The 56,020-nt window shown below is 59.4% G+C and carries 56 protein-coding genes (1 of these 56 cut by a window edge); 25 read left to right on the forward strand and 31 right to left on the reverse strand.

Annotated elements, in window-relative coordinates:
- Positions 1–188: 188 nt before the first annotated feature.
- Positions 189–1,385, reverse strand: coding sequence for a tyrosine--tRNA ligase (gene tyrS / locus Q7T36_RS13960; protein WP_304849773.1), 1,197 nt, complete (start codon positions 1,383–1,385; stop codon positions 189–191).
- A gap of 53 nt (positions 1,386–1,438) precedes the next feature.
- Here tyrS and Q7T36_RS13965 point away from each other — a divergent pair, with 53 nt between their 5' ends.
- A complete protein-coding gene (locus tag Q7T36_RS13965; RefSeq protein ID WP_304849776.1) occupies positions 1,439–2,548 on the forward strand; it encodes an anhydro-N-acetylmuramic acid kinase in 1,110 nt (369 codons plus the stop codon).
- A gap of 16 nt (positions 2,549–2,564) precedes the next feature.
- Here the strand turns inward: Q7T36_RS13965 and erpA are convergent, their stop codons facing one another.
- From erpA to Q7T36_RS13995, 6 genes are all read right to left on the reverse strand, one after another.
- The gene (erpA, locus tag Q7T36_RS13970) at positions 2,565–2,906 is read right to left on the reverse strand and encodes an iron-sulfur cluster insertion protein ErpA (protein WP_304849779.1); all 342 of its coding nucleotides are present in this window, start codon (positions 2,904–2,906) and stop codon (positions 2,565–2,567) included.
- Positions 2,907–3,026: 120 nt separating this feature from the next.
- Positions 3,027–4,046, reverse strand: coding sequence for a putative solute-binding protein (locus Q7T36_RS13975; protein ID WP_304849782.1), 1,020 nt, complete (start codon positions 4,044–4,046; stop codon positions 3,027–3,029).
- Between the two features lie 324 nt (positions 4,047–4,370).
- Complete coding sequence (locus Q7T36_RS13980) at positions 4,371–4,691, reverse strand: phasin family protein (RefSeq protein ID WP_304849785.1); 321 nt, start codon at positions 4,689–4,691, stop codon at positions 4,371–4,373.
- Between the two features lie 171 nt (positions 4,692–4,862).
- A complete protein-coding gene (locus tag Q7T36_RS13985) occupies positions 4,863–5,969 on the reverse strand; it encodes a 5-(carboxyamino)imidazole ribonucleotide synthase (protein WP_304849788.1) in 1,107 nt (368 codons plus the stop codon).
- Complete coding sequence (gene purE / locus Q7T36_RS13990) at positions 5,966–6,478, reverse strand: 5-(carboxyamino)imidazole ribonucleotide mutase (protein ID WP_304849791.1); 513 nt, start codon at positions 6,476–6,478, stop codon at positions 5,966–5,968. The genes Q7T36_RS13985 and purE overlap by 4 nt, the downstream gene beginning before the upstream one ends.
- Before the next feature lie 102 nt (positions 6,479–6,580).
- Positions 6,581–6,934, reverse strand: coding sequence for a DMT family protein (locus Q7T36_RS13995; RefSeq protein WP_304849794.1), 354 nt, complete (start codon positions 6,932–6,934; stop codon positions 6,581–6,583).
- Between the two features lie 111 nt (positions 6,935–7,045).
- Here Q7T36_RS13995 and Q7T36_RS14000 point away from each other — a divergent pair, with 111 nt between their 5' ends.
- The 4 genes from Q7T36_RS14000 to Q7T36_RS14015 all read left to right on the forward strand — a co-directional run bounded on the left by Q7T36_RS14000 (position 7,046) and on the right by Q7T36_RS14015 (position 9,847).
- Complete coding sequence (locus Q7T36_RS14000) at positions 7,046–7,621, forward strand: hypothetical protein (RefSeq protein WP_304849797.1); 576 nt, start codon at positions 7,046–7,048, stop codon at positions 7,619–7,621.
- 6 nt (positions 7,622–7,627) lie between these two features.
- On the forward strand, positions 7,628–8,992 hold the full coding sequence (mpl, locus tag Q7T36_RS14005; protein ID WP_304849799.1) for a UDP-N-acetylmuramate:L-alanyl-gamma-D-glutamyl-meso-diaminopimelate ligase: 1,365 nt from the start codon (positions 7,628–7,630) through the stop codon (positions 8,990–8,992).
- A gap of 3 nt (positions 8,993–8,995) precedes the next feature.
- Positions 8,996–9,418 (forward strand): hypothetical protein, encoded by a 423-nt coding sequence (locus tag Q7T36_RS14010; RefSeq protein ID WP_304849802.1) that lies wholly within the window; start codon positions 8,996–8,998, stop codon positions 9,416–9,418.
- Positions 9,419–9,517: 99 nt separating this feature from the next.
- Positions 9,518–9,847: a hypothetical protein gene (locus Q7T36_RS14015; protein ID WP_304849805.1), complete on the forward strand. Its 330-nt coding sequence runs from the start codon at positions 9,518–9,520 to the stop codon at positions 9,845–9,847.
- A gap of 77 nt (positions 9,848–9,924) precedes the next feature.
- Here Q7T36_RS14015 and ppa read toward each other — a convergent pair whose 3' ends face one another.
- Positions 9,925–10,452 (reverse strand): inorganic diphosphatase, encoded by a 528-nt coding sequence (ppa, locus tag Q7T36_RS14020; protein ID WP_304849808.1) that lies wholly within the window; start codon positions 10,450–10,452, stop codon positions 9,925–9,927.
- Positions 10,453–10,507: 55 nt separating this feature from the next.
- Positions 10,508–11,482, reverse strand: coding sequence for a cysteine synthase A (gene cysK / locus Q7T36_RS14025; protein ID WP_304849811.1), 975 nt, complete (start codon positions 11,480–11,482; stop codon positions 10,508–10,510).
- A 110-nt stretch (positions 11,483–11,592) separates the two neighbouring features.
- Here cysK and Q7T36_RS14030 point away from each other — a divergent pair, with 110 nt between their 5' ends.
- Positions 11,593–13,389 (forward strand): monovalent cation:proton antiporter-2 (CPA2) family protein, encoded by a 1,797-nt coding sequence (locus tag Q7T36_RS14030; RefSeq protein ID WP_304849814.1) that lies wholly within the window; start codon positions 11,593–11,595, stop codon positions 13,387–13,389.
- 50 nt (positions 13,390–13,439) lie between these two features.
- Here the strand turns inward: Q7T36_RS14030 and Q7T36_RS14035 are convergent, their stop codons facing one another.
- From Q7T36_RS14035 to Q7T36_RS14045, 3 genes are all read right to left on the reverse strand, one after another.
- Complete coding sequence (locus Q7T36_RS14035; RefSeq protein WP_370690135.1) at positions 13,440–14,609, reverse strand: type III PLP-dependent enzyme; 1,170 nt, start codon at positions 14,607–14,609, stop codon at positions 13,440–13,442.
- 85 nt (positions 14,610–14,694) lie between these two features.
- Complete coding sequence (can, locus tag Q7T36_RS14040) at positions 14,695–15,378, reverse strand: carbonate dehydratase (protein WP_370690136.1); 684 nt, start codon at positions 15,376–15,378, stop codon at positions 14,695–14,697.
- Entirely contained in the window at positions 15,359–15,760 is a 402-nt protein-coding gene (locus Q7T36_RS14045) for a hypothetical protein (RefSeq protein WP_304849822.1), read from the reverse strand. Before Q7T36_RS14045 ends, can begins: the two co-directional genes overlap by 20 nt.
- 154 nt (positions 15,761–15,914) lie before the next feature.
- Here Q7T36_RS14045 and Q7T36_RS14050 point away from each other — a divergent pair, with 154 nt between their 5' ends.
- Entirely contained in the window at positions 15,915–16,226 is a 312-nt protein-coding gene (locus tag Q7T36_RS14050) for a pyrimidine/purine nucleoside phosphorylase (protein WP_304849825.1), read from the forward strand.
- 103 nt (positions 16,227–16,329) lie between these two features.
- Here the strand turns inward: Q7T36_RS14050 and Q7T36_RS14055 are convergent, their stop codons facing one another.
- A complete protein-coding gene (locus tag Q7T36_RS14055) occupies positions 16,330–18,678 on the reverse strand; it encodes a molybdopterin-dependent oxidoreductase (protein WP_304849828.1) in 2,349 nt (782 codons plus the stop codon).
- Between the two features lie 146 nt (positions 18,679–18,824).
- Here Q7T36_RS14055 and Q7T36_RS14060 point away from each other — a divergent pair, with 146 nt between their 5' ends.
- From Q7T36_RS14060 to Q7T36_RS14075, 4 genes are all read left to right on the forward strand, one after another.
- Positions 18,825–19,346 (forward strand): adenine phosphoribosyltransferase, encoded by a 522-nt coding sequence (locus Q7T36_RS14060; protein WP_304849831.1) that lies wholly within the window; start codon positions 18,825–18,827, stop codon positions 19,344–19,346.
- Positions 19,347–19,940: a hypothetical protein gene (locus Q7T36_RS14065; protein ID WP_304849835.1), complete on the forward strand. Its 594-nt coding sequence runs from the start codon at positions 19,347–19,349 to the stop codon at positions 19,938–19,940.
- 128 nt (positions 19,941–20,068) lie between these two features.
- Positions 20,069–20,752, forward strand: coding sequence for a pirin family protein (locus tag Q7T36_RS14070; protein WP_304849838.1), 684 nt, complete (start codon positions 20,069–20,071; stop codon positions 20,750–20,752).
- Positions 20,753–20,768: 16 nt separating this feature from the next.
- Positions 20,769–21,359, forward strand: coding sequence for a malonic semialdehyde reductase (locus Q7T36_RS14075; protein ID WP_304849841.1), 591 nt, complete (start codon positions 20,769–20,771; stop codon positions 21,357–21,359).
- A gap of 53 nt (positions 21,360–21,412) precedes the next feature.
- Here Q7T36_RS14075 and Q7T36_RS14080 read toward each other — a convergent pair whose 3' ends face one another.
- Together Q7T36_RS14080 and Q7T36_RS14085 are read right to left on the reverse strand one after the other, a co-directional pair.
- Complete coding sequence (locus tag Q7T36_RS14080) at positions 21,413–22,123, reverse strand: hypothetical protein (protein WP_304849844.1); 711 nt, start codon at positions 22,121–22,123, stop codon at positions 21,413–21,415.
- Between the two features lie 92 nt (positions 22,124–22,215).
- Positions 22,216–22,923, reverse strand: coding sequence for an START domain-containing protein (locus Q7T36_RS14085; protein WP_304849847.1), 708 nt, complete (start codon positions 22,921–22,923; stop codon positions 22,216–22,218).
- Positions 22,924–23,147: 224 nt separating this feature from the next.
- On the opposite strand from Q7T36_RS14085, the gene Q7T36_RS14090 reads away from it, so the two are divergent.
- The 5 genes from Q7T36_RS14090 (at position 23,148) to Q7T36_RS14110 (ending at position 27,658) form a co-directional block, all read left to right on the forward strand.
- The gene (locus Q7T36_RS14090; protein ID WP_304849850.1) at positions 23,148–24,449 is read left to right on the forward strand and encodes an AarF/ABC1/UbiB kinase family protein; all 1,302 of its coding nucleotides are present in this window, start codon (positions 23,148–23,150) and stop codon (positions 24,447–24,449) included.
- 65 nt (positions 24,450–24,514) lie between these two features.
- On the forward strand, positions 24,515–25,591 hold the full coding sequence (pdhA, locus tag Q7T36_RS14095) for a pyruvate dehydrogenase (acetyl-transferring) E1 component subunit alpha (RefSeq protein WP_304849853.1): 1,077 nt from the start codon (positions 24,515–24,517) through the stop codon (positions 25,589–25,591).
- Positions 25,588–26,283, forward strand: a complete 696-nt coding sequence (locus Q7T36_RS14100) for an alpha-ketoacid dehydrogenase subunit beta (protein WP_304849856.1) — start codon at positions 25,588–25,590, stop codon at positions 26,281–26,283. The genes pdhA and Q7T36_RS14100 overlap by 4 nt, the downstream gene beginning before the upstream one ends.
- A gap of 5 nt (positions 26,284–26,288) precedes the next feature.
- On the forward strand, positions 26,289–26,567 hold the full coding sequence (locus Q7T36_RS14105; protein ID WP_304849859.1) for a transketolase C-terminal domain-containing protein: 279 nt from the start codon (positions 26,289–26,291) through the stop codon (positions 26,565–26,567).
- Complete coding sequence (locus Q7T36_RS14110) at positions 26,564–27,658, forward strand: dihydrolipoamide acetyltransferase family protein (protein WP_304849862.1); 1,095 nt, start codon at positions 26,564–26,566, stop codon at positions 27,656–27,658. The genes Q7T36_RS14105 and Q7T36_RS14110 overlap by 4 nt, the downstream gene beginning before the upstream one ends.
- Positions 27,659–27,688: 30 nt before the next feature.
- Here the strand turns inward: Q7T36_RS14110 and Q7T36_RS14115 are convergent, their stop codons facing one another.
- The 7 genes from Q7T36_RS14115 to Q7T36_RS14145 form a co-directional block, all read right to left on the reverse strand.
- Positions 27,689–28,639 (reverse strand): FHA domain-containing protein, encoded by a 951-nt coding sequence (locus tag Q7T36_RS14115; protein WP_304849865.1) that lies wholly within the window; start codon positions 28,637–28,639, stop codon positions 27,689–27,691.
- A 26-nt stretch (positions 28,640–28,665) separates the two neighbouring features.
- On the reverse strand, positions 28,666–30,612 hold the full coding sequence (gene gspD, locus Q7T36_RS14120; protein ID WP_304849868.1) for a type II secretion system secretin GspD: 1,947 nt from the start codon (positions 30,610–30,612) through the stop codon (positions 28,666–28,668).
- 2 nt (positions 30,613–30,614) lie between these two features.
- A complete protein-coding gene (locus Q7T36_RS14125; RefSeq protein WP_304849871.1) occupies positions 30,615–31,463 on the reverse strand; it encodes a type II secretion system protein N in 849 nt (282 codons plus the stop codon).
- 43 nt (positions 31,464–31,506) lie between these two features.
- The gene (gene gspN / locus Q7T36_RS14130; protein ID WP_304849875.1) at positions 31,507–32,268 is read right to left on the reverse strand and encodes a type II secretion system protein N; all 762 of its coding nucleotides are present in this window, start codon (positions 32,266–32,268) and stop codon (positions 31,507–31,509) included.
- Between the two features lie 158 nt (positions 32,269–32,426).
- Positions 32,427–32,768: an H-NS histone family protein gene (locus Q7T36_RS14135; RefSeq protein WP_304849878.1), complete on the reverse strand. Its 342-nt coding sequence runs from the start codon at positions 32,766–32,768 to the stop codon at positions 32,427–32,429.
- Between the two features lie 92 nt (positions 32,769–32,860).
- Entirely contained in the window at positions 32,861–33,370 is a 510-nt protein-coding gene (gene ssb, locus Q7T36_RS14140; protein WP_304849881.1) for a single-stranded DNA-binding protein, read from the reverse strand.
- A 59-nt stretch (positions 33,371–33,429) separates the two neighbouring features.
- Positions 33,430–34,803: an MFS transporter gene (locus Q7T36_RS14145; protein WP_304850322.1), complete on the reverse strand. Its 1,374-nt coding sequence runs from the start codon at positions 34,801–34,803 to the stop codon at positions 33,430–33,432.
- A gap of 164 nt (positions 34,804–34,967) precedes the next feature.
- Here Q7T36_RS14145 and uvrA point away from each other — a divergent pair, with 164 nt between their 5' ends.
- Positions 34,968–37,799 (forward strand): excinuclease ABC subunit UvrA, encoded by a 2,832-nt coding sequence (uvrA, locus tag Q7T36_RS14150; RefSeq protein WP_304849884.1) that lies wholly within the window; start codon positions 34,968–34,970, stop codon positions 37,797–37,799.
- Between the two features lie 62 nt (positions 37,800–37,861).
- Here the strand turns inward: uvrA and Q7T36_RS14155 are convergent, their stop codons facing one another.
- Entirely contained in the window at positions 37,862–40,429 is a 2,568-nt protein-coding gene (locus Q7T36_RS14155) for a sialidase family protein (RefSeq protein ID WP_304849887.1), read from the reverse strand.
- Positions 40,430–40,644: 215 nt separating this feature from the next.
- Between Q7T36_RS14155 and Q7T36_RS14160 the strand changes: the two genes are divergently transcribed.
- A complete protein-coding gene (locus tag Q7T36_RS14160) occupies positions 40,645–42,006 on the forward strand; it encodes a wax ester/triacylglycerol synthase family O-acyltransferase (protein ID WP_304849890.1) in 1,362 nt (453 codons plus the stop codon).
- 65 nt (positions 42,007–42,071) lie between these two features.
- Here the strand turns inward: Q7T36_RS14160 and Q7T36_RS14165 are convergent, their stop codons facing one another.
- Positions 42,072–42,917, reverse strand: coding sequence for a 23S rRNA (adenine(2030)-N(6))-methyltransferase RlmJ (locus Q7T36_RS14165; RefSeq protein WP_304849895.1), 846 nt, complete (start codon positions 42,915–42,917; stop codon positions 42,072–42,074).
- On the opposite strand from Q7T36_RS14165, the gene Q7T36_RS14170 reads away from it, so the two are divergent.
- The gene (locus tag Q7T36_RS14170) at positions 42,916–43,533 is read left to right on the forward strand and encodes a 2OG-Fe(II) oxygenase (protein ID WP_304849898.1); all 618 of its coding nucleotides are present in this window, start codon (positions 42,916–42,918) and stop codon (positions 43,531–43,533) included. The two genes, Q7T36_RS14165 and Q7T36_RS14170, sit on opposite strands and share 2 nt — an antisense overlap.
- Here Q7T36_RS14170 and cysQ read toward each other — a convergent pair.
- A complete protein-coding gene (gene cysQ / locus Q7T36_RS14175; RefSeq protein WP_304849901.1) occupies positions 43,530–44,345 on the reverse strand; it encodes a 3'(2'),5'-bisphosphate nucleotidase CysQ in 816 nt (271 codons plus the stop codon). The genes Q7T36_RS14170 and cysQ overlap by 4 nt on opposite strands.
- Here cysQ and yrfG point away from each other — a divergent pair.
- Positions 44,344–45,012 carry a GMP/IMP nucleotidase gene (gene yrfG / locus Q7T36_RS14180; RefSeq protein ID WP_304849904.1) on the forward strand — a complete coding sequence of 223 codons (669 nt, stop codon included), beginning with the start codon at positions 44,344–44,346 and terminating at the stop codon, positions 45,010–45,012. The two genes, cysQ and yrfG, sit on opposite strands and share 2 nt — an antisense overlap.
- Here yrfG and Q7T36_RS14185 read toward each other — a convergent pair.
- Positions 45,009–45,953: an alpha/beta fold hydrolase gene (locus Q7T36_RS14185; protein ID WP_304849907.1), complete on the reverse strand. Its 945-nt coding sequence runs from the start codon at positions 45,951–45,953 to the stop codon at positions 45,009–45,011. The two genes, yrfG and Q7T36_RS14185, sit on opposite strands and share 4 nt — an antisense overlap.
- A gap of 154 nt (positions 45,954–46,107) precedes the next feature.
- Here Q7T36_RS14185 and Q7T36_RS14190 point away from each other — a divergent pair, with 154 nt between their 5' ends.
- Positions 46,108–47,298, forward strand: coding sequence for an FAD-dependent monooxygenase (locus tag Q7T36_RS14190; protein ID WP_304849910.1), 1,191 nt, complete (start codon positions 46,108–46,110; stop codon positions 47,296–47,298).
- Positions 47,299–47,338: 40 nt separating this feature from the next.
- Here the strand turns inward: Q7T36_RS14190 and Q7T36_RS14195 are convergent, their stop codons facing one another.
- Positions 47,339–48,661 carry a hypothetical protein gene (locus tag Q7T36_RS14195; protein ID WP_304849913.1) on the reverse strand — a complete coding sequence of 441 codons (1,323 nt, stop codon included), beginning with the start codon at positions 48,659–48,661 and terminating at the stop codon, positions 47,339–47,341.
- 25 nt (positions 48,662–48,686) lie between these two features.
- Positions 48,687–49,025 carry a DUF1622 domain-containing protein gene (locus tag Q7T36_RS14200; RefSeq protein ID WP_304849915.1) on the reverse strand — a complete coding sequence of 113 codons (339 nt, stop codon included), beginning with the start codon at positions 49,023–49,025 and terminating at the stop codon, positions 48,687–48,689.
- 79 nt (positions 49,026–49,104) lie between these two features.
- Between Q7T36_RS14200 and Q7T36_RS14205 the strand changes: the two genes are divergently transcribed.
- Together Q7T36_RS14205 and Q7T36_RS14210 are read left to right on the forward strand one after the other, a co-directional pair.
- Positions 49,105–49,497, forward strand: a complete 393-nt coding sequence (locus Q7T36_RS14205) for an RNA-binding S4 domain-containing protein (RefSeq protein ID WP_304849918.1) — start codon at positions 49,105–49,107, stop codon at positions 49,495–49,497.
- Between the two features lie 112 nt (positions 49,498–49,609).
- Complete coding sequence (locus Q7T36_RS14210; protein ID WP_304849921.1) at positions 49,610–50,410, forward strand: NPP1 family protein; 801 nt, start codon at positions 49,610–49,612, stop codon at positions 50,408–50,410.
- A 256-nt stretch (positions 50,411–50,666) separates the two neighbouring features.
- Here the strand turns inward: Q7T36_RS14210 and Q7T36_RS14215 are convergent, their stop codons facing one another.
- The 3 genes from Q7T36_RS14215 to Q7T36_RS14225 all read right to left on the reverse strand — a co-directional run bounded on the left by Q7T36_RS14215 (position 50,667) and on the right by Q7T36_RS14225 (position 54,098).
- A complete protein-coding gene (locus Q7T36_RS14215) occupies positions 50,667–51,944 on the reverse strand; it encodes an OprO/OprP family phosphate-selective porin (protein WP_304849924.1) in 1,278 nt (425 codons plus the stop codon).
- A 68-nt stretch (positions 51,945–52,012) separates the two neighbouring features.
- Positions 52,013–52,582: a 2-hydroxychromene-2-carboxylate isomerase gene (locus Q7T36_RS14220; RefSeq protein WP_304849926.1), complete on the reverse strand. Its 570-nt coding sequence runs from the start codon at positions 52,580–52,582 to the stop codon at positions 52,013–52,015.
- A 115-nt stretch (positions 52,583–52,697) separates the two neighbouring features.
- Entirely contained in the window at positions 52,698–54,098 is a 1,401-nt protein-coding gene (locus Q7T36_RS14225) for an FAD-binding oxidoreductase (protein ID WP_304849929.1), read from the reverse strand.
- Positions 54,099–54,182: 84 nt separating this feature from the next.
- On the opposite strand from Q7T36_RS14225, the gene serA reads away from it, so the two are divergent.
- A complete protein-coding gene (serA, locus tag Q7T36_RS14230) occupies positions 54,183–55,412 on the forward strand; it encodes a phosphoglycerate dehydrogenase (protein WP_304849932.1) in 1,230 nt (409 codons plus the stop codon).
- Positions 55,413–55,545: 133 nt separating this feature from the next.
- A protein-coding gene (locus tag Q7T36_RS14235; RefSeq protein WP_304849935.1) for a hypothetical protein crosses the window boundary here: on the forward strand, positions 55,546–56,020 show its 5' portion. Its footprint extends 203 nt past the window's final position; only the first 475 of its 678 coding nucleotides appear in the window; it begins with the start codon at positions 55,546–55,548; its stop codon lies beyond the right edge, outside the window.

Raw genomic sequence — 56,020 nt, forward strand, 5'->3', positions numbered from 1 at the left:
TCTTTCGAACCACCGCCTCCAGACCCGAAAACAACACCCAACCTAAGGCAAGTTATTGTTTTTGCTTGGCTTATTTAGCCAGCAGCGCGTCAGCGTGGGGCGCATTATAGGGCCTGTGAGCTCACTGTCAAAGGGTTTTCCCCACAATCGAACCAAGCGCACAGATTTTATGCATTCCAGCTATAGACTTACACCACACAGACTCTTGCAATGGCCTTTTTTCCAGCCTGGACAATGTAGCTAACTCCGCGCTGGCAGCGATAATCAGCAGAAACCACCGAGCCATCAACAAAAACCGCTTGCCTCTGCAATACGTCCCTGGCGGCCGCGGAGTTCTTCACCAAGCCGGCTTTGTTCAACACCGCGCTTATTGGCAACTCCGACTGCCCCTCAAGATCAATGGTCACTTCTGGCACATTTTCAGGAATTTCCCCATAACCTATCACGTTCCCCGCTGACTTGTGGGCATGTGCAGCCGCTTCCTCCCCATGAAACCGGGCAATGATTTCCGTCGCCAACAACTTTTTCAACTGTTGAGGATTGCGTCCGGCCGCCATTTCATTCAACAGGGCTTCAGCGTCTTCCTGTGTACGGAAGCTCAACAATTCAAAGTAGCGAGGAATCAGCGAGTCCGGCATGGATAATATCTTCTGGTACATCTCTCCGGGCGCATCGTTGACGCCGATATAGTTACCCAACGACTTGGACATTTTTTGCACTCCGTCCAAACCCTCAAGAATCGGCAGTGTGATACACACTTGAGCTGGCTGCCCATAACGCCCTTGTAACGTCCGCCCCATCAACAAATTGAATTTCTGATCGGTGCCGCCCAATTCAACATCCGCCTTCAGTTCAACAGAGTCAAAGCCCTGCAACAACGGGTATAAAAACTCATGAATGGCGATGGACTGCTCATTGGCAAAACGCTTTGAGAAATCATCTCGCTCCAGCATGCGGGTAACCGTGTATTGACCCGCCAGATGAATCATGTCGGCCGCAGACTTCTGCGACATCCACTCTGAGTTGAAAACAACCCGCGTCTTTAACGGATCGAGAATCTTGAAGACTTGGTCACGGTAACTTTTGGCATTTTCCGCAACCTGTTCAGCCGTCAAGGGCTTGCGGGTTACGTTCTTGCCGGTGGGATCACCGATCATGCCGGTAAAATCGCCAATGAGAAAGATTACTTCATGCCCCAACTCCTGGAACAGTCGCAGCTTATTGATCAGGACGGTATGTCCGAGGTGCAAGTCTGGCGCCGTGGGGTCAAAGCCGGCTTTAACCCTCAATGGCCTTCCTTCTTTCAATTTGGCCAGCAATTCCGCTTCGGGAATGATTTCTTCGGTTCCGCGCTTGATAAGTGCAAGTTGCTGTTCTGGTGTCATGATATGTTTCGCTACAATGCCGCTTGAAAAGGCGCATTTTAATGAGAAATCCGATGCCACACGATATTTATTTGGGCCTGATGTCAGGCACCAGTCTCGATGCCATAGATGCGGTTGCTGTGAGCTTTACGCCAGAACCCAGTCTTTTAGGCACGCACTCTCTTCCCCTCGATGACGAAACAAGAACCGCCATACTGCAACTGACACTGCCGGGCGACAATGAAATTGACCGGATGGGGCCGTTGGACAGGCAGTTGGGGCAATTATTCGCTCAATGCGTGAACACCCTGATTGACAAGCACGGGCTGGACAGGAACCGGATTCTTGCGATCGGAAGCCACGGGCAAACCATCCGGCACCGGCCCGGATATGACCATGCCTTTACCCTGCAGATTTCCGACCCCAACACCATTGCCGAACTGACAGGCATTACCGTGGTTGCCGACTTTCGCCGAAGGGATGTCGCCGCCGGCGGACAGGGCGCGCCATTAGTGCCTGCGTTCCATGAGGCCTTGTTTCGCTGTCCCGGAACCGACCGCGTCATTTTGAACCTTGGCGGCATTGCCAACATTACCCTGCTCTCCGGGACGCCCGAGTTACTGCTGCGCGGCTATGACACCGGCCCAGCCAACATCCTGATGGACTCCTGGTGCATGCGGCACAAGGGAGAGCCCTATGACCGTGGCGGCCTGTGGGCTCGATCAGGCACGCTTCAGCCCAAACTGCTTGAGCAGCTGTTGGGACATCCCTTTTTCACGCTACCTGCTCCCAAAAGCACCGGCCGGGAAGATTTCAATATTCAGTGGCTGGATCACGAACTGAAGTCGACCCCTGATCTTCCTCCGGAAGATGTTCAAGCAACACTCATGGAGCTAACTGCCATATCGGTTGCGTCGGCCATTCGGCATGAAGGCCTTGAAAGTGCTGAACTGTGGGTGTGCGGAGGGGGGGCATACAACAGCGCACTCATGGACCGCATGGCGCTATTGCTTCCGAAAATGCACCTGCAAATCACGTCCGCCAAAGGGCTAGAGCCGAACTGGATTGAAGCAACAGCATTTGCCTGGCTGGCCCGTCAAACCATGATGAATCTGCCCGGCAACGCACATGCCGTCACAGGCGCCAAGGGTGAGCGCATTCTGGGGGGAATTTATCCGGGCTGATTGCCCGGAAGGATTGCTAAACTGAAAAGGATGACCCGCAACCGCAGGTGGAGCTTGCATTGGGGTTTTTAACTATGAAGCGGGAACCCTGTAACCCCTCTTCATAGTCAACCTCAGAGCCTGCAAGATACTGATAGCTCATCGAATCCACCACCATGGTGACATCATCATTGCTGAACACCGAGTCCATTTCACCGGTATTCTCATCAAATGTGAAGCCATAGGAAAATCCGGAGCAGCCGCCACCGGTGATATACACCCGCAACTTCAACTCAGGATTGCCCTCGCCGTCCTTGAGCTTGCGAATTTTTGCCGCCGCACGATCCGTGAGTGCCATGCCTTGAGTGGCGTCTGTCATGTGCTGCCTCTTTTACCCGACTAAATCAGTATGGAATTATCTAAAGAAAACCGTCGTTCGTCAATCACGCAAAAGTAAAGGCCCGGACATGCCGGGCCAGTTATCATCACCCGCCAACAATTACTCGTCGGTCAAGGCGCACTCGAAGCTGGAAGGATCATTTTTACAACGAACCTTCTTCAGCAACGACATCATCTTTTTGTCATAGATGCCGTCAGCAGTAAGCGCAATGCGGGACTCACGCATCAGCTTGACATAACCGGGCTTGTCGGCATCCGGAATATCCATCCAGAACTTGGCAGGAATATCGGCCTCGGTCTTCTTGATGACGGAGAACGCACGTTCCAACTGGGTCACGACATACTCGCGGCTCTTCTGGCCAAAGCCGGCAGGGAATTTCTTGGGATTAATGATGATGTTGCCGGTCAACTGGACAATCGGGAAACGGATGATCGCTCCCTTGGTGCCCAAACCCTTGAACAATTCCAACGGTTTGAATGCCACTGCCGGGGCGGCAACGATGTCCACCTGGCCGTTGTTGAACTTGCCTGCAAAGTTGGTGATGTCAGAGGCCACCGGCTGGGCGCCGATCTTCTGCACCATCTTGGCTTGGGATTTGTCGTAATCCAGCACGGCGATTTTCTTGCCGGAAGCCTTTGACAGGTTATTGATGGCGCGGTCATTGACCAAGAGGTAGCCGGCGCCCAGCGGAATCAGTCCAACCACTTCATAGCCGCCACTGACCATGCTGCCGGCAATTTTCGGCGAACTCAGGATCGACAGCACATCTTTCATGACGGCATAGCTGGGGATGGCGCCGATAGAATCGATACTGCCGGTAAACGTATTGAACTGACGGCCGCGCAAACCGGTAATACTGATAGCGTCGCACTGGCCAGCCTTGAAGTCTTCAGAGGCAATACGCTCGTCGGTGTAAGCCTTGAGCTCGATGTCGCCACCCCATGCCTTGGATGCCAGGCTGTAGTCCTTCATCATGGCATAGACATCTCCCTGAGTACCCAGGAGGTCAAAAACACAGACTTTTTGTTTGGCTTCAGCGGAAACGCTCAACAACATGCCGGCAGCAAGAGCCAGCGCAGCAACGGGACGACTCGTGGAAGAGACGATGATTTTTTTCATGGTGTGTCCTTGTCGACGGCTTGGATTATGTTTTTTTGCCCCGGATAACGGGCTAAGGCATTTTAGCGCAGTAAGGACACTGCCCAAAAGCCTTTTATCCGATTGTTGTGTCAGCATAACGGGTTGCTTCGTATTCAAAACGCTCGTTATGTAACCAGCACCACATCCCTGTATCCGGCACACCGTCTTCAAGGGCTGCTTATTGCCATTCACCGGCTCGATTCGACCCGCTCAAAATCCGGAATAAAAAAAAGGGTGGCAGGGAGCCACCCCAAAAGAGGGTACATTTTACAAGCAACCCCAAGCGGGATTGCAGGTTTGCAATCAGACAGCCTTGCGCTTTTCGCCGGAGGCAACCAGATCACCAAACAGCTTCTGGCTTTCAGCCTTCAGCGATTCCACTTCAGTCTTCAGCGTCTCGACCAGACCGAAGGCAACCAGCACAGCCTTCTTGTCAGCTGCGGCCTTCTCGCCACGAGCGGCCTGACCGGCGGCTTGCAGCTTGTCCAGTTGCTTCTGGCCTTCTTCTTCAACCTTGGTCACCAGACCGAGGCCAGCCAGATACACCTGGTTGCCCAGATCCTTAACGCGATCAACCAGACCGACTTGAGTTTGGTTTTCAGCAACGTCTTTAAGTTCGCCCATGATGCATCTCCAAATTAAGCTTCACACACCCGGTTTATGCTGCACCCTGCAGCAACCCATGTGCGCATTTTAGGAGAACTGTTCGAGACCGAACGCTATAGCTGTCTGACAATCCTACAAAAATATGGATTTTTAAGTTGCCGGACTGGCAGCCCGGCGGAAATCAAAGAATTAAAGCGCCATCCGGTTGGGCAGAACAGCAGCAATAACCTTGATGCGATCCATCAATTGGATGTGCGTGGGGGCTGTGACCGTAATGTGGCCCAGCTTGCGGCCAGGGCGCTCAGTCTTACCATAGAGATGCAGATGGGTTTCAGGAATGGCCAGAATCGCTGCCGTTTCAGGGTGGCGGCCAATGATGTTGATCATGGCGCTGGGGCGCAATGGATCGGTGGAGCCCAACGGCAAACCGGCGACGGCGCGGATGTGGTTTTCAAATTGCGAGCAGATGGCGCCTTCAATACTCCAGTGCCCGGAATTGTGAACCCGCGGCGCGGTTTCATTCGCCACCAGCCCGGAGCCGGTGTCGAACATTTCCAGCGTCATGACGCCGACATGCTGCAAGTCTTCCAGAATGGCCCGGATATAAGCATCTGCCTGACGGGCAGATGCTTCGGAAATATCCGGAGCAGGTACAACAGAATGCGACAGGATGCCTTGATGATGGACATTCCAGGCCGGGGGATAGCAGCGGATTTCGCCATCCTGACCGCGAACCGCCACAATCGACAGTTCACGCTGGAAGCGGACAAAAGCCTCTGCCAGCAAGGGGCAGGCCGCACCCAAATCTGTCCAGGCGCGTGCAATGTCATCGGTGGAGCGAATGACAAACTGTCCCTTGCCATCGTAACCGCCGGTCACCGTCTTGATTACCAGGGGCATGCCCAGTTCGGCAACGGCCTGCTGCAAAGCTTCCAGGCTGTCGATGCGACGCCAGGGTGCGGCGGGGATCGACAAACGGTCGAACAATGCCTTTTCATTGAGCCGGTTTTGGGACACGGCCAACGACCGCACGCCGGGATACACCGGCTTGTGCCGGGCAATGCGCTCTACCCAGGCGGTCGAGATGTTCTCGAACTCATAGGTAAAGACATCGGCGCTGGCGAGGAAGGCGTCCAGCGACTCGGGAGAACCGGATTCATCCCCGTATAAATCGCCCAGTGGGGCGGACGGGCAATCCGGCAGGGCGTCATAAAAGCTGAAGCGCAAGTTAAACGGATAACCCGCCAAAGCCATCATGCGGCCAAGTTGACCGCCGCCAAAAACGCCCACCCTCATGCCTGCACTCCGGGAACAGGGCTGGCCAGCACCTTCTCGGTCTGTTGCTGGCGGAAGGTTTCAATGGCCTCAACGAAACGCGGATGCGCACCGGCGATAATCTGGGTTGCGAGCAAAGCGGCATTGACGGCGCCTGCCTTGCCAATGGCCAGCGTGCCCACCGGCACACCTGCGGGCATCTGCACGATGGACAGCAGGGAATCCAGCCCATTGAGGGCCTGGGACTGGACAGGCACGCCCAGCACCGGCAACGAGGTCTTGGAGGCGCACATGCCCGGCAAATGCGCCGCACCACCCGCACCGGCAATGATGACGGCAATGCCGCGCTCACGGGCCGTTTCGGCATAGCGAAACAACTTGTCGGGCGTACGATGCGCGGAAACCACTTCGGCCTCGAAGGGAACGCCCAGCGCCTGAAGGGTGTCCGCTGCATGCTGCATCGTCGCCCAATCGGACTGTGAACCCATAATGATGCCTACCAGAGGCTGTGATGCGTGTGCTGTCGTCATGCGGCCGTCACTCGTAACCTTGAAACCGGAAAACCGTCAATTTTGACGAAAAAAAACGGAATGGCCAAGTACTGAACGCCATTTGTCCTAAATTAGCTGTTTTTAAGCGCCCAGCGACGGCCGAAACATGAAATAGACCGCTCCCAGCATGCAAATGGCGGCATACACGTAATCCATGCGGAAGGGTTCGCGCAGATAAAAGACCGCAAAAGGCACAAAAACCGACAGCGTGATGACCTCCTGCAGGATTTTAAGCTGCCCCACCGTGAGCACCTGATGGCCGATCCGGTTGGCCGGCACCATCAGCATGTACTCGAAAAAGGCGATGCCCCAGCTGAGCAGCGCCGCCACAAACCAGGGCCGGTCGCTCAGATTCTTTAGATGACCATACCAGGCAAAGGTCATGAAGACATTGGAACACATCAACAAGAGAATGGTTTGCAGGGTTGTCGGCATGATGACGGATTCGAGCTGAGGAATAGACTGTGGTGTAGTTCTGTAAATCTGCTGCACCCGAGTACAGAGTTTGACACAATAACCCCCAAGACTCCCCATCCGGCTCCGCTGATGAAAGACAACTGGTCACTGTTCTGGCAAATCCTCCGCTTCAAGCGGGGACCAGAAGACGCTCCACACTCCCCTTCCCTGCTGATCAACCTCATTGTCCTGGATTTGCTGCTGAATGCCGTCGGACAATCAATGAACCGCGAGGCCTCCGATACGGCGATGATCGTCACGGTACCGCTGATTGCCGTCACGGTTGAACTGGTGGCGCTGCATTTACTGATGGCGTTCAAGTCTGTCAGCCAGCGCTTTGTTGCAACGGCCACTGTCATCATGGGCTGTGACGTCATTCTGACCCTGATCAGCCTGCCGGTGTTGCTGGTCAGCCTCTCCGTTCCGCCCAAATCCTCCCTGATGATGGTCTTGGGCATTCTGCAAATGGTGCTGCTGGGCTGGAGTCTGGGCTTCAGGGCTTTCGTGTATCATCGCACCCTGAATATCGGGCTGGTTCAAGCCAACATGCTGACGTTCACGCTGTTTCTGCTGACCATGACCTTTACCGTACAAGCTTTTCCCGAATTGCTGGCCAAGGCACAGGCCCAAGCGGCCGCCGCCCAGCAGACAAACAAAACGGAATAGAAGAACATGCACATTCACATTCTCGGCATTTGCGGCACCTTTATGGGTTCGCTGGCGGTTCTGGCGAAAAACCTGGGCCATACTGTCACCGGCAGCGATAGCAATGTCTATCCCCCAATGAGCACCCAACTGGAAGCGCAGGGCATTTCGCTGATGCAGGGGTATGACCCGTCGCACCTGCAACCCCGGCCCGACCTGGTGATTGTGGGCAATGCCATGAAGCGTGGCATTCCCGCCGTTGAATATGTGCTGAATGAAGGCATTCCCTACACCTCGGGTCCGCAATGGCTGGCGCAGTATGTGCTGCAGGGCAAGCATATTATTGGCGTGGCGGGAACCCACGGCAAGACCACCACCACCACCATGGTGGCCTGGATTCTGGAACAGGCCGGCTTGGAGCCGGGCTTTTTGATTGGCGGCGTGCCGATGGGCTTTGAAGCCAGCGCTCGTCTGGGCGGCGGCCAGTTCTTTGTGGTGGAAGCCGATGAATATGACTCCGCCTTCTTCGACAAGCGCTCCAAGTTCATTCACTACGCGCCACGCACTGCCATCCTCAACAATCTGGAATTCGACCACGCCGACATTTTTGACGATCTGGCCGCCATTCAGAAGCAGTTCCACCATCTGGTGCGCACCATTCCCGGTCAGGGCCGCATTATTGTGCCGGTCGGCGACCAGAATCTGGCGGATACGCTGGAGAAGGGTTGCTGGACACCGGTAGAAAAAACCGGTTTGGCCGGTGAAGCCGGGGCGCTATGGCAAGCAGCCCTGCGCGCCCCGGACGGCTCGCATTTCGACGTACTGTATGACGGCCAAAAAGCCGGGACGGTGAATTGGGGCATGACCGGCATGCACAGCGTCAATAACGCCCTGAGCGCCATTGCCTCGGCGCATCATGTGGGCGTCAACATTGAACAGGCTTGCGCCGGGTTGAGCGCCTTTGGCGGCGTGAAGCGCCGCATGGAGCTGATTGGGGAAGTGCGCGGCATCAGCGTTTATGACGACTTCGCCCACCACCCCACCGCCATCAAGACCACCCTGGAAGGCCTGCGCAAGAAAGTGGGCAGCCGCCGTATCTGGGCGGTGATTGAACCCCGCTCCAACACCATGCGCATGGGCACGCACAAGGACGGCCTGGCCGCCTCGGCCTGTGACGCCGACCAGGTGATCTGGTATCAGCCGGACGGTCTGGACTGGAATCTGGAGCCGGTGATTGCCGATTCCCCGGTCCCGGCCAAGGTAATGCGGAATATCGACGCCATCATCGCGGAACTGGTCGCCAAAACCCAGGATGGTGATGCGGTGGTGATCATGTCGAACGGTGGCTTTGGCGGGATTCATGGCAAGCTGGTGGCGGCGTTGAAGGGCTGATTCATGGACGCCCTCCTCCATGTCACCGGGGCCGAACTGACTGGCCGCAAGTCGATGCGTTTCCCGGTGCGGGTGTCCGTGACGCGCCCGGATTTCCTGACGGCGCTGGCCACGGCGTGGCTGGTGTTGCGGCGGGTGGGCGAGCTGGCGGGGGAATGGCCTTGCGGCCATGGCAAGCTGGTGTTTACTCCGGTGATGGAAGAGCCTGAGTCGGGGGCCGGGTTGGATTGCCGGTTTCTGGCGGGGGAAAATACGGTTGCGCTTGAGATTGAGGCCGGGCTGGAGTTGGTCTTCGATTTTCAGGCCAATGTGTGGCAGCGGCTGGAGGCGGTGACGGGGGTGATGGATTTCTTGCGGGGAATTCAGGCGGTGGTAGGTGGGGAGGATGTGGTGATTAGTCCGACACCGGTTTTGTCGGAAGGATAGATCGAGGAATTTGTGTCAGGCCTTGGCGGAGAAGACCTCTGGGGCTGCTAACAAGGTTGGATGGTGGGTCTTGACCCACCCTACGGATATGGCTTACTTATGGATCGCAAAAGAAAAATTGTAATTGCCATCAGCCTTCTTCTTGTTGTGGTTTTTCTGGGTGAGTACTGTGGCCACTATCACTGGTTCGGCGGTAGCCAAGAGACGAGAACCATAATCACTGTTCTTGAAATCCTCATCTGCCTATTTGGTTGCTGGCTTCTTTTTTCCAAACGCCGCATGAGCTTTCTTGTCATCCCCTTATATTTCATAGCATCTCAAGTGCTATTTTCCCTTGCCTTTGCTCTGGGGCAAGTGAACTATTTTGGCCCCGAAACGTGGGCCGATTTCAAACAACACTATTCTTGGGCACTCCAAGGACGGCTGTAGTCAATTATCAAACCTCAGCAATTGATGTGATAAAGGCGCTGTCTCCAGCGCCTTTAGTTCACCACCGAAGAAGTCAATTACTTCTTCGCGGCCTCGATGGACTTCAGCACTTCCGCCTTAGCCACATCCGCACCTTCCCAACCCGTCACCTTCACCCACTTACCAGGCTCCAGCGCCTTGTAGTTCTCAAAGAAATGACGAATCTGATTGATCAGCAACTCCGGCAGATCGGTGTATTCCTTCACATTCTTGTAAAGCGGCGTCAGCTTGTCATGCGGAACTGCAATCAGCTTCGCATCAATACCGGACTCATCTTCCATGGTCAGCTTGCCAACCGGACGGCAGCGAATCACGGAACCCGCAACCACCGGATAAGGCGTTACCACCAGCACATCCAGAGGATCACCGTCTTCCGACAGCGTGTTCGGAATGTAACCATAGTTGGCCGGATAGAACATCGCCGTCCCCATGAAGCGATCGACAAACAGCGCATCGCTGTCCTTGTCGATTTCGTACTTGATGGGGTCGTTGTTGGCGGGGATCTCGATCACCACGTAGATATCGTTCGGGGCGTCTTTTCCGGGGGGAATGTTGTTGTAGCTCATGATGCTCACTGCTCACTCGGGAGGAAACGGGGCGGATTATACGCCCCGGCAACCATTACTGCACCAATTCCTGATCGGTGAACAACCCGTCGAACAGCGCCGTCGACAGGTAACGCTCCCCGGAGTCAGGCAGGATCACCACGATGGTCTTGTCCGCATTCTCCGGACGGGCTGCCAGCCGGGCCGCAACCGCACCGGCAGCGCCACAGGAAATACCGCAAAGGATGCCCTCTTCCCGCATCAGACGGCGTGCAAACTCAATGGCTTCTTCATTGGTCACTGTTTCAACCCCATCCACCAGACTGAGGTCGAGGTTGGCCGGAACAAAGTTGGCGCCGATTCCCTGTATCTTGTGCGGAGCCGGCTTCAGAGCTTCACCGTTGCGAGCCTGGGTAATAAGCGGCGAGGCCGTGGGTTCGACGGCGATGGACTGGATGGCCTTGCCCTTGGTGAGCTTGATGAAGCGGGAAACGCCGGTCAGCGTACCGCCGGTGCCGACGCCGGCGACGAAGATATCCACTTCACCATCGGTGTCGTTCCAGATTTCGGGACCGGTGGTCTTTTCATGGATTTCCGGGTTGGCCGGGTTTTCAAACTGCTGCGGCAGGAAATATTTGTCCGGGTTGGAAGCGCGGATTTCCTCGGCCTTGTCGATGGCGCCCTTCATGCCCTTGGCGGGGTCGGTCAGCACCAGCGTGGCGCCCAGCGCCTTCAGCACCTTGCGGCGCTCGATACTCATGGACGAGGGCATGGTCAGCGTCAGCGGATAGCCTTTGGCGGCAGCGACATAAGCCAAGGCGATACCGGTGTTGCCGGAGGTCGGCTCCACGATTTCCATGCCCGGCTTGAGGGCGCCCCGCTTCTCGGCATCCCAGACCAGGTTTGCGCCAATACGGCACTTCACGGAATAGGCCGGGTTGCGGCCTTCGATCTTGGCATAAACCTTGGGATGCCCGTTCATAACGCGGTTCAGGCGGACCAGCGGGGTGTTGCCAATGGACAGTGCATTATCGTCATATACTTTTGCCATTATCCTGCTTCCTGTTATCGTAGGCGGTGGAAAACCCTACTTTGGCGACTTTGCCGCAGTCTTGCAACTGCCCGTTTAGCCTATCGTTATAACCTTCGGATATTTGCAGCATGACGCTCCTGACCCAGACGGCGCTCTTTCTTGGCGCAGCCTTGCTTATTGTTCCTCTTGGCCACCGCCTGGGCTTGGCCACCGTACTCGGTTACCTGCTGACCGGCCTGATTCTGGGTCCCAACCTGCTGGACGTCGCGGGCAACGCCGGTAACGTCATGCATTTTGCCGAATACGGCGTGGTGATGCTGCTGTTCCTGATCGGGCTGGAACTGGAGCCGTCGCGGCTGTGGGCGCTGAAGCGGCAGATTTTTGTGCTGGGGGGATTGCAGGTCATGCTGACCGGCCTGCTTTTTACCGGCATTGGCCTGATGTTTGACCTGAAGCCGGTGGTGGCCGCCATTGCCGGATTCGGCCTGTCCATGTCTTCCACCTCGTTTGTACTGCAACTGCTGGCTGACAAGAAGCAGCTTTCCGCCAAGCATGGCCGCAAGTCCTTTGCCATCCTGCTGTTTCAGGACATTGCCGTAATACCGCTGCTGGCCGTGCTGCCGCTGCTGTCAGGCAACAGCACCCAGGAATACAACCTGGCCTATTTCGGCAAGGTGTTTGCGGTGTTCGGACTGCTGATTGTCGCCAGCCGCTTTGTGGTGCGGCCTGTATTCCGGGTGATTGCCGCCAGCGGCGCGAATGAACTGCTGACGGCGGCGGCGCTGTTCATCATCCTCGGCATTACCCTGCTGATGGAATATCTGGGGCTGTCGATGGCGCTGGGCGCCTTTGTCACCGGTGTGCTGCTGGCGGACTCGCCCTACCGGCATGAACTGGAAGCCAGTATCCAGCCATTCAAGGGCTTGCTGCTGGGGCTGTTCTTCATGGCCGTGGGCATGAGCGCCGACATCCATCTGCTGATCAGCCACCCACTGCTGATGATTGGCGGTGCGCTGGGGCTGATGGCCATGAAGTTCGCGGTTCTGGCCGGCATCGGCAAGGCTTTGGGCAATACCTGGCAGACCAGCATCCGGCTGGGCATGGTGCTGTCCCAGGGCGGTGAATTCGCCTTCGTACTGTTCAGCACGGCAGCCGGTTACAAGCTGCTGCCCGGCAAGCTGGGCGACCAGTTGATCCTGATCGTGACCTTGTCGATGGCATTGACGCCGCTGGCGTTCATGATCCTGGCGAAATGGATTGAGCCGCTGTGGGTCCAGAAGGAAAAACGCGAGTTCGACAAGATCGAAGACCACGACAATCCGGTGGTGATCGCTGGTTTCGGGCGCTTCGGCCAGATTGTGGCGCGGGTGCTGCGCACGCACAAGATCGGGTTTACGGCGCTGGAAGGCGATGCCCGGCAGGTCGACTTTGTACGCCGCTTCGGCAACAACATTTATTATGGCAATCCCAGCAATCTGGATTTGCTGCGGGCGGCGCACCTCGACAAGGCCAAGGTATTCATCCTGGCCATTGACGATGTTGACGACTCCATCCGGACAGCGGTGCAGGTTCGCCATTATTTCCCCAATCTACCCATACTGGCGCGCGCCCGCGACCGCCGTCATGCCTACATGCTGATGGATCTGGGGGTGAAAGTGATTTTCCGCGAAACTTTCCTGTCCTCGCTGGATTTAGCCCGGCAAACCCTGGTGGAACTGGGTTATGACCCGTCACGCGCGGAACGCAGTGTCCGGACCTTCCGTGACTATGACGAAAAGCTGCTGAAACGACAGCAAGCCTTCTATCACGATGAGGAAAGCCTGATTGCCAGCAACAAGGAAGCGATGAAGGATCTGGAAGAGTTGTTCGACAGCGATGAGAAAGCACTGCGCAAGCAGATGGCGGAGGCGGAAGGAGAACTCTGAAGCCAAAAAAAGGGCGCCGTTTGCAGGCACCCTTTTCCATTGCCACCGGCTTACTTGATGTAGAACGCCTTCAGCGGCGGGAAGCCGTTGAATTCCACCGAACTGTAGGAGTTGGTGTAGGCGCCGGTGGTCAGCCAGTACAGGCGGTCACCCACGGCCAGGTTCAACGGCAGACCATAGCTGACATGCTCGTACATGATGTCGGTGGAGTCGCAGGTGGGGCCGGCGAGCACGACATTGCCTTCCGGCGGATGCTGTTCCATCTTTTCGGTATAGATCGGGTACTTGATCGACTCGCCCATGGTCTCGATGAGGCCCTGGAACAGACCGACGTCGGTGTAGATCCAGCGCTTGAGGTCGGTACGCGACTTGCGGGAAATCAGCACTACTTCCGACACCAGCACCCCGGACTCACCCACCAGCGAGCGGCCCGGCTCAAGGATGATTTCCGGCAGGTCATCACCGTAGTCATCGTGCAGATAACGCAGGATTTCTTCGGCATAGACCTGGATCGGGTTGACTTCGGAGATGTAGTTGGCCGGGAAACCGCCGCCCATGTTGATCATCTTCAGTTCAACGTCTTCTTCGTACTTCATCCAGTCAAACATGTATTTGACCTTGGAAAGAGCGGCGTCCCAGACGGCGATATCTTTTTGCTGCGAACCGACGTGGAAGGAAATGCCATAGGGCACCAGACCGTTCAGCTTGGCCTGCACCAGCAAGTCAATGGCCATGTCGGGGTGGCAGCCGAATTTACGGGACAGCGGCCACTCGGCGGTTTCGCCACCTTCCACCAGGATGCGCACGAAAACCTTGGAACCCGGCGCCTGTTCGGCGATGTTCTGCAGGTCGGCCTTTGAGTCGGTGGCGAACAGGCGCACGCCCTTCTCGTAGGCGTACTTGACGTGGGCCGCCTTCTTGATGGTGTTGCCATAGGAGATCAACGCCGGATCAACGCCGGCGTCCAGCACCTTGTTCAGCTCGTAAATCGAGGCGATGTCAAAGCTGCAGCCCTTGTCGCGCAGCAACTCGATGACCGGAGCGCCCGGATTGGCCTTCAGCGCATAATGCACCTTGGCCATGGGGAAGCAGGTGGTCAGCTCATCATACTTCTGGCTGATGATTTCGAGGTCGACCACCAGGAACGGAGTCTCCTTTCCATCCGCGAAATCCTTGATTTTTTTCCATTCTGCATCAGAGCAGTAATCCGAGAGACGCATACGCAATTACCCGACGAGGCCGAGATTAAAGTTGTTTCCGGAATTCCGGAAACGCCAGGATGTGAGTGCCGTAAAAGCGCGAAGATTAAGGCGAATCCCCTCGACAATCAAGGGCGCGAAGACCGGTTTTTTCGGCCAGCCGCCGACGGGCGTCCGCCAGCTCCTGAACGGAGGATAATGTGACCTCCAGATCACGCAGCAGGCCGTCTTCCACGCCGTAAATCCAGCCGTGAACAGTCAGCTGCTGCCCCTTGGCCCAAGCCTGGTGCACCAGCGAGTTCTGGCAGACATTGAACACCTGCTGCAACACGTTCAGCTCGCACAGCGCCTGCAGGCGGGAGTTCTCATCCTCAAAACCGGTCAGGTAGATATCGTAAGCATTGATGATGTCGTGAATATGACGCAGCCAGTTGTCAATGAGCCCGAAATGCATGTTGCGCAAGGCCGCAAGAATGCCGCCGCACCCATAATGGCCGCAAATGATGATGTGTTCCACTTTCAGCACTTCAATGGCGTACTGCATAACGGACAGGCAGTTGAAGTCGGTGTGGATCACCATGTTGGCGACATTGCGGTGGACGAACATGTCACCCGGCAGCAGGTCAACCAGTTGCGTGCAGGGTACGCGGCTGTCGGAACAACCGATCCACAGGTAGCGGGGGGTTTGTTGCGAGGACAGCTTGGTGAAGAATTCCGGGTCTTCGGCCTTGATGCTGGCCGCCCAGGTGCGGTTGCGGGCCAGCAGGTCGTCAAGCTTGCGGCTGGTCATCGGCATCTCCGTCGGTCTTGAGAACCGGCATCATTTCCGGCGCAGGAGGCTCGCCTCCGGATGTCAGTTGCCGGATCGTCGTTTTTTCGGTCCACATGGCGGCATAGGTCAGGAAAACCATGCCCGCCAGCAGCAGGCCGCAACCGAGAAACGCCAGGTTGCCCAGCGCGGCCAACCGGGCCACCTCGATATCGGCGACGCCGCCAACCCGCAACTTCTCCAGCAGCAACATGGGATCGACAAACAGCGGGTGAATACTCCACAGCCAGCCGTAAAAGCCTGCCACCGCCACCAGGATCAGCCAGCCCAGCCGGTTCCACCAGCGGATGGCGCTCAGCCTGCGATCAAGATATTGCTGTTGTTCGGGACTCAGTGGCCTCATGTTCGTCTGGCTCGGGGTCGGAAAAGATGCGGGGAGTATGCCACGTCAGGACGTAGGTTTCACGATCGGGTCGGGGCTAAGTGTTCGAATATGGTCATTTTGCCTGCGCCCGAATGTCGGGTAGAATGCGCCCCACTTCACCAGGAGCCAGACCATGAGCCAGTTCGACAATGTCAGTGTTATCAAGAAATCCAATGTCTACTTTGACGGCAAGTGCGTCAGCCACACCGTGCTGCTGGCCGACGGCTCGCGCAAGACCGTGGGCGTGATCCTGCCCTCGACACTGGTGTTCAACACCGGTGCGCCGGAAATAATGGAAGTGATCGGCGGCCGTTGCCGCGTGCGGCTGGCCGGCAGCGAAAGCTGGAATGAATACGGCGCAGGCCAAAGCTTTGACGTACCTGGCAACTCCAGTTTCACCATCGAAACGCTGGAAAACCTGGATTACGTGTGCCACTTCGCCTGACAGCGGTTGCGTGCAGCCCGGTTGCTTGACCGGGCCTCCACGAACAGTGAAACCAATGATAAAGGGCGCTTCCGCGCCCTTTATCATTTAAGGAAAGACCGGATCAGGCCTGCTCCACCTTGACCTTGCGCACCCGTTTGGGCTTGGCGGGCGGGTTGGCCAGACTGACTTGAACCGGAATACCGTTCAGGGCGGCGGTGCCGGTCAGGCTGTCCAGCCAGTGTTCGTCGGTGATGTCATTCATGCTGACCCCGGCCTTGCCTTCGGCAATGCTGAGCTGGGAGCCTTCACGATGATGCCCGAATCCGTGCGGAATGCTGATGACACCGGGCATGATGTCAGCGCAGAACTCCACCGGAATCACGAGGTCGCCAACGCGGGAAGTCACCCGCAATTCTTCCCCTTCCTGAACCTTCAACGCGGCGGCATCATCAGGGTGAATCATCACCGTGCAACGGTTCTTGCCCTTCACCAGCGGCAGGCTGTTATGCAGCCAGGAATTGTTGCTGCGGATATGACGGCGGCCGATCAGCACCATCTCCCCCTTCCTGGCCTTGCCACCGGCCGGCATCTCCTGACGCGCCCGCTCCAGTTCCGGCAGATAGATATGCGGCGCCAGCAACACCTTGCCATCCGGCGTGCAGATGCGTTGCAGCAGGCCAGGCTCCAGAGCACCCAAGTCGATACCGTGCGGGTTCTCTTTGAGCATGGCGACACTGAGGCCGATAGCCTTGCCGCTGACCGGGGTGGCCAGCATCAACTGCCGCAACTGGCGGGCCAGCTTGCGGGCCGGAGGCAGCTTTTCCAGCAAGGACAGCAACGAGGCGCTGGAAGCATGCAGGGCATTGCCCAGTCCGAACGCCCGATGACCATAAGGGCCGGACTGCAACAACAGGTCCAGCACGCCTTCAGGACCGTCCAGCCGCTCCACCGCCTGCTTTACCAGCCGCCACACCGCTTTCTCGGTGGGCGTATTGCTGTTCAGCCGCGCTGACAGCTCCAGCAGGATTTGCCAGTCATGGCGGGTGTTCTCCAGCGGCTGCATCAGCGCCGGGGAGTACTTGGTGACGTTGCGCACGGCAATGGTGTTGAAGATCAGGTCGTAATGACCATGTTCCAGCGGCCCGGTGGGCGGCAGGATGATATGGGCGTGACGCGTGGTTTCGTTCAGGTAGAAGTCAATGGACACCATGAAGTCGAGGCCGGACAGCGCCTCGTCCATCTGGCGGCCGTTGGGCGTCGACAACACCGGATTGCCCGCATGGGTCACCAAGGCGCGGATCTGGCCCTGCCCCGGCGTCAGGATTTCTTCCGCCAGCACGGCCACCGGCAGTTCACCGTTGAACTCCGGCAGGCCGCGAACACGGGAACGATAGCGGTTGAAGCTGCCGCGCAATGCCGGTGATGACGAGGTCAGGCCGACCACATCGACCGCCGGATGCGTGAACATGGCGCCGCCAGGCGCATCGGCATTGCCGGTAACGACGTTGATGGCATTGATCAGCCAGGCGTTGACGCCGCCCCACGACTGAGTGCACACGCCCATGCGGCCGTAGCAGACCGCCCGCTCGGCGGCGGCAAATTCACGGGCGGTCTGGCGAATCCACTCAGCGGAAAGACCTGTGGCCTCCTCGACATCTTCAGGCTCAAACGCTGCCACGGCAGCCTTCAGCACATCCAGACCGGTTACCCGCCCCTTCAACTCACCCAGAGAGACGATGTTGTCGGTGAACAGCACATTGAGGAAAGCCGCCAGGAAATAGACATCAGCGGCCGGTTTGATGAATTGATGCTCAAAACACTGCGCGGTTTCAGTGCGGCGCGGGTCCAGCACCACCACCCGGCCGCCGCGCTGGGGAATCTTCTTCAGGCGGCCCATGACATCACCGGCGCTCATCAGGCTGCCGTTGGAGGCGGCAGGATTGGCGCCCAGCATCAGCATGAAATCAGTATTGTCGATATCGGGAATGGGCAGCATCAATTGATGGCCGAACATCTGCAACGCCGCCAGCATGTGCGGCAGCTGGTCAACGCTGGTGGCGCTGAACTTGTTGCGCGAATGCAGCGACGCCATCAGCGGTGCGGCAAACAGCGAGGCTCCCAGGTTATGCACCGTCGGGTTGCCTGCATAAAAGGCCACGGCATGACGCCCGTGCTCATGCTGCACTTTGTGGATGCCGGCGGCAACTTCGTCAAAGGCCTGGTCCCAGGAGATTTCCTGCCAGTCGGAACCCACCCGCTTCAAGGGGTAACGCAGGCGATCCGGGTCTTCATGCAGCGACTTCAGGCCGATAGCCTTGGCGCAGACATGACCACGGCTGAACGGATCATCGGCATCGCCCTTGATGGAGGCAACGATCTCGGTCTCGCCATCCAGATCCAGCTCGGTGGTAATGGTGACGCCACACATGGCTTCACAGAGATTGCAGGTGCGGTGATGGGGCTGGCTCATGGCGGCGTTCTCCCTGGCGTTGTTGTCGTTCGATGGACATGAAAGTGTCCACACAGTACCTTATTTTGGCGGACTTTGGCAGAGGCCTGTTCCTGCCGCCCCCGGAACAGTTACTATTTCCCGATAACCTGTATGGACTGCCTCCCATGTCACTGGCCGAACTTGAAACGCATATCCGCAGCATCCCGGACTTCCCCAAGCCGGGCATCCTGTTCCGCGACATCACGCCGTTGCTGCATGACCGTTTCCGCGACACCATTGATGAGGTCGCCGGGCTGTTCACCGCCGAGGAATGGCAGGCTTTTGACGCCATTGTCGGGGTGGAGTCGCGCGGTTTCATTCTCGCCAGCGGCCTGGCCTATGCCTTGGGCAAGGGTCTGCTGGTGGTGCGCAAGCCCGGCAAGCTGCCGCCGCCGCATCACACCGTGTCCTATTCCTTGGAATACGGTCAGGACTCGCTGCAGATGTCCAGCAACTTCGCCCCGCAACGGGTGCTGGTGGCCGATGACGTGCTCGCCACCGGCGGTACCCTGCGCGCCACCTGCGAGCTGTGTGAGCAATGCGGGCACGACGTGGTCGGCATCACCACCCTGATCGATCTGGCCGGGCTGAATGACTTCTCCTGGAAGGGTTTGCGGACGCGCTCATTGTTCAGCTATGGTGATTGAATGAAACGCCCCATCTTGCTGGTGCTGGCGCTGGAACAGGAAAACCATCAGCACCGCCTGAATCCCCTTGTGGATGACGTACTTTATACCGGCGTCGGGAAGGTCAACGCCACGCTGACACTGACCCGCCATCTGGCCGCTTGTGGTGAAATGCCGCTGGTGGTGAACGTCGGCTCGGCCGGTTCACACTGCTTCTGTTGCGGTGAGGTAATCAATGTCACGGAGTTTGTGCAGCGCGACATGGATTGCACGGCCATGGGCGTGCCGCTGGGGCAGACCCCGTTTGAAGGCATCAAGCGCCTGCAGAACGGCATCGACATCGCAGGCCTGGTGAGCGCCACCGCCTTCACCGGCGACAGTTTCGTCACCGAAGCTCACCCGGTTTTCCATCTGGAAGTGATCGACATGGAAGCCTATGCCCTGGCCAAGGTCTGCGAAGCCTTCCATGCCCCGTTCCTGTGCCTGAAGTTCATCACCGACGGCGCCGATGGCGAAGCCGCCACGGACTGGAGTGAAGCCGTGGTCCTGTCCGCACATCGGCTGGAGGATTCGCTTAAAGCCGCCTTGCAACAACTGTCCGCAGCCATCACCTAAAGTTTGGTGTTTCCTCAAAGCGAACACGCTTTCCCGCAAACCCTGTCTACCCCCTGTGCATTCATCCGCCTAAAGTAGCCTCATACCCACAGACGCACCGCCCCATAACGGCGATGCCGGAGGCCGTCATGATTACCGTTCATTCCGCCGACAACCGTGGCCACGCTGACTTTGGCTGGCTGGACTCCTGGCACAGCTTCTCGTTCGGCTCCTGGTACGACCCGCGCCACATGGGTGTGTCGGTGTTGCGTGTCATCAACGATGACCGCATCCGCGCCCTGAGCGGCTTCGGCCGGCACCCGCACGAGAACATGGAAATCCTGACCTATGTCCTGAGCGGCGTTATCAGCCACAAGGACAGTATGGGCAATGAAACCCATATCCGCGCCGGGCAGTTTCAGCTGATGAGCGCCGGCAGCGGCCTCACCCACAGCGAACACAATCGCCTGCCACACCAGGAAACCCGGATTTTGCAGATCTGGCTGTACCCGGACCGCCAGAACACGGCACCCGGCTATCAGGAACTGCAACCCGATGAGCAAACCGGCCTGCGCCTGATCGTCTCACCGGACGGCGCCGACGGCAGCATGCTCATCAAGCAAAACGCCCGCATCCACCGCGTCAAACTGGATTCCGACAGCCATCTAACCCTGCCGCTGCAAGGCGTGACCGGCTACCTGCACATCATCAGCGGTCAGGTGCATCTGGACCAGACGCTGCTGGCTGAAGGCGACGGCGCGGAAGCCTCCCGCGACAGCCTGGAACTGCATACCCTGACTGCCACTGAAGCCCTGTGGTTTGACCTGCCCTGATTTATTGGAGAAAAACATGAACACGCCCTTGAACGACACCGCCCTGCAGCAACTGTTTACCGAAGCCCGCACCTTCTCGCACTGGCAGGAAAAACCCGTCAGCCGTGAGCAGTTGGAGCAGCTGTTCCGCCTGGCAAGCCTGCCGCCCACGGCCGCCAATACCAATCCTGGCCGTTTCATCTTTCTGACTACGCCGGAAGCCAAGCAGAAACTGGCGCCCGCGCTGTCGCCGGGTAACGTGGACAAAACACTTTCCGCCCCGGTGACGGTGATTGTGGCCCATGACACCGCCTTCTACGAACAACTGCCGCAACTGTTCCCCCAAACTGATGCCCGCAGCTGGTATGTCGGTAATGAAGCGCTGATTGAAAAGACAGCCTTCCAGAACGGCAGTCTGCAAGGGGCTTACCTGATGCTGGCCGCGCGCTCGCTGGGACTGGATTGCGGCCCGATGGGCGGCTTCGACAATGCGAAAGTGGATGAGTTGTTCCTGGCCGGGACCGGCTGGAAATCAAACTTCCTGCTGAATCTGGGCTATGGCGATCGCAGCACGCTGCATCCGCGCAATCCGCGACTGAGTCTGGAACAGGCGGCTCGATTTCTGTGAGCCGGAAATGCAAAGACCGGCTGATGGCCGGTCTTTGCATTCCTACAGGAGCCTCAAGGCTCTACGAAGGTGAAAGCCGAGGGTGACGTCAGATCCGTATACTCCTTGCTTTGCAGCATGCGCATCATGGAGACCATGATCAGGTAAGGCACCCGGCGCTGAACAAAGTTTACGGTCCACGCCGGCGCCATGCCGCCCGGATCCACATAGCCTTCCGACTCGAAACGGGTTCTGTTCTTGCCTTGCGGCGTCAGCTTGACCACGAAATCCTGGGAGATCACCCGCACAATGCCCTGCCTTGCCGGAATGTAATCAGGAACGGCATTGACCCGGAGCAACATATAACCGCGTTTGGCGCTATAGGGCTCAATCACGGCATGAAATGCACCGTCGCGATCCGGCAATCCCAGCGGTGCGTTGAAACGCATGTAGTAGTAATACTCAGTCTTGCTGACCTGCTTCAGCATCTTCGATTCAAGCGTTTCCCAATACCACCGCGGCATGTTCTCCATATCCGTGTGCAAACGGCCAATCGCCTCGATGGAGGAGTCCACCACCGCATCAATCTTGAACGAACGGATGCGTTTCCCGTCTTCCTGCTTGGCCCAGGTACGGATTTCGCGCTTGTCATCATTGCGGGCCGGTACCCACTCATTCGTGCGGGTTTCACCCCGTAACTCCTGCAGATCGTCGGAGGCCGCGATGGCGGGTGAGGCCATCGGCAACAACAGGGTAATGCTCAGTATTATTCTCATCAACATCATGGCTACATCACCATCCTAAATATAATCATTCATCAGCTTTCATAGGACAAAGACTATACATTATCGATTCCTGCCCGACAATCCAACCAAAGCTACTCCCGGAAGGTATATTCGGCCGGACTTGTCGCTTCGGCATACTCCTTCATCTGCGACATCCGTAACAGCGACACCATGATCAGGTAAGGCACCCGCTTCTGGACAAAATTGATGGTCCAGGCAGGGACATTACCACCCGGATCCACATAACCCTCGGTTTCAAACTGCACCTTGTCCTTGCCAACCGGTGTGAATTTGGCAAAGAGATCCTGCGCCACCACCCGCACCAAACCCTCTTTTTTCGGCAGGTAATCGGGAACCGCTTTCACCGTGATCATCATGTATCCGCGCTTGGCGGTATATGGCTCAATCACTGCATGAAAGACGGCGTCACGGTCGGGCAGGTTCAGCGGTGCATTGAAACGCATGTAGTAGTAATATTCACGATCACTGACTTTCTTCAGCAAGCGTGCTTCCCGTGTTTCCCAGTACCAGCGCGGCATGTTGGGTACATCGGTGTAAACCCGCGCTATGGCATCCAGGCTTACATCCAGCAACCCCTCGGCACGGAATGAACGCAGGCGCTTGCCTTCCTCGTGGCGGGCAAAAGTCTTGATGTGGCGCAATTCGTCATTGCGTACCGGCACCCACTCCCCAAAGGTCGGCTTTCCGCGCAGTTCCTCCAGATCGTCGGATACGGCAAAAACCGGAAAGGACGCCATCACGCTCAGCGCCAGCAGAAATTTTACGAAACGGCTCATCATTGTTGTTTTCTCCATGCCGGCTTGTGAATGGCTCAATCACCCTCATACTGACCGGCTTATAACCGGTTTATTGCTGGCTTGCCGCACAATTCCGACAAGATAGCAGTTGCTTTCCATTAATGAGGGCAATGTACCCCGTTTTTTGCACGGAAGCGATTGACATTGAATTCCGGGCGCATAGCATCAACCATACATCGATAAAGACCACGCATTAGGGCCACACCATGAGCGACAACAACAAGAAACACGCCAGCACCCCCGGCAAACGCTTCATGCGGCTGGCGGGGATGACGGCCAGCATCACCGGCAAGGTGATGAGCAACTCGTTCAAGAGCATGGTGGGCAATGCGGAAGAAAAGGCGGAAGCCCGCAGCCAGATGTACACTGAGATCGGCAAGCAGATCGCCAATACCCTGGGCGAAATGAAGGGCGCAGTGATGAAGGTAGGCCAGATCGCCTCCCAGTATCAGGACATCTTCCCGCCTGAAATCGCCGAGGCCATGACCAAGCTGCAGAAAGAAGCGCCGCCCATGCCCTATTCCGTGATTGAGCAGCAGATCATTCATGAATTGGGCGCCAAACCAGCGGAAAAGTTCGCGCATTTTGACGAGAAGCCGTTTGCCGCCGCCTCCATTGGCCAAGTCCACCGCGCCCGGTTACACACCGGCGAGGATGTGATCGTCAAGGTGCAGTATCCCGGTGTGGCGGAATGTTGCGAGTCGGACCTGAAACACCTGCGCATGGCCTTGAAACTGGCCGGAGTCATCAAGCTAAGCAAGGAACTGCAGGAGCAGCTGTTTGAAGAAATCCGCATGTCGCTGCATTCAGAGCTGGACTATCTGGAAGAGGCCGCCAACCTCCGGGAGTTCGGCGAATTCCACAGTGGCGATGACAAGGTCATCATTCCCAAGGTCTTTGACGAATTCACCAGCAAACGGGTGCTGACCCTGAGCTATGAAGGCGGCGACGGCCTGCAGGATGCCAAGCACTACCCATCCCATGTCCGCAACGAACTGGGGCAGAAACTTTTTCAAGTACTCTGCGAACAGCTCTATCACTTGCAAGCGTTGCATTGCGACTCGCACCCCGGCAACTTCGCCTTCCGTCCGGACGGCACGCTGGTCATTTATGACTTCGGCTGTGTGAAACGGCTGAATCCGCTGCTGGTGGGTGAATTCAAGCGGCTGGTGAAGGCAGCGCTGCATAATGATTACGCCACGGTAGAAGCCGTGTTGCGTGACCTGGGCATCCGCACCCATGGCGGGCCGGAAGTTCCTCCGGAGTATTATCTGGAATGGATCGACATCCTGCTGGACCCGATCCGCGACAAGTCCTTCGACTTTGCCCGCAGCAAGGTGCATGAACAGGTGCTGGGCAAGGCCAAGTCGCTAATCCAGTATTGGGACAGCTTCCAGCCCTCCGCCGAGACCATGATGATCAACCGCGCCATTGGCGGCCACTACTGGAATATGGTGCATTTGGGCGTACACAGCAACTTCGGACGGCCTTTGCTGGGATACCTGTAAGACAAAACCGCCAGCACTGACTAGACTGACTCTCAAGGTTCCCATAATTCCTTGAGGCGTCGGTCATGTCCTTCATCCGCGAGGTCACCCCGGATTTTCCCCTGCACTGCCTGCTGGATGCCTCCGGCCGACTGACCGCTGCATTGCCCGACTTCCTGGCCGACCAGGCCTTGTGGCTGGAGGCCTACACCCATCTCTGGCGCACCCGCCTCTTCGACCGCCGCGCTGTTGCGCTGCAACGCACCGGCCAGCTTGGCACCTATGCCAGCTGCCTGGGTCAGGAGGCCATCAGCGCCGCCATCGGCTTCCGTATGCATCCCGATGACATCCTGGTTCCTTACTACCGCGACCAGGCCGCGCAACTGCGGCGCGGCGTGCACATGCAGTCCATTCTGCGTTTCTGGGGCGGGGATGAATGGGGCGCTCATGACGGCCCGCCGCACGACCTGAGCTGGTGCATTCCCATCGCCACACAAATCACCCACGCCGCCGGCGTCGCGACCGCGCTGAAGCTGCGGCACCTACCTCAGGCCGTACTCACGACTTGCGGCGACGGCGCCAGTTCACGCGGGGATTTTTATGAAGCGCTGAATCTGGCGGGCGTGTGGCATCTGCCGCTGGTGTTGGTGATCAACAACAATCAATGGGCCATTTCGGTGCCGCTCAGCCAGCAGACCGCCGCCGCGACGCTGGCGCAAAAGGCGGTGGCCTTCGGCATTCCCGGTGTCCGGGTGGACGGCAACGATTTCTTTGCCATGGCCGCCGTACTGGAGGAAGCCCTGCAACGCGCCCGCACCGGCAAAGGGCCAACGCTGGTGGAGGCTGTAACCTACCGTCTTTGCGACCACACCACCGCCGACGACATGAGCCGCTATGCCGACCCGGCCGCCCGCGATGCCGCCGCCGCGCTGGAGCCGTTGCTGCGTTTCCGCCGTCTGCTGGAACACGAATGCGGCTGGGACGAAAGCAGTCAGCAGGCCATGGAAGCAGAGCTGAATCGTGAAATCGCTGCCGAAGTTGATAGTTACCTCGCTCTGCCGCCCTCCCGTCCGGAAGACATGTTTGACTACCTTTACGCCGCAATGCCCGAAGATCTGTCACGACAAAAGTCCGATTGGCTGGCGCGGAGAGCCGCCTCATGAAAATGACTCTTGTCGAGGCCATTGACCTGGCGCTGGCGCGGGCGCTGGAAGAAGACGAACGCGTTGTGATTCTGGGCGAGGATGTCGGACGGAATGGCGGAGTCTTCCGCGCCACCGTCGGTTTACGGGAACGCTTCGGCCCGCGTCGGGTGCTGGATACCCCGCTGGCCGAAAGCCTGATTGCCGGACTGGCTGTGGGCATGAGCAGCCAGGGCTTGCGGCCGGTGGCGGAAATCCAGTTCATGGGCTTTATTTACGCCGCGATGGAACATCTGATTTCCCATGCCGCCCGCTTCCGCAACCGCACGCGCGGACGCCTGAGTTGCCCGCTGACGCTGCGGATGCCCTTTGGTGCGGGCATCCGCGCCCCGGAACACCACTCTGAAAGCACCGAGGCGCTGCTGACCCACATTCCCGGCCTGAAGGTCGTGGCGGCCTCATCACCCCGCACGGCTTACGGCCTGCTGCTCTCCGCCATTCGTGATCCCGACCCGGTGATTGTGCTGGAGCCGGAACGGCTGTACCGCAGCCTGAAGGAAGATGTTATTGATGATGGACAGGGACTGCCGCTGGATGAATGCCTGATCTGGCGTCCCGGCGCCGATATCACCCTGATCAGCTGGGGGGCCATGGTGCAGGACTGCCTGCTGGCCGCCGATAACTGGCCGCGGAAGGCATCGATTGTGAGGTGATTGATGTGATTTCGCTAAAGCCGCTGGACATGGATAACCTGCTGACCTCGGTGGCGCTGACCGGACATTGCGTGATTGTGCAGGAAGCGGTGCGAAGTGGCGGATTGGCCAGTGAACTGAGCGCCCGCCTGAGTGAGGCCGCTTTTCACGCCCTGCGTGCCCCTATCCGGCGGGTCACAGCGCCGGACATCATTGTGCCATACGCCCGTCTAGAGCAATCCTATTTGCCTCAAGTCAGCGACATCATTCAGGCGGTTCGGCAAACCCGGGAGGCAGGCCGATGAAGACTTTTTTACTACCCGACTTGGGCGAAGGCTTGAAGGAAGCTGTGATTACGGAATGGATGGCGGCGGCGGGAGAATTTGTGGCTCAGGGCCGACCGATGCTGGCGGTTGAAACCGCCAAGTCGGTTGTCGAAATTCCATCACCCTATGATCTTGTGCTTGACCGCCGGCTAGCCGTGACCGGTGACACCGTTGCCGTGGGACAGCCCCTGTTTGCTTACAGTAACCGTGAACCGGCGTCCAAGGATGGCGCATGCGTCAAGGCGGCTGACCGGGGAAGTGTCGTCGGTAGTCTGGATACAACGGCGCCTGAACAACAGGACCGGCTATTGCTAACCGGGACGCAGCGGTACTCAGCAGATGAAAAACGCCGGGCGCGGCAACAATTGACGGCTCAACCGGCATTATCGTACACAAAAATCGTCGCGCCTGCCCTGCTGACCTCCACCGACGCCGCACCGCTGACCGGAACCCGTTTGCAAATGAGCCGGCAACTGTCCGCCGCCCACCGCGAGGTAGTCCAAGTTACGGTATTTGATGAAGCTCCTCTGGGACCGGACTACCGTCCGCTATTACCGAAACTGGTGCACTCCTTGTGCCGGGCTTGCAAGGATGTACCGGAAGCCAACTCCTGGATGCAGCAGGAAACCTTGTTACGGCATGAGCACGTACAACTGGGTCTGGCCGTGGATACCGATTATGGTCTGGTGGTGCCGGTTTTGCACGATGCTGACCTTCTGGATTTACGACAAATCCAGCATGGCCTGAGAGTGCTTTCGACCAAGGCGCGAACGCAGCAGCTGAATGCCGGTGACAGCCGTGGCGCCACTCTAAGCCTCTCCAGTTACGGCAGTCTGGGCGGCCGCTATGCCACACCGCTGGTGGTGCCACCGCAGGTCGTCATTCTTGGCGCAGGCAAGATTCGGGAGGAATATCGGCTGAACCGGCGCGGCAAAGCAAAGCAAGTGCGTTACTTACCTTTATCCCTGAGCTTTGATCATCGTGCCTTGACCGGAGCGGAAGCCATCCGTTTCATGCAGGCTGTCTGTTACTGGCTGGCCGCCAGCAGTGAAAAAAAAGGCAGGCCGTAAGGCCTGCCTTTCTCGTACAACGTCATTGGTTTACAGCAGGAAGAGAGCAGCTAGCACCCCGATTACGATCAGGATCACCGTCACTATCACACCAACACTGCTCTTCGGTTGTTCAGGAGACTGGGTGGACTGCGGCTGATGCTGATGCTGGGGCATCGGCGGCGGCGTCACTGAACGCGAGTTGTCTGGTACGGGTGTCGGCGCAGACGAGGGCCGGGGGGCATGCTGTGGTTCAGGGGCATGCGGCTTCGGCGCCGGGGAGGATGCAGGAGCGGCCTTTGCCGCACCGGCCACCGGACGGAACTGGGTACGTTCGGCTTCTTCCTCGAAATCCGTCGTCACCACCGGCTCGGCAGGACCTACCACCTTGAACACCATGGCGTCGAATTTGACTTCGTCGCCGTTCTTCAGCTGAAATTCGTCGTGCTTCTTGCCGTTGATGAATGAGCCGTTGGAAGAGCCCAGATCCTTCACCCACAGCGCACCGCCGCGCACCGAGAACTCGGCATGGCGGCGGGAAACGTGCGCGCCGCCCACCACGATATCGCAATGCGGATCGCGACCGATAACCTTGGTGCCTTCAATCGGGAACATGCGTCCGGAAATCACCCCGGTGGTCGCCTTCACCTGCCACAAGGGAGCAGCCTTGGCCGGGGCCTCGCGCTTCACCACTGGAGCATTTTCGGGAGGGGCCTTGGTGGGGTCTATCACTTGAAGCTCCACCAAATGCAGTCGAATCACATCGCCGACATGGACTTCCACTCGCTGGCTGACCGGCTGATCGTTCAGGAAAGTGCCATTGACGCTGCCTGCATCCCGCAGGAACAGCTTGCCGTCCTCCTGCTGGAGTTCGGCATGAAACACGCTGACTCCTTCATCATTGATGACGAGGCCGTTGCTCTTGTCACGACCGATGGTGAGGCGGGGATCTACCAGCCAGAAGGCCGGCTGGCGACGATCGAGAAACTGGATCTTTAACATGGCTGGTCTCTTCCCTACATTACACTTCAGGGCTTGGCCGGGGCAGAACCCTGGTAAACCTGGTTGATGGATTCCGGCAGCTGCATCAGCTCGCCGCGAGTTCCGACACGCAATTGCAATCCGCGCGTCAGGTCATATTTTTTGGTGCTGATCGCCAGCGCGCTCTCACCATCCCGCAAAATTTGCGGTTGCAGGAAGACAAGCAGATTGCGCTTGGTTTTACTATTACTCTTTGAGCGGAAAAGATAACCTAAAACAGGTACTTTTCCCAATAGGGGAACTTCACTTACCGAAAGTTTACTATCATCCTGAATCAATCCGCCCAGAACAATGGTCTGGCCATCGTCCGCCAGAATAGTGGTCTTGATGGAACGCTTGTTGGTAATCAGGTCGGCGGAGTTGACCCCGGCCACGCTTGGCACGACCGACGACACTTCCTGCTCCACTTCCAGCCGCACCGCCCCGCCTTCACCAATATGCGGAATCACTTTCAGCGTGATGCCCACATCCTGACGCTCAATAGTGGTGAACGGGTTGCTGACTCCGGAGCCGCCGGTGGTGCTGGAGCCGGTAATGAACGGCACATTCTGGCCGACGACAATTTTTGCCTCCTGGTTATCCAGCGTCATGATACTGGGCGTGGACAACAGGTTGGCATTGCTGATTGTATTCAGCGCCTGGATCAGGGCGCCGTAGAAGGTGCGGTCGCCACTGCTGTTAACCTTCGACTGACCGATCCCGATCAGCGCACCGGAGGGGCTGCCCGCCAGCTCCGGCTTGTTCTGGGCGGCGGCGGCGGCCACACTGGCAATGCTGGTGCCGGCATTGTTGAAGTTGATCAGGCCCACCCCTTTGGACGGATCGCCGAAGGCCCATTGCACGCCCAACTGGTCGGCGTTCTCACCGGAAACCTCGACAATGGCCGCCTGGATCAGCACTTGTGAACGGCGTTGGTCCAGCTGACCGATCACCTGTTCCAGCTCACGCATCAGCGCCGGGTCGGCCCGGACCACCAGCGCGTTCTGCGCCTCATCGGCGATCAGGTTGACGCCGCCGGCGGATACGGTAGAAGACTGGGCGCCACCGGCTGGCGCCGAACCCGCTGCGCTACTGCGGGCGCCTTCACCGGACACAAGACTGCGCAGCACTTCCGCCGTTTGCTTGGCGCTGGCGTGTTTCAGGCGGAATACCCGTACACCGCTCAGGCGCTCGGCGGGCGGCTTGTCCAGCTGGGCCACCAGATCACGGATGCGTTTGCGCGCCTTGGCGTCTCCCTTGACCAGCAAGCGGTTGCTGCGGGTGTCGGCCAGGATACGAACCCGGCTGCCGCGCATTTCCTTGCTGGCGGATGTCGCAGTCAGGGTGTCGATCATGGTCATCAGGTCTTCGGCCCGCACTTCCTTGAGCGGCAACACCTCCAGCTCGTCACCATCACCGCCGTCCAGCGATCGGATCAGGTTTTCGATTTCCTCGATATTGTTGGCGTGATCGGAGATGATCAGCGCGTTGGCGCCGTTAATGGCCGCCAAATGCGCAAATTGCGGCAGCAAGGGGCGGATCACCGGCACCAGCTCATTGGCGCTGGTGTTGTCCAACATGATGACACGCGTCACCAGCGCCTCGCCCTTGAGCTTCTGGCGCAGGTCGAAGGGAACGGCATTCTGCTTGGCGTTGACATCGGGCACCAGTTTGATGGCATTACCCGACGGCACGGCGGCAAATCCATTGACGCTCAGCACCCCCAGGAACAAATCATAAACCTGGTCGGCGGTCAGGGCCTTGCTGGAAATGACCGTGATATTGCCCTTGACCCGGGGGTCGACAATGAAATTCTTGCCGGTAATTTCCGCCACTTCGGTCACCAGGGCGGAAATGTCGGCCTCCTTGAGGTTGACCTTCCAGGTTTTGGCGGCGGCTGCACCGCTGATGGCCATCCAGAGACCTAAAGCTACAAGGGTTTTGCGCGCCTTCATGATTAGAAATTCTGCTCAATGGTTAGATTTTGACTGCCGCGACGGAATTCGACACGCACATGACCGCTCTGCTTGACCTGCTCCAGCAACTGCCTGTCCAATTGCGGATTCCCCAGCGACTGGCCGTTAAGACGGACAATGCGGTCACCGGCCTTGAGGCCCAAGCTGCGGCGGATGTTGGCCGGCGCAGCCTCGGTGATCTCATAGCCTTCCCCGGTGCTGGCCAGACCCATTTCCGACAGATAGGCTCCCGGCTCACTGGCCAGCCGCTCAATGGCGCTGGACAGCATGGCGCGGGCCTTGCCGCCGTTGTCAGGGCTGTTCATGGCCGCCGCAGGCGCCGGGGGAGCATCGCCACCCAGCAGGTTGGTCTTGATGAAACGAAGGACTTCGGTGCTGCCGTTACGGGAAAGGACCACCCGGTCAGGATAGACTGCCTCCAGCGTCGCGCCGCCGGGAACAGGCTGGCCGGTTGCATAGAGTTTGCCCATACCCTGATTCTGCTCGGAGATGATGGCGCCGGAGCGGCGGCTGTCACTGCTGGCAAACACCCCGTCCAGGCGCAGTTGCAGGGCGGTATCCGGAGCGTTGGCGGCATCCCCGGCCGGAGCCTTGGCGGCAGGCGCCCTGAAGATGGCGAATCCGGCCAGCCGCGCCGTATCCACCTCGGGCAAGGCGTCCCCGACCTGCACCACCGCCGCCGGAGGCTTGAGGGCGGCATGATCCTGCCCGGTCAGCAGCCACAGGGCTCCGGCCATCCGCCAGCCGAACCAGAGCACGGCCAGCAGCATCAACGCCTGCGCCATCTGTCGGTTGCGGGCTGCGACCCAAGCCCATAAAGGATTATTCACGAAGAAACCCACAAATTATTATCCGTCGATAATGCCATTATTCTTATAGACCGCTCAACGGCTGCGAAGCCGTCACCACAAAGGCATCGGGCTCGGCCACGCCCCGGTAGCCGGCCGCGTACATCAGCAGCCGCTGCCGCAAACGGGATTCGAGCATATCACCATTCAGCACGAATGTAGCCAAGGCTGCGCCGCCAGCCTGCTCGCTCAACTCCAGCTGCAGCCGCCCTTCCTGCCCCCGCATCTCCAGAGCCACCGGCGGCAAGGCCATGGCCTGCTTCTGCCCTTCCATTTGATATTGCATGTTGCCGCCTTGCCATTCAAGCCGTGCGGCCGACCCTTGCCAGGACTGCCCCTTGCGCAGCAACTCCAGGGACTTGATGCTCAGCGGACTGCCGCCGGGAATATCCCAGTTCGGCATGATGCCCTTCAAATCATTGCCGGACAGAGACCCCTGCACCTTGCTCACCGACCACTTGCCAAAGCCGGTCGAGGCCCGACCGCTGATGCTGCTCCCGGAGGTCAGCAGTTCCCATTTCACCCCCAGCGACAGCCGCAGCCACGCCGAGGGGTCCAGACGCCAGCGGGACTGCCCCTGCAGGTTATGGTATTGCCAGTTGACCTGTCCGGACCAGACCGTACCGCCCCAGGACAGCACCATGGGTTTTGCGGCCGGTGGCAGAAAATGCGCGAGCACACGTGAAGGCGTCTGCGCTATCAATGAAACCAGCAGGATGAGCGTGGCCAGCAATGCCCAGCTGTAGGCGCGGGACTCTTGGTCTTCTTTTGTTTTTTTTCTGGACATAGGGTATTTCGCAAAAAAACCACACGCCGGGAAAATGCACCGGCAACAGCTTTTGAATGTCACACAGTCCGAATAGGCTGGCAAGTCCCTGCAAGAAAACGCCAACAAAAAACCCCTGCGGACAGGGGTTTAAAGCGATGCGGAGGTGTTTCCCGGTGTTAGACGAGGAAATCCTCAAGCTTGGCGCCGCCGGCCAGCCGGGCAACCAGCCAACGGGGCTGCTTGCCGCGCCCGGTCCAAGTTTCGGACGGGTTGGCGGAATTGCGGTAACGGATGGCGACCGGCTTTTTCTCGCCGGCAGGCGCCGCCTTGCCACGGGAACCCTTGGCTCCGACAGCCAGAATTTGATCCATGCTCATGCCGAGCGCACGGGCCCTTTCGGCAAATTCCTGATAGGTTTTCTGCAGCTCTTCGTCCTTGCGGGCGGAGATCAGCTGTTCCGCTTCTGCAATGACGGCATTCAATTCGGCAATGGTCAACTGGCTCAGATCGGGTTTCATGCGTGTTCCTCTTCTATCGTTTTAATGGGGGATATGAACAGAAAATCCCAAAACGCGCCAAGCATAAAATAAAATGCTTGGCGGTTAAATACTTAAAACGGGAGATCGTCATCAAAATCGGAATTTGCCGACGGTGCAGCCGGTTTATTATTGGCCGGAGCCGCCGGGCGTGCGGGGCGGGAGGACTGCTGATAATCGTCCTGGCCGTAACCATAATCGCCTTCAGGCGCGGAAGGTTGGCCGCCGCCACCGCCACCACCGGAGCGTCCATCCAGTAACTGCATGGACTGCGCCTTGATTTCGGTGGAATACCGGTCCTGCCCGGTTGCCTTGTCCTGCCATTTGCGGGTATGCAATGAGCCTTCCACATAAACCTTGCTGCCCTTGCGCACATATTCAGCGGCAATTTCAGCCAGGCGGCCATAAAAAACCACCCGGTGCCATTCGGTCTGCTCGGTCATTTGCCCGGTATTCTTGTCCTTCCATTGCTCGCTGGTCGCCAGCGAAACCGTGGTCAGCGTGCCGCCACCGCCGGCAAAGCTACGCACTTCCGGGTCCCGTCCCACGTTACCGACCAGAATGACTTTGTTAACTCCGCGCATGTTGCTTCTTCCTTCTATAGTCCATGAAAATTCGAGCGGTGAATTTAGCGGAAATTCCGCTAGACTGCTACCGCTCCGGGAATCAAATCCCGCAGCAGGCCGGCATCCAGACGCTCCCGGTCCACCTTGAGATACGCCAGCCTTTGTCCGGCAATGACCACCGCCTCCTCCACCCCCGGCACCGACAGCAAGCGCCGCGCCATGTCGCGCCCTTCTTCACTGGAGCAGTCCGGCACGGACAACGTCATGCTGTGCAGGAAACGGGGCTGCCGCATGCCCAGCGCCACTCCCAGCCACACCAGCGTCACCAGCGCCAGCAGCAGGCAGGCTCCGGTATAGCCAAGATGCCCGGCATGGATTTCCTGCCACAACAAGCCGCCCGAAATCCCGCCGCAGAACGCCCCCAGAAACTGGGCGCTGGAATAGACACCCATCGCCGTGGCCTTGCTGCCGACCGGAGCCATTTTGCTCAACAGTGACGGCAATAAAGCCTCCTGCAGATTGAAGGCGATAAAAAACAAAACCAGCCCTGCCACCAACCCGTAAAATGACTGGTATTCGACAGCCATTACCGCCAAACCCATCGCCAGCAGCACAATACCCGCCGCAAATACTTCCTTGATGCGCCTTTTTTTCTCGGCCACGATAATCGCCGGAACCGCCAGCACAAAACCACCCAATACCACCGGCAGATACACCCAGCCATGATGCGCCGCCGGAATTCCGGCATTATCACGCAGCAAATGCGGCACCAGCACAAAACAGGCGGTCATTACCAGATGCAGAATGAAAATTCCGGCATTCAACCGCATCAACTCACCGTGACGCAGCACTTTCAGCAATTGCAGACGCCAGCCTTCGGGATTCTGGGGAATGGCCACCGACGGGTGCGGCACAGTCAGCAGCAACCCCATCCCGGTCACCGCCAGCAACGAGGTCGCCCAGAACAGACCCGCCAAACCGAAATACCCCGCCACCAGGGGGCCGACAATGAAGGCGACCGCAAAGGACAGCCCGATACTGAGCCCGATGCTGGCCATGGCCTTGGTCCGGTTCTCCTCGCGGGTGAGATCAGCCAGCAAAGCCATCACCACGGCGGAAATGGCTCCCGCCCCCTGGATGGCGCGACCGGCGATGACACCCCAGATGCTGGTGGACACCGCCGCCACCGCCCCGCCGGCGGCAAACAGCACCAATCCCAGGAAGATCAGCCGTTTGCGGTCAAACCGATCGGCCAGCATGCCCATCGGGATCTGGAGAACCGCCTGGGCCAAGCCGTAAACGCCAATGGCCAGGCCGATCAGGGCCGGAGTGGCGCCGTCCAGCTCTCCGCCATAAAGGGCAAAAACAGGAATGATCATGAACAGGCCGAGCATTCGCAATGCGAAAAGGCTCGCCAGGGCGGAAGTGGCCCGCCGTTCAGCTTTTGTCATACCAGTCATTACTAAAATCCGAACACCAACGCAGGAAGGGCGGCATTATACTCCCGCAGGCAAAGCTGTCGTTCTCTACATACGGGGAAAAGTTTTGCATATACTCTGCGTCTCCCGGCGAGAGTCCCCGACACCTCGCCCGCACCCACCCCGACAGGCCCAGCATGAACACCATCCGTATCCGCGGCGCACGCACCCACAACCTGAAAAACGTCGACCTGGAAATTCCTCGCGACAAGCTGGTGGTCATCACCGGCCTTTCCGGTTCGGGCAAGTCTTCCCTCGCCTTCGATACCCTCTATGCTGAAGGACAACGGCGCTATGTGGAATCCCTTTCCGCGTATGCGCGACAATTTCTGTCGCTTATGCAAAAGCCGGATGTCGATTCCATTGAAGGCCTGTCGCCGGCCATTGCCATTGAGCAGAAGTCAACATCACACAACCCGCGCTCCACCGTCGGCACCATTACCGAAATCTACGACTACCTGCGCCTGCTTTACGCCCGGGTCGGCACCCCGTATTGCCCTGACCACCAGTTGCCGCTGGAAGCCCAGACCATCAGCCAGATGGTGGACACGGTGCTGGCGCTGCCAGAAGGTACGGCGCTGATGCTGCTGGCGCCGGTGGTGCAGGACCGCAAGGGCGAGCACCTGCATATCCTGGAAGGCTTGCGCGGCCAGGGCTTTGTGCGCGCCCGTATTGACGGGCTGGTGGTGGACCTGGACGACGCCCCGGCTCTGGAGAAGAACAAGAAGCACACCATCGAAGCGGTCGTGGACCGCTTCAAGGTGCGCCCGGACCTGGGGCTGCGACTGGCCGAATCGTTTGAAACCGCACTGCGGCTGGCGGACGGACTGGCGCTGGTGGCGTTCATGGACGGCGACCGCGACGGCCTGCTGTTCTCGGCCAAGCACACCTGTGCGGTTTGCGGCTATGCCGTGCCCGACCTGGAGCCCCGGCTGTTCTCCTTCAACAACCCGGCGGGCGCCTGCCCGGAGTGCGATGGCCTGGGCCAGAAGTCACACTTTTCCGCCGACACGTTGATTCATCATCCGGAACTGACGTTGTCGCAGGGCGTGATTCGCGGCTGGGACAAGATGCACCCCTATTACTTCAACCAGCTCTCCGCCGTGGCGCAGCATTTCAACATCAGTCTGGATGACCCGTGGGAACTCCTGCCTGAAACCTTCCGCAAGGTGGTGCTGAACGGCTCCGGCCGCCAGAAAATCGCCTTTGTTCTGACCGATGAGCGAGGCAACCGCCGCACCCGTGAGCAGCCGTTTGAAGGCGTGCTGCCGCACCTGGAGCGCCGCTATAAGGAAACGGAATCGCCGGCGGTGCGCGAAGAGCTGTCACAGTACCTGGTGCACAGCGCCTGCGCCGCCTGCGAAGGCTCGCGGCTGCGCCCGGAAGCCCGCTGCGTGCGCGTGGCTGACAGCACCTTGCCCGCCGTGGTGAAGTTGCCCATTCTCGGGGCCAGCGCCTATTTCAACGATTTGACCCTTTCCGGCCAGAAAGGCGAGATCGCCGACAAGATCCTCAAGGAAATCCGCGAACGCCTGCACTTCCTGGTCAGCGTCGGGCTGGACTACCTGTCGCTGGACCGCTCGGCGGAAACGCTGTCCGGCGGCGAGGCGCAACGCATCCGGCTGGCGTCGCAGATCGGTGCGGGGCTGATGGGCGTGATGTACGTGCTGGATGAGCCGTCAATCGGCCTGCACCAGCGCGACAACGAGCGCCTGCTGGGCACCCTGCAGCGCCTGCGCGACCTCGGCAACACCGTGCTGGTGGTGGAGCATGATGAAGACGCCATCCGCGCGGCCGACTACATAGTGGATATCGGTCCCGGCGCCGGCGTGCATGGCGGCGAAGTGGTGGCGGCCGGTTCATTGCAGGATATTCTGGACTGTCCGCGCTCCCTGACCGGGCAGTACCTGTCCGGCAAACAGGGTATCGCCGTGCCCGCCGAGCGCCGCGCCCACACCCCGGACCGCCTGCTGCGGCTGGCAGGCGCGCGCGGCAACAACCTGCAGAACGTGACACTGGAAATCCCGCTGGGCCTGATGACCTGCATCACCGGCGTCTCCGGCTCCGGCAAGTCCACGCTGATCAACGGCACGCTGTATCCGCTGGTGGCGCGGGAACTGAACGGAGCCACCACACTGACGCCGGAACCCTTCGACAGCATTCACGGCATGGAACATCTGGACAAGGTGGTGGACATCGACCAGAGTCCCATCGGCCGCACGCCCCGTTCCAATCCAGCCACTTATACCGGCCTGTTCACTCCCATCCGCGAACTGTTTTCCGGCACGCCTGAAGCACGTTCACGCGGCTACAACGCCGGGCGCTTCTCGTTCAACGTCAAAGGCGGCCGCTGCGAAGCCTGTGAAGGCGATGGCGTGATCAAAGTCGCCATGCACTTCCTGCCGGATGTCTATGTGCCTTGCGACATCTGCAAGGGCCAGCGTTACAACCGTGAAACCCTGGAAATCCGCTTCAAGGGCAAGAACATCTCGGAAGTACTGAACATGACTGTGGAAGAGGCCCGCGCCTTCTTCGACGCCCTGCCCTCCATTGCCCGCAAACTGCAGACCCTGATTGACGTCGGCCTCAGCTACATTACGCTGGGCCAGGCCGCCACCACGCTTTCCGGCGGTGAGGCGCAGCGGGTGAAGCTGTCACGGGAGCTGGCCAAGCGCGACACCGGCAAGACCATCTATATCCTCGACGAGCCCACCACCGGCCTGCATTTCCATGATATTGCCCAACTGCTGGCGGTGCTGGCAGAGCTGCGCAGCCATGGCAACACCATTGTGGTGATTGAACACAACCTGGATGTGATCAAGACCGCCGACTGGGTGGTGGACCTGGGACCGGAAGGCGGCAGCGGCGGCGGGCAGATCATTGCAGTGGGTACACCGGAACAAGTGGCAGCCAACCCGGATTCGCATACCGGACGGTTCTTGCAGCCCTTGCTGCTGCCGCGTTGCTAACATTACCCCCGATAAAACAACAAGGGCGGCCCGAGGGCCGCCCTTGTTGTTTGCCTTCAAGCTCAGTTGCCGGTTGAAGAAATCAGCCACTGATTGCTGAGCGTGCCGGTGACCACCCAGTTGTTGCCAACCCGGGTTATGGCCTGGCCGAGGGCGTTACTGGCTGCGCCATTGATAGGGCCGCTGACCAGCCCCCAGGCGCGACCGTCGCCCGAAGCCACCACACGATCACCGCAGAATCCGTACATCAGACCGTTGAGCACCGTCAGCCGGGTGGGCGCTGAGGAACACTTGCTGTCACGGATGTCATTCACGGCCGTCCAGGTGATGCCGTCCACCGAACGTTGGACCGAACTGCCCGCCGCCATGAAGTAATAGCCGCCCAGTGAAACAATGCCGTCGTTCAGGAAGGCGTTAATGACTGGCGCATTTGAGGCCCAGGTCACGCCGCCATCGCTGGAGATCAGGGCATTTCGGGCATTGCCCTCCAGAAACACCAGCCACTTCCCTCCCTTGGAAGCAATCGCCCACTGTCCGGAATTGTTGTTGCCCTCAAAGGTATGGATATTCCAGCTGTCGCCATCGGCCGAACTGGCAATGAAGGACTTGAAGGCGCCCGCCGTTTCCTTGTACTCCCCGACAACAATCCAGCGACCGCCGGTGTATTCGATCGCCTTGTAATAGACGGGGGGCGCACCGCTCACTCCAGGCGGCAGCGCCTGCAAGTCCGGCGGCGTGATGGCCTTGGTCACCCATGAGCCATTGGTCACTTCACCAAAGAACAGCGGTGCCACGCCCAGCAGGCGGGCGCCGTCGGTCGCCAAACTGGCGCGATCGAAGGAAACATCCTGTCCGTTCACTTTCAGCGGCACGGCAGTCCAGGTAACGCCGCCATCTGTTGACTTGGCGCTGGCAGGAGCGCCGTTGGCAACCACCAGCCCGTTAATCCCTTCTACGTCCCAGGAGGAGCTGCCGCTGCCCAGACGGCGCTGGGTGAAGTTTCCGATCGACGCCACCGGATTGCCCACCTCCACCGTCACTTGCGGGAATTTGCAGGCCGCGCCGTCCGCAGTGATTTCATAGGTGTAGGTTCCGCCGGAAACGATGTTGTTGCCGTCGTTGTAGGTGGTGGCGGCCTGACTGGGAATGAACTGGGTCAACGGAATATCAGTAGAACCGATTTTTGCCGTGGGGCGCGCGATACGATAGGCGGTCGCGCCCGCCACGGCAGGCCAAGACAGCGCTACCGCATCCTTGCCGGCATTGGGCGTGGCGGTGACATTACCCGCACAAACGCCATTCCCGCCTCCGCCCTGGACAGGTGTCGAGGCGAAGTACCGGAACGTTCCGACCGGCGCCGTGAAATCAACACCATTGGTGGTTTTCTCGGCTCCGGAACGGTTGAAATCGACATGCGCACCGCCCTTGTCGAGATTGACCAGCACATTGTCATTGGTGGGGCCGTTCCGGCAAACAGAAAGGACATTCGCAATTTGACCATCCAGTTCCACCGTCGCCTGGGCAAGGCCCACAGTCAGTTTCAGGCTGGCGGTCTTCACCAAGGTGACATTGGGAGGAATGGCATTATCGTCCTGCTTGATGTCGACACTGTAATTTCCGCCGAAGGATGTCAGGTCGCTGTAGGCCAGCGCTGGCATTTGACCGCAACCCCCAACTCCGCCACCACCACCGCCTCCACCCGGAGTCAGGTTAAGTGACAATGGATTGGCCTGCAGGAACGTCAGCAAGGCATTGAGCTTGACCTGATCAAATCCCCCTGTTGCTGCTGAATTCAGTAGATCTTGCACCAGCGCAAGAGCCTGAGCCTGAAACTGGGAGGCAAACGTGGCAGTATCATAGGGCAGGTCGCCGGTCACACCAGAGCCGTTGATATTGCCATCGGCCAGATCCGCTGCAAGTGCCTGCGCCATGCGCAGCGCCGGATTGGCCTCTCCTGCCCCCAGTTGCGCCTGGGCGATTTCAGCCAGTGCCGCCAGACGCAAGGCATACTGCCCGGCATCGGAAGTGCCAAGGGCGGCAAGATCAGCCGTTTCATCAACCAGCACGGGCGGCAGGAAGATATTCGGTATGCCGAAAACCGACTGGATGGTGGCGCGCGCCGGTGCAATCAGCGCCGGGGTCAGGTTGGCTCCCGCCCCCCCGGCGGACTGTTCGGCCAGTCGCAGCGCGGCTTCGGTCATCGCCGTCACCCCAAGCACGGAGCTCCCGGCACTCAGCGCCGCCGCCGCCCGCAGCAGCGGCGTATTCCGGTTGGCGGCGTTGATGACCACATCCACATCATGGCCCACGGCCTCATCAAAATAGCGGACATTGCCGACCGCCTCGGGCACCACTTCAGCCACGACAGCGCTCACACCCGCCGGAACATTAAAACTCGCGCTGCCGGCCACCAGCGGCAGATCACCCAGCACCGGACCATTGCGGTTGGCGGCATTGCGCAGCACCACCCGGGCGTTGCTGATGCGTCCCAATGACGGAGTAACCTTCAGGGTTTTCAGGGTTGCGCCACCGGGGATTGATCCGTCGTCGTCATTGGAATTGCAGCCGGTCAGAACCAGGGCGGCAAACAGATGGGCCAGCACCCACCGGCCGGAAAGAAAAGCGCTCATATCATAAATCCTTCTTGGACATGCTTCTGGATAATGGAGAGAGTAAATAGTCCATTTCCCGAAAACAATCCCCACCACCGGGGGGAATGAGCAAATTGCGGCACCCGGTAAAAACCCGCCTTACCGCACCAGCAACGGTCAAAATGGTTAGACAAGCCTGTGATAAAAGTTCTACGCTACGCCGCATAGAATAATCGGACAACAGGGAGAATTTCATGCGCGCACTAGGTCCCATCGACCAGCTGTTCCTGTGGTTGGAACGACGTCAACAACCCATGCACGTGGGAGGGCTGATGCTGTTCGACATCCCCGAAGATGCCGATCCGGAGTCATTCGTCCACGAAGTGGCTGAAAAGATGCGTCAGCTGACGCCGCCGGTACGCCCCTTCAACCAGCACCTGCAAGGCATGTTCTGGGCGGAAGATGACGAATTCGACCTGGAGCACCATTTCCGCCACATCGCCCTGCCCGAACCGGGGCGTATCCGCGAGTTGCTGGCTTATGTCTCGCAACAGCACAGCGCCCTGCTCGACCGCGCCAAGCCGCTGTGGGAATGCCACCTGATTGAAGGCATTGAAGGCAATCGTTTCGCGCTGTACTTCAAGGTGCACCACTCCATGGTGGACGGTGTGGCAGGCATGCGCATTGCCCAGCAGATGCTGGCTGATACTCCTGAAGAAAAAACAGACACTCCCTTGTGGGCGGTTTCCCGCCGCAAGCGCACTCAGAAGGAAGAAAGCAACAACCCGATCAGCGTATTCGCCAACATCATGAATACCTTGCGCGACCAGGTTTCCACCATCCCCACCGTGTCGCGGGAACTGGCCAAGGCGATCCGCTCCTCGTACCACCACGACCCGGAATATGTGTCGGTATTCCAGGCGCCGCGCTCCATCCTCAACCAGCGCGTCAGCGGCTCACGGCGGTTTGCCGCGCAGTCCTATGACCTGAACCGCATCAAGGCCGTCAGCAAGACCACGGGCTGCACCATCAATGATGTGGTGCTGGCCATGTGCGCCGGTGCATTGCGCACCTACATGCAGGAGCTGAATGCCCTGCCGGAGAAGCCCTTGATCGCCATGGTGCCGGTATCGCTGCGTCGTGACGACAGCGAGGGCGGCAACCAGATCAGCATGCTGCTGGCGAATCTGGCCACCGACTTGCCGGAAGCCGCCGATCGTCTGGCGGTAATCCGCCGCACCATGAAGAATTCGAAGGACCGTCTGCAGCGCATGAGCCAGGCCGAGATCATGAACTACAGCGCCATGATCTACAGCATCTCCGGCGCCAACCTGATTACCGGCATCGCTCCGAAATGGCAGGCCTGCAACCTGGTCATTTCCAACGTGCCCGGACCGCAGGCGCCAAAGTACTGGCACGGCGCCAAGCTCTCGGGCCTGTACCCGGTGTCGATTGTGCTGGACGGCATGGCTCTGAACATCACCATGACCAGTTATGTGGATACGCTGGAATTCGGTCTGATTGCCTGCCGGAAGGCCCTGCCCTCCATGCAGCGCCTGCTGACCTATCTGGAAGATTCACTGATGGAACTGGAACGGGTGGCCCGGCTGGCCTGAGGCTCCGGCGTCATTCCATAAAAAACGGGCGACATTAATGTCGCCCGTTTTTTATGCGCTAACGATTATTCACCGGCAATCCACGTCACCGTCGCCTTGGCCATGGGGTGTTCGGCCAGTTGCGGCAACATCCATTGCAGCACCTTGTCGGCTTCCTCGGCAAACTGCCAGGGCGGATTAATGATCAGCATGCCGGTGCCGTTGAGACCCAGGCTGTTATCGTCCGGCATCACGCACAGTTCACACGCCAGTTGGCGGGGAATGCCGGTCTTCCACATCTTCTTGTGGAAACGTTCGATCATGGCGCGATCCTTGACCGGATACCACAATACGTACACGCCGGTCGGCCATTTGGTGTAGGCCTTGACCAGCAACTCCACCAGTTGCGGGAAATCCTGACGCTCTTCCTCATAGGGAGGATCAATGAAGACCAGGCCGCGCTTTTCCTTGGGCGGAATCAACGCCGTAATGCCTTCATAGGCGTCACGGTGATGCACGGCGACATTGGGGTAACGCCCGAAGTTGTCACGCAGTTTTTCGGCGTCCACCGGGTGGAATTCCATGAGCGCCATGCGGTCCTGCGGACGCATCATTTGCAGTGCAAACCACGGCGAACCGCCATAAAAGCCCTTGCTGTTCTGTTCCTTGCGCAGCAGTTCCAGTTGCGAGAACCACAACTTCACCCATTCCGGGTTGTTCTTGTGGGGCTGCAGCTTGCGCACGCCTTGTTTATACTCCCCGGTCTTCTGCGCGGGGGCGGAAGCCAGGTTGTACCAGCCGCATCCGGCATGCGTGTCGATGTAGCAGAACGGGGCATCCTTGCGCTGCATGCCTTGCAGCAACCCGATCAGCAAAATATGTTTCATCACGTCGGCAAAGTTGCCGGCATGATAATGATGGCGGTAATTCATGCAAATCTCTCAAACGGACTGGCCAGAAACCGACTTCACGGAAGCCGTGGAATCACTGGCGCAGCGCCATTATGCCGTAATTCCGGACTTTCTTTCACCGCCAATGTTGAAGTTACTGCACGATGAATGCCTGCAAAGGCACGAAGAGGGTCATTTCCATGCCGCCGCCATCGGCCGCGCTGCGGGGCAGCAGCACAATACCGGCATTCGCGGTGACAGCATTTGCTGGCTGCAGCCGGACTTCCCGGCCGGCGGGCGTTACCTGCAACGTATGGCGGATCTGCAAGCGATCCTGAACCGGGAACTGTATCTGGGACTGCGTCAGTTTGAAACCCACTATGCCCATTACCTGCCCGGCAGCTTCTACAAACGGCATGTGGACCGCCACCGCGACAACGACGCCCGCGTCATCACGGCAGTCTGCTACCTGAACCCGGCATGGCCTGACGGTGCGGGCGGCGAGATCCGGGTCTGGAACGCCCGGGATGAAGAAGTCATGACACTGGCGCCCCAAGGCGGCACGCTGCTGCTGTTCACCAGTCACGACATACCGCATGAAGTGCTGCCGGCCGACCGCCTGCGTCTCAGCATGGCCGGGTGGTTCCGGCGCGACTAGCCCTTGGGCAGCAACGCCAGTATTTCCTCCAGCCGCGCCCGCTCCCCCACCACCAGGAACGGCGGATTCACCAGCGTGTCACGGGCGTTGTAAAGCAAGGGCTGGCCGTCATGCCCCGTCAGCTGTCCGCCCGCTTCCTCCAGCAATATCTGACCGGCGGCGGTGTCCCATTCCATGGTGGGGCCGAAACGTGGATAAATATCGGCCGCGCCTTCGGCAATGCGGCACATCTTGAAGGCGCTGCCTACCTGCAAGGCCTGGCAGTCACCGAAATGACGGGCGATGGCGTCAAGCATGGCGGCCTCGGCGCCGCTTTGATGATGGCGGCTCAGCAGCACGCGCGGAATGACCGGCAAGGCAACGACGCCAATCCGTTCGCCGACGCCATTGACAAAACGCCAAGCCCCCAGCCCCCGCGCCGCCACGTAGCTCAGGTTATAGACCGGGGCATGCATCACACCCAGCACCGGCTCATGGCCTTCCACCAGCGCAATGTTGACCGTGAAGTCATTGGTGCGGGAGACGAATTCGCGGGTGCCGTCCAACGGGTCCACCACCCACAACAGTGGCCAACTCCGTCTCAGGGGGTCAGCTTCCGCCTCCTCCGACAGTACCGGAATGGTTGGCGTCAGGGCGGCCAGTTCCTCTACAATCAGTGCATGCGCGGCCAGGTCCGCAGCGGTCAGCGGCGAGGCGTCGGCCTTGTGCTGCACTTCCCAGTGTTGCGGGTCCTGGTAAATAGCCAGGATAGCGCGGCCGGCGGCTTCGGCGATGGCCCTCACTTCCCTCAGCAAGGTTTCCCGGTTCATCATGATTGACTGGTCCTCGATTGATACTGTGCTGCTCGACATGGACGGCACCCTGCTTGACCTGCACTTCGACAACTTTTTCTGGCAGGAATTCGTGCCGGAAGTCTATGCCCGCAAACACGGCCTGTCTGTCGCCGACAGCAAGTTGCAACTGTACCCGCGACTGGAGGCGGAGCGCGGCAACCTGAACTGGTATTGCCTGGATCACTGGTCGGCCGAACTGGGTCTGGACATCGTGGCGCTGAAACGGGAAATCAGCCACCTGCTGGCCGTCCGCGCCGACGCCGACCTGTTCCTGCAAGCACTGGCCGACAGCGGCAAGGCCGTATGGATGATCACCAACGCCCACCCGGACGCGCTGACGCTGAAGCTGGAACATACGGCAATTGCCGGTTTCTTCAGCCGCATCATCAGCTCGCATGAGCTGGGTTATCCCAAGGAACATCAGGAATTCTGGCACCGTCTGCAGCAACTGGCCCCGTTCACGCCGGAACGGGCGCTGTTTGTCGATGACAGTGAAAGCGTTCTGCGCGCTGCGCGCCAGTATGGCATCGGTCACCTGCTGACCATTGCGCAACCCGACAGCAAGCAGGCGCCCCGCCAACGGCTGGAGTTCGTGGCGGTTGGCCATTTTGCCGAACTGCTGCCCATCCCGGCGGTACGGCGCTAAGGCTTGTCCAGAAACTGACGGACGGCGTCCAGCGTCCGCGCCGGATCCTCTTCCTGCGGCACATGGCCCAGATGATCAAACATGGCGACCCAGCTGCCGGGAATATCCTGACGAAAACGTTCGGCGTATTCAGGCGGAATCAGCTTGTCCTTGGCCCCCCAGATAATCAGTGTTGGCTCCTGCACCTTGCGGATGTTATCGGCATCACGACCGGCATTGGACTGCGCAAAGCGCTCACTGACGGCCGCGCGGTTACCGGCGCGCAGGGTCAGCTCATAATACCGGTCCACCAGCTCCGGCGTAATCTTCGAGGGGTCACCGTAGACATCCTTGAGGCTGGCCTCAATCATGGACCGGGGCAGCATGTAGCTGGAAATACTGCTGATACCGGGCAGCTGGGCTATCCTGAAACCAATGGGCATGGAGCCCGTCATCGGATAACCGCCGGCATCCACCAGAATCAGTTTTTCAACCCGGGAGGGATTGGCGACGGCGACTTCCCAAGCTATTTCCCCACCCAGCGAATTCCCGCCCAGCACATAGCGGTTGACTTGCAACTCTTCCATGACCGCCGTAACAAAATCAACATAGCGATCCATGCTGTAAATGCCGTCAGGGCTTGGACCGGTGAGACCAAAACCCGGCAGGTCAAAGCGGATGACGCGCCGGGTCTGTGACAGGTCGGCGGCCCAGCCGTCCCAGGTATGCAGGCTGGACGAGGTGCCGTGCAACAGCACAATCGGGCGGGGGTCCGAACGCGGCCCTTCGTCCCGATAATGGACATCCATATCCATGACCTTGATGAACGCCGAGGGCGGCGCGGCCCAACGACCCTGCAATTCAGCCACGGAACGATCCGGCGCCCACGTCAACGCCACCCCGGCTCCGGCGGCAATCAGTAGCAGCGCCAGCAGCAAGGCCAGCAGCTTGGCTGGTTTCATCTTTCACCCCCGTCTGTTTACGATTCCTTAACTTACCTGTGTGAAGCGTCATGTACAAGACAGCCGATGGAACAGTTGGCCTGCCCACTATGCCCTGAGGGTCATTAAGGGTAATCTTTCAAGCCATCAGCACTGACATCCCCAGAGAACTTGCATGCACGTCTTGATCGCCGGCGCCGGCATCGGCGGCCTCACCGCCGCCCTCACCCTGCTTCGCCAGGGCTTCGAGGTCAGCCTTTACGAGCGGGCCCACCATCTGGAAGAAGTGGGTGCAGGCCTGCAAATTGGCCCGAACGGGGCGCATGTACTGCATGCGCTGGGCTTGGGCGATGCCCTGCACCACATGGCTTTCCGGCCGGAGGCCGGGGAAATGCGCGTCGGCACCACCGGGCGCGTCATTTTCTCGCTGCCTTTTGATGACACCGTTCAACGCTATGGTGCGCCTTATTACCATCTGCACCGCGCCGACCTGCAAGCCATCCTGCTGGACGCGGTCAACAGCCATGCGCCCGGCGCCCTGCATTTGGGCAAGGAAGTAAAGGAAGTGCGTCAGGATGAGCAAGGCGTCACCCTGATCTTTACCGACGGCGGGCAAGCCCGTGGCGATGTGCTTGTGGGCGCCGACGGCGTGCATTCCGTCGTGCGACGGGAACTGTTCGACATCGCTGACGGACACTTCAGCGGCATGTCCGCCTGGCGCATGACCGTGGCCACCGAGCGCCTGCCCAAGGGCCTGGTGCCGCCCAAGGCCACCGTCTGGGTGGGGCCGGGCAAGCATGTCGTCACCTACTACCTGCGGCGCGGCGAACTGGTGAACCTGGTGGGCGTGGTGGAGGAAAACGGCTGGCCCTATGAGGGCTGGACCAGCCTGGGAGGTAAAGATGACATCCTGCGGGATTACAGCGGCTGGCATCCCATTGTGCGACGGATCATGGAAGCTGGCGGCGATGGCGAGTTCTACAAATGGGCGCTGCGGGAATTACCGCCGCTGGACCATTGGTCGAAAGGACGGGTGACCCTTCTTGGCGATGCCTGCCACCCGATGTTGCCGTTCATGGCGCAAGGCGCGGTGATGGCCATTGAGGACGCCTGGGTGCTGGCTGAACAACTGGCGCGGCATGCACAGGATATCCCCGCCGCCCTGAGCCGCTATGAAGAGAAACGCAAGCCCCGCGCCACGCGGGTGCAGGCCGTGTCGCGCCGCAACGGCAAGCTTTACCACCAGCACAGCACCGCCGGGCAAGCGCTGCTCTACTCGCCGTTATGGATGGTGTCCCGGGTGGCGCCGGATTTCTTTGCCGGTCAACTGGACTGGCTGTACGGGGAAGATGTGACGAAGGGCTGAAAGTCCATCCCAAAGAAAGCCCGTGATGGCCGCAACCGCGTCACGGGGTCCTGAAACGGAAGGACAGCCGCGAGGGCGATGTCAGCTTTTCAACTGACTGACGTTGGACTACGCCGTAAGGGAACACCCCGCTCCAAGGCGTCAACCACAACCGCCCGGCCATCCGGAAACGGGCGCGGACACTCCAGAAATAACGGGTGTCGGAAGCCAGCGGCGATGTCAGGCGATGCTCAGGCAGGGGCAGGTTCTCGCGGTGGTAGACGATTTCGGCGGGTGCCCCCCCTTCCTCCCGGGCAATGACCACGTCATAACCGACCGCTTCGGCCTGTTGCAGCTCCGGGGCTTTCGTCAGGTCAGCGGGGCGGGGAAAGGCTTCCCAGCGTAAATCCGGTTGCAGGTCACGAACCTGAGTCCACTCAAAAACGGAGCCGACCCACGGTGTCTCGCCCAGACTGCCCCGCGTGGGCGGGTAGACCGGTGCCAGGCCGCGGGCCACGGAACCCAGACCGGCCATGGTGCGCGGATCGGAAGGATAAGGATAGCCATGCAGCAGCTCGTCGGCAGTGGCATGCGCCAAGGTGTCATACCCGCGCTCCAGCATGGCCAGCAAGGGTTTGGCCTCGTCGGCAGACCAATCGAGAATCTTGCGCCCCTCACCTTCGAACCTCAGCTCACGATTCAACAACTCGACGTTATCAAGGGTGCGAACCAGCCGGAATCGCATGTTCATGTAGCCGTAGACCGGCGCGTTGATACCGAACCCCCGGGTGCCTGCCTCGCGCAGGCTGACGACCAGCACGTGATCAACGCCCTGAGCCGCCAGCGCCCGGAAATCGTTGCCGGCCACGACGGTCGTGGCCTGCTCCTCCGGAACCGTGATCACGGCCCGCCCCTCGGCAACCAGCGTCGTCTCCACTTGCTGCTGCAGGGTCTGCTGAATGCTTCGTTGCGCCAGCGCGGCGGTCATGCCGCCTTCCGCCTTGCGCACGGCCTTGCCGCCGGGAGCCAGCACACCGCCGCCCACCGTAGCCGCCCCGGCCGTCGCCGCACAGACACCCAGCACCACCATCATCACCGGCCCGCAAAAGCCGGGACAGGCAGTCACCACCGGCACCCCCACCACACAAGCGGCCAGCGTCACCCCGCCTGCCTTGGCCGCTCCCTCGGGACGGCTGTGGGCAAAGCCCTCGAAATGCAATTGCGGCTCCGCGCTTTCCGCCACTACGGCCAGAGCCCCCCAGGAGGCAGGATCCGTCCTGGTCACCACCACCGGGTTACCGGCACACGCCGCGAGCAGCAGCGACAAGGCCACCGCCAGGACGCACCGCCAAGGATTTGAAGCCGACAACCGGATCATCACCATACCAAGCTCCCGACGCCGCACACGACTAAGCGTGCTCCTCGCGCATTTCGCGCTGCAGGAAGAAATTAAGGCCGGTCCGGATCACGGCAATGGCCCCCAATTGGCCGATCTGTTGCCAACTGGGCGCCACCGCCGTGGACAGGATGTCCGCCGCCAGCTGGAACTCCAGCGCCAGCGCCAAATAGCGCGCAAGTTCCAGCCGCACCACCGAAAACCCGGCGCTGCGGCCACGGCTCCACTCCGCCATCAGATGCCGCAACGCCACCAGGATGCCGGCGGCAATGATCAATGCCCCAATCAGTTCGATGCACAATTTCAGCCACATCACGGCTTCAACGATGAAAAGTTCGGTTTGTGCAAACATGCCATCTTCCCCTGACTGGTATTTTTTCAGTATAACCCCAACTGATTCAGGGGATTTCACCTCACGACCGGAGTTTTTGATGACCGACACCGATGACCGCGTCCGCGCCGACAAATGGCTGTGGGCCGCCCGCTTCTACCGCACCCGCTCACTGGCCAAGGATGCCATTGAAGGCGGCAAGGTGCATTGCGACGGCCAACGGGTGAAAGTCAGCAAGGAAGTGAAGATAGGCATGGAATTCACGGTGCGGCAGGGCTTTGAGGAAAAAACGGTGATCGTCAAGGCGCTGAGTGAGGTGCGCGGCCCTGCCACGACGGCGCAACTGCTGTATGAGGAAACGCCGGAAAGCGTGGCGCGGCGGGCTCATGAGGCAGAGCAACGCAAGGCGCAGAATCTGGCGTATCCGGATCACCGGCCGAACAAGAAGGAACGGCGACAGATCCATAAATTCCAGGATTCCTGGGGTGACTGAGCCCATTCGGCAATTCCCGCCGACGGACTGTCGGCAATCATCAATCCCCTGCCCCAGGATTGCTCTATAAATAGGCAACACCAAATACCTATAACGATTTCCCGGGGGCTCCATGCGTTCCATTCTCGCTTCCTTGGCGTTGGCTGCCGGACTGTTGTCCGCGCCTGCCGCCCATGCCTTGTACAATCCGGCCGACCTGCTGGCCACGCTGCAGTTTGACGGCACCGACTGGTTTGATACCGGCGAGCAGAACTTCCCGCAAGCCTACCGCTTCACCCCCTACGATGCCGATGTCGAGCACAACAAGGAAAACCTGATACGTTTCAAGATTGGCGGCAGCGTGACCGGCACCGGTTCCACGGGCTGGGCCAATCGCGGGCCGAATGACCAGCGTCCGGCGGTGTATTTCCATTTTGTGCAGTCGGGCGGTTACGACGTGTATCAATACTGGCTGTATTACGCGGACAACGACTGGTTGAACGACCATGAACATGACTGGGAGCGTTACAACGTCTATGTCAAGAACGGCGTACCGACGCATGTGGCGATCAGCCAGCACAATGGCGAGCAGATGGTGACCTGGGCGAAAATGGCCAAGGACGGGACGCATCCGAAAATCGGGGTGGATGGCGGGGCGCATGCCATGAAGACCGGGGGCGAGGACGGGGTGCAGATTCGCTATAACGGGGCGATCAGCAAGAATGGCGGGCGGCTGGATGCGGGGAACGGGACGACGCAGCCGTGGGTGATTTATTCGAATGATGTGGGCTTTGCGGGGACCACGCCTTTTACGCAGACGCCGAATGTGTTTTATTACGGGGATCCGGCGTACAGCACGAATTCGGCGGAGTTTGGGGATTTGCGGGATGCGCCGTGGATTCGGGCGGAGTGGAATTCACCGGCTTTGCCGTGATGTTTCGGGATGGGGTAAGGGCGCATTGAATGCGCCCTTTTTCATTTCCCCCTTGGAAAGGGGGATCAAGGGGGTTTTGTCATCCGCCTGCCGCGGGCCTTCCTTTTGTCTTGGCAAAAGTAAGCAAAACCGTGTCCTACGCCAAAACTCGCTTTCCGTTCCTTCCCTCTTGATGCCTCGTTTCCATCTCTGCGTTCCTGATCTTGTTGGCTCAAACAGTTGGCTGCGGACGGCGTTGGGGGTTGTGGGGTCTGAGTTAGAAGGCGATTTGGGCGCGGAGCTGGGCGATGTGCGGTTGGTCGGTGTCGAGGGTTCCGTTGGCGTCGTAGTCTTTTTCGGCGTTGACTTTGATCAGGTTGGCGGCGAAACGGATCAGGGGGTTGGGGTACCAGTTCAGGCCGAGCGTGAGGGTGTTCATTTGGCCGCCGGTGATTCCGGCTGCTTTGTCGTTCAGGTCCAGCGCGTCGTAGCGCAGCGCCAGTTCCCACGCGCCGCCCTTAGCCGTCGGGGTGATGCGGCTGTAGGTGGCGATTTTCATGTCCCACGGGCGGCTTTCACCGGTCAGGCTATAGGTTCCGGCGAGGTAGCCGCCGCTGAAGGTGGCATCTGCTTTCCCGCCGAAACGGTTGACTTTGACTTGTGTCACTTCACCCTGCAACGACCACGGCCCCTGTGTCCACGACAGTTCGGTGGCGATGGCGGTGATGGTGCTGACATTGGCGATGGCTCCCGTATCCGCGAGCTTGACGGGGGTGATGTGCGAATCCGGGCGGGCGCTGAAGCCGGCCGTATTGTCTGTCTTGTCGCGCCAGTAAGTGCTTAGGCCTATGGAGACGACGTTGCCGGTCTGGTGCCGGGGTGCGATGACCAGCCGCGCGGAACTACCCCAGGATTCGTTGAGCTTGGTCTGGGCGTTGTTGGCGGTATCGCCGTACAGCCCGGCCCCGAGGCTCCAGTTTTCCCCCCAACGCATGATGGCGATGCCCTGATTGTAGTCGGGGGCGAAGGTGTCGATGGCCATGGAACGTTCCATGAAGATGACGTCGACGGCGCTGGCGTATTCCTCCAGTCCGTACATTTCGAAAATGTTGCCGATCTGGATTTGGGTGTTGGGGAAGCCGGTGTAGGCGAGGTAGCCCTCGGTGACGCGGACTTTCTGGCCGGTCAGCACCTCGGTTTCCAGTTTGTAGTCCCAGCCCGGCGCCACCGTGCCACGCGCGCCCAGACGGAAGGCGCGCAGTTCGGAGCCGCTGCCCAGATTATTGATATCCTTGCGGTAGAAGGCGTAATCCGCCTGCAAACGGCCGAAGAAACGGAAGCGGGTGGAGCCGTCGGCGGATTGGGCGCGCAGGCCGCCATCGATGCGGTTGAGCGACGGCTGCGCCTTGAGGCGGGCGATTTCAGCCTCTAGGGCTTGAAGGCGTTGTTCCATGTTCATACGGCCGTGATGACCAGCGGCATGATCCGCCTGAACGGGCCGCGAGGCCGCCAGCAATACCAGGCAGAGCATCAGGAAACCCGGCCGCAACATCATGATCCGCACTCCATGGCGGGGTGAAGATATTCACCCTTACCAGAAGACTAGATGTTGCGGGGAATTTGTCAGGCTTTTTTCAAACGGTCTATCAAAAGGAACATGCGGTCTTCGCCGAAATACAATTCACCGTCCAACAGGAACGTCGGAGCGCCGAAGCCCCCGGCGGCAACCACCGCTTCGGTATTCTCGCGCAAACGCGCCTTGACCCCGTCGTCCCCGGCCTTGGCCATCAAGGCCTCACCCACCAGCGAATTCAGGGTGATGCTGTCAGACACATCAATGCCCTGCCCCCAATACATATCAAAAAGCTTCATGCTTAGCGCGGGCAGTTGCGCTTCGTCAGCGGCACAAAGCACGCGCTGCACGGTGACAGTGTTGGCGGGGAAGGATTTCGGGACCGTCAACGGAAAGCCGTAATAGGCAGCCAGCCGCGACAAATCCTTGAACATGTAAGGCATCTTGGCGGGCACCGTGAACGCCGGACCGGTATTGCCGGTGGCCTTGAACACACCGCCCAACAGGCAGGGACGCCAGCGCACGGTGGCCAGTCCGTCCAGCTCGTGGATTCGCTTGGCGGCGACGTAACTGTAGGGACTGACGATGTCGTAGAAGAAATCAACAATGGGCAGGGGCATGGCGCGGCGGTCTCACGGAGATTGTTAGTGTTATGGTCAAGACTCCCCGCTTCAGGTCAAGCGGGGAATGCGGAACATTACACCGCCCAACCGGCCGCGCCAAGGGGAGAAACGGTCAAGCCTCCAGATCGAAGATCTTGCCCGGATTGACGACATTGTTGGGGTCGAATACCTGCTTGATCGCCTTCAGGTAGGCAATTTCTTCCGGCGAACGGCTGTAGCCCAGATACGGCTTCTTGGTCATGCCGACGCCGTGTTCGGCGGAGATGGAGCCGTCGTACTTCTGCACGGTTTCGAATACCTGCTTGTTCACCACCTGACACTTCGCGAAGAAGTCTTCCTTGCTGAGGTCGGCGGGCTTGAGGATGTTCAGGTGCAGGTTGCCGTCGCCGATGTGGCCGAACCAGACCACGTCGAAATCGGGGTAGTTTTCGGTGACGATGGCGTCAATGTCGGCGATAAAGGCCGGAACGCGGCTGATCAGCACCGAAATGTCGTTCTTGTACGGCGTGTACTTGGCGATGGTCTCGGAAATGTCCTCGCGCAGCCGCCACAGGTTCTGCAGCTGGGTTTCGTTCTGGCTCATCACCCCGTTGATCACCCAGCCCTGCTCTACGCAGTGCTCGAACAGGCCCATCGCCTGCTCTTCCATGACTTCTGACAGCGCCTCGAACTCCAGCAGCGCATAGAACGGCGTGACTTCGGAGAACGGACGGGCGATGTCGCCGCTCGCCGTCACGCACTGCACGGCCAGTTCGGAGAAGAACTCGAAGGCGGTCAGGTCCAGTTGCGCCTGGAAAGTGGCGAGGATGTTCATCACCGACGCGAAGTCCGGCGTGCCCAGCACCATCACCTTCAGGTTGCGCGGCTTGCGCTCCAGCTTGATCTCGGCCTCGGTGACAAAACCCAGCGTGCCTTCCGCGCCAATAAACAGGTGGCGCAGGTCATAGCCGGTGGCGTTCTTGATCATGCCCTTGTTCAGGCGCAGGATGTCGCCCTTGCCGGTGACGACGGTGAGGCCCAGCACCCAGTTGCGGGTCATGCCGTAGCGGATCACCTTGATGCCGCCTGCATTGGTGCCGATGTTGCCGCCGATCTGGCTGGAACCGGCCGAGGCGAAGTCCACCGGGTAATAGAGATCCTGCTCGTCGGCGTATTGCTGCAGTTGTTCGGTGACCACCCCGGCCTGCACCCGCACCAGGCGGTCGGCGGCGTGGAATTCCAGCACCTTGTTCATGCGGTCGAAGCTGATCACCACTTCCCCGGAAGCTGCAACCGCTCCGGCGGACAGCCCGGTGCGGCCGCCGGACGGCACCAGCGCGAATTTTTCGACATTGGCCAGGCGCACAATGGCCTGCACCTCCTCGGTGGTGGCCGGGAAAACAATGGCAGACGCAGCGGGGGTGAAGTGCTTGGTCCAGTCAACGCCCCAGGTTTTCAGGCTGTCGGCATCAGTCTTGACACGGGTTTCCCCGACAATGGCTTGCAACTGGTGGAGTGCGGAGGGGGTGAGCATGGCTTATCCTGAAATCACGTGGTTTGGCAAGGCGTTTATGGTATCATATGCGGCTTGAATTTTCGGCCTTCAGGAACCGCCCCCATGAGCCAACTCTCCCTCGACAAAGCCAAGATCCGCTTCCTGCTGCTGGAAGGCGTGCACAAGAACGCCCTCGACGTGCTGAGCAACAACGGCTACACCAACATTGAATACCTGCGCGGCGCGCTGGATGAAGACGCCCTGATCGAGAAGATCAAGGACGCGCACTTCCTGGGCATCCGTTCCCGCACCCAGGTCACCGAGAAGGTGCTGGCCGCCGCCAACAAGCTGGTCGCGGTCGGCTGCTTCTGCATCGGCACCAATCAAGTCAACCTGAAGGCCGCCATGGAAAAAGGCGTGCCGGTGTTCAACGCCCCCTTCTCCAACACCCGTTCGGTAGCCGAACTGGTGCTGGCCGAAGCCATCCTGCTGCTGCGCGGCATTCCCGAGAAGAATGCGCTGGTGCATCGCGGCGGCTGGTCGAAGTCGGCGGAAGGCTCGTTTGAAACCCGCGGCAAGGTGCTGGGCATCGTCGGTTACGGCTCCATCGGATCGCAACTGTCGGTGCTGGCCGAGTCGCTGGGCATGCAGGTCATCTACTTTGACGTAGTCACCAAGCTGCCGCTGGGCAACGCCCGCCAGGTCGGCACCATGGACGAACTGCTCGCCGCCGCTGACGTGGTGACCCTGCACGTACCGGAACTGGCTTCCACCAAGAACATGATGAAGGCCGAACAGTTCGCCAAGATGAAGCCGGGCGCCATCTTCATCAACGCCGCCCGCGGCACCTGCGTCGATATCGACGCTCTGGCGGAAGCCCTGGAAAGCAAGCACATCGGCGGCGCCGCCATCGACGTGTTCCCCAAGGAGCCGAAGGCCAACGACGAAGAATTCCTGTCGCCGCTGCGCAAGTTCGACAACGTCATCCTCACCCCGCACATCGGTGGTTCCACGCTGGAAGCCCAGGCCAACATCGGCCTGGAAGTGGCCGAGAAGTTCGCCCGCTATTCCGACACCGGCACCACGCTGTCGGCCGTGAACTTCCCTGAAGTGGCGATTCCGCTGCAACCGGGCAAGCACCGCCTGCTGCACATCCACCGCAATGTGCCGGGCGTGCTGTCCGCCATCAACCGGGTGTTTGCCGAAAACAACATCAACATCTCGGCGCAAAGCCTGATGACCAACGAAGCCATCGGCTATCTGGTCATGGATGTGGATGCGGACTGTTCAACCGTCGCCCTGCAAAAGCTGCAGGAAATTGACGGCACCATCCGGACGCGCGTGCTGTACTAAGCCGCCCGGCTCCGGAATGAAAACAAAACCGCCTCCGGGCGGTTTTGTTTTTGTGAAGTAGCTAACGAATTGCGGGCAGCAAAGTGCTATCCTTCTGTACATGATTCAACCACAACAACAAAGATAGCCGCGCATGTTCATATTCCAGCATCCGTTTTTCTTCTGCCTGTGGCTTCTGGCGGCCGGAATACTGCTGCCTGCCGGAACGGCCATGGCCGATGGTGACGACGTAGCCGCGCTTCAATCCCGCACCCCCGCGCAATGGCAACTGATCAAGGAAGACAAGCCGCGCAACATTCAGGTGTACAGCAAACGCGAGGACAACGCGCGGGTCCGCTCCATGAAAGCCGAGGCGGAATTGCCGGCCACGGTCAGCGACATGGTCAAACTGCTGATGGACTTTGACAGCTATCCGCAATGGTTCTGGCGCCTGAAGGAAATCCGCCTGCTGAAACAGGTTTCCCCGCAGGAAGCCTTTGTCTACGCTGTATTCAGCCCACCCATGGGCTTCCCGGATCGTGACGTGGTGCTGCACTTCAAGGCGGAATTTGTGCGGAACGGCCAGCGCGCCATGGTTCAGGCGTCCTCCGTAGCCGACTACATGCCGG

The organism is Fluviicoccus sp. (assembly GCF_030646115.1).
GTDB lineage: Bacteria > Pseudomonadota > Gammaproteobacteria > Pseudomonadales > Moraxellaceae > Fluviicoccus.

What these genes read in the sequence shown, in the direction of transcription:
- tyrS (WP_304849773.1), bottom strand. Translation starts at nt 1,385, where the DNA reads ATGACACCAGAACAGCAACTTGCACTTATCAAGCGCGGAACCGAAGAA.
- Q7T36_RS13965 (WP_304849776.1), top strand. Translation starts at nt 1,439, where the DNA reads ATGCCACACGATATTTATTTGGGCCTGATGTCAGGCACCAGTCTCGAT.
- erpA (WP_304849779.1), bottom strand. Translation starts at nt 2,906, where the DNA reads ATGACAGACGCCACTCAAGGCATGGCACTCACGGATCGTGCGGCGGCA.
- Q7T36_RS13975 (WP_304849782.1), bottom strand. Translation starts at nt 4,046, where the DNA reads ATGAAAAAAATCATCGTCTCTTCCACGAGTCGTCCCGTTGCTGCGCTG.
- Q7T36_RS13980 (WP_304849785.1), bottom strand. Translation starts at nt 4,691, where the DNA reads ATGGGCGAACTTAAAGACGTTGCTGAAAACCAAACTCAAGTCGGTCTG.
- Q7T36_RS13985 (WP_304849788.1), bottom strand. Translation starts at nt 5,969, where the DNA reads ATGAGGGTGGGCGTTTTTGGCGGCGGTCAACTTGGCCGCATGATGGCT.
- purE (WP_304849791.1), bottom strand. Translation starts at nt 6,478, where the DNA reads ATGACGACAGCACACGCATCACAGCCTCTGGTAGGCATCATTATGGGT.
- Q7T36_RS13995 (WP_304849794.1), bottom strand. Translation starts at nt 6,934, where the DNA reads ATGCCGACAACCCTGCAAACCATTCTCTTGTTGATGTGTTCCAATGTC.
- Q7T36_RS14000 (WP_304849797.1), top strand. Translation starts at nt 7,046, where the DNA reads ATGAAAGACAACTGGTCACTGTTCTGGCAAATCCTCCGCTTCAAGCGG.
- mpl (WP_304849799.1), top strand. Translation starts at nt 7,628, where the DNA reads ATGCACATTCACATTCTCGGCATTTGCGGCACCTTTATGGGTTCGCTG.
- Q7T36_RS14010 (WP_304849802.1), top strand. Translation starts at nt 8,996, where the DNA reads ATGGACGCCCTCCTCCATGTCACCGGGGCCGAACTGACTGGCCGCAAG.
- Q7T36_RS14015 (WP_304849805.1), top strand. Translation starts at nt 9,518, where the DNA reads ATGGATCGCAAAAGAAAAATTGTAATTGCCATCAGCCTTCTTCTTGTT.
- ppa (WP_304849808.1), bottom strand. Translation starts at nt 10,452, where the DNA reads ATGAGCTACAACAACATTCCCCCCGGAAAAGACGCCCCGAACGATATC.
- cysK (WP_304849811.1), bottom strand. Translation starts at nt 11,482, where the DNA reads ATGGCAAAAGTATATGACGATAATGCACTGTCCATTGGCAACACCCCG.
- Q7T36_RS14030 (WP_304849814.1), top strand. Translation starts at nt 11,593, where the DNA reads ATGACGCTCCTGACCCAGACGGCGCTCTTTCTTGGCGCAGCCTTGCTT.
- Q7T36_RS14035 (WP_370690135.1), bottom strand. Translation starts at nt 14,609, where the DNA reads ATGCGTCTCTCGGATTACTGCTCTGATGCAGAATGGAAAAAAATCAAG.
- can (WP_370690136.1), bottom strand. Translation starts at nt 15,378, where the DNA reads ATGACCAGCCGCAAGCTTGACGACCTGCTGGCCCGCAACCGCACCTGG.
- Q7T36_RS14045 (WP_304849822.1), bottom strand. Translation starts at nt 15,760, where the DNA reads ATGAGGCCACTGAGTCCCGAACAACAGCAATATCTTGATCGCAGGCTG.
- Q7T36_RS14050 (WP_304849825.1), top strand. Translation starts at nt 15,915, where the DNA reads ATGAGCCAGTTCGACAATGTCAGTGTTATCAAGAAATCCAATGTCTAC.
- Q7T36_RS14055 (WP_304849828.1), bottom strand. Translation starts at nt 18,678, where the DNA reads ATGAGCCAGCCCCATCACCGCACCTGCAATCTCTGTGAAGCCATGTGT.
- Q7T36_RS14060 (WP_304849831.1), top strand. Translation starts at nt 18,825, where the DNA reads ATGTCACTGGCCGAACTTGAAACGCATATCCGCAGCATCCCGGACTTC.
- Q7T36_RS14065 (WP_304849835.1), top strand. Translation starts at nt 19,347, where the DNA reads ATGAAACGCCCCATCTTGCTGGTGCTGGCGCTGGAACAGGAAAACCAT.
- Q7T36_RS14070 (WP_304849838.1), top strand. Translation starts at nt 20,069, where the DNA reads ATGATTACCGTTCATTCCGCCGACAACCGTGGCCACGCTGACTTTGGC.
- Q7T36_RS14075 (WP_304849841.1), top strand. Translation starts at nt 20,769, where the DNA reads ATGAACACGCCCTTGAACGACACCGCCCTGCAGCAACTGTTTACCGAA.
- Q7T36_RS14080 (WP_304849844.1), bottom strand. Translation starts at nt 22,123, where the DNA reads ATGATGTTGATGAGAATAATACTGAGCATTACCCTGTTGTTGCCGATG.
- Q7T36_RS14085 (WP_304849847.1), bottom strand. Translation starts at nt 22,923, where the DNA reads ATGATGAGCCGTTTCGTAAAATTTCTGCTGGCGCTGAGCGTGATGGCG.
- Q7T36_RS14090 (WP_304849850.1), top strand. Translation starts at nt 23,148, where the DNA reads ATGAGCGACAACAACAAGAAACACGCCAGCACCCCCGGCAAACGCTTC.
- pdhA (WP_304849853.1), top strand. Translation starts at nt 24,515, where the DNA reads ATGTCCTTCATCCGCGAGGTCACCCCGGATTTTCCCCTGCACTGCCTG.
- Q7T36_RS14100 (WP_304849856.1), top strand. Translation starts at nt 25,588, where the DNA reads ATGAAAATGACTCTTGTCGAGGCCATTGACCTGGCGCTGGCGCGGGCG.
- Q7T36_RS14110 (WP_304849862.1), top strand. Translation starts at nt 26,564, where the DNA reads ATGAAGACTTTTTTACTACCCGACTTGGGCGAAGGCTTGAAGGAAGCT.
- Q7T36_RS14115 (WP_304849865.1), bottom strand. Translation starts at nt 28,639, where the DNA reads ATGTTAAAGATCCAGTTTCTCGATCGTCGCCAGCCGGCCTTCTGGCTG.
- gspD (WP_304849868.1), bottom strand. Translation starts at nt 30,612, where the DNA reads ATGAAGGCGCGCAAAACCCTTGTAGCTTTAGGTCTCTGGATGGCCATC.
- gspN (WP_304849875.1), bottom strand. Translation starts at nt 32,268, where the DNA reads ATGTCCAGAAAAAAAACAAAAGAAGACCAAGAGTCCCGCGCCTACAGC.
- Q7T36_RS14135 (WP_304849878.1), bottom strand. Translation starts at nt 32,768, where the DNA reads ATGAAACCCGATCTGAGCCAGTTGACCATTGCCGAATTGAATGCCGTC.
- ssb (WP_304849881.1), bottom strand. Translation starts at nt 33,370, where the DNA reads ATGCGCGGAGTTAACAAAGTCATTCTGGTCGGTAACGTGGGACGGGAC.
- Q7T36_RS14145 (WP_304850322.1), bottom strand. Translation starts at nt 34,803, where the DNA reads ATGACAAAAGCTGAACGGCGGGCCACTTCCGCCCTGGCGAGCCTTTTC.
- uvrA (WP_304849884.1), top strand. Translation starts at nt 34,968, where the DNA reads ATGAACACCATCCGTATCCGCGGCGCACGCACCCACAACCTGAAAAAC.
- Q7T36_RS14155 (WP_304849887.1), bottom strand. Translation starts at nt 40,429, where the DNA reads ATGAGCGCTTTTCTTTCCGGCCGGTGGGTGCTGGCCCATCTGTTTGCC.
- Q7T36_RS14160 (WP_304849890.1), top strand. Translation starts at nt 40,645, where the DNA reads ATGCGCGCACTAGGTCCCATCGACCAGCTGTTCCTGTGGTTGGAACGA.
- Q7T36_RS14170 (WP_304849898.1), top strand. Translation starts at nt 42,916, where the DNA reads ATGCAAATCTCTCAAACGGACTGGCCAGAAACCGACTTCACGGAAGCC.
- Q7T36_RS14165 (WP_304849895.1), bottom strand. Translation starts at nt 42,917, where the DNA reads ATGAATTACCGCCATCATTATCATGCCGGCAACTTTGCCGACGTGATG.
- yrfG (WP_304849904.1), top strand. Translation starts at nt 44,344, where the DNA reads ATGATTGACTGGTCCTCGATTGATACTGTGCTGCTCGACATGGACGGC.
- cysQ (WP_304849901.1), bottom strand. Translation starts at nt 44,345, where the DNA reads ATGATGAACCGGGAAACCTTGCTGAGGGAAGTGAGGGCCATCGCCGAA.
- Q7T36_RS14185 (WP_304849907.1), bottom strand. Translation starts at nt 45,953, where the DNA reads ATGAAACCAGCCAAGCTGCTGGCCTTGCTGCTGGCGCTGCTACTGATT.
- Q7T36_RS14190 (WP_304849910.1), top strand. Translation starts at nt 46,108, where the DNA reads ATGCACGTCTTGATCGCCGGCGCCGGCATCGGCGGCCTCACCGCCGCC.
- Q7T36_RS14195 (WP_304849913.1), bottom strand. Translation starts at nt 48,661, where the DNA reads ATGGTGATGATCCGGTTGTCGGCTTCAAATCCTTGGCGGTGCGTCCTG.
- Q7T36_RS14200 (WP_304849915.1), bottom strand. Translation starts at nt 49,025, where the DNA reads ATGTTTGCACAAACCGAACTTTTCATCGTTGAAGCCGTGATGTGGCTG.
- Q7T36_RS14205 (WP_304849918.1), top strand. Translation starts at nt 49,105, where the DNA reads ATGACCGACACCGATGACCGCGTCCGCGCCGACAAATGGCTGTGGGCC.
- Q7T36_RS14210 (WP_304849921.1), top strand. Translation starts at nt 49,610, where the DNA reads ATGCGTTCCATTCTCGCTTCCTTGGCGTTGGCTGCCGGACTGTTGTCC.
- Q7T36_RS14215 (WP_304849924.1), bottom strand. Translation starts at nt 51,944, where the DNA reads ATGATGTTGCGGCCGGGTTTCCTGATGCTCTGCCTGGTATTGCTGGCG.
- Q7T36_RS14220 (WP_304849926.1), bottom strand. Translation starts at nt 52,582, where the DNA reads ATGCCCCTGCCCATTGTTGATTTCTTCTACGACATCGTCAGTCCCTAC.
- Q7T36_RS14225 (WP_304849929.1), bottom strand. Translation starts at nt 54,098, where the DNA reads ATGCTCACCCCCTCCGCACTCCACCAGTTGCAAGCCATTGTCGGGGAA.
- serA (WP_304849932.1), top strand. Translation starts at nt 54,183, where the DNA reads ATGAGCCAACTCTCCCTCGACAAAGCCAAGATCCGCTTCCTGCTGCTG.